Origin of the sequence: Bradyrhizobium niftali (assembly GCF_004571025.1) — a bacterium.
GTDB classification, from domain to species: Bacteria; Pseudomonadota; Alphaproteobacteria; order Rhizobiales; family Xanthobacteraceae; genus Bradyrhizobium; species Bradyrhizobium niftali.
Genome location: NZ_SPQT01000024.1, coordinates 109,221 through 152,467 on the forward strand (window position 1 = coordinate 109,221; position 43,247 = coordinate 152,467).

46 protein-coding genes and 4 pseudogenes (1 of these 50 only partly in view) are annotated in these 43,247 nt (G+C 62.6%); 24 read left to right on the top strand and 26 right to left on the bottom strand.

The annotated features are described in order from the left end of the window. Both E4K65_RS33110 and E4K65_RS33115 read left to right on the top strand, forming a co-directional pair. Window positions 1-777, top strand: the 3' portion of a protein-coding gene (locus E4K65_RS33110; protein WP_025575747.1) for an NAD(P)H-dependent flavin oxidoreductase. 192 nt of this gene lie to the left of the window's left edge; 777 of the gene's 969 nt are visible here — the last part of the coding sequence; its start codon lies beyond the left edge, outside the window; it ends in the stop codon at window positions 775-777. A 212-nt stretch (window positions 778-989) separates the two neighbouring features. Beyond that, window positions 990-1,763: a thioesterase family protein gene (locus tag E4K65_RS33115; protein ID WP_025575749.1), complete on the top strand. Its 774-nt coding sequence runs from the start codon at window positions 990-992 to the stop codon at window positions 1,761-1,763. A 421-nt stretch (window positions 1,764-2,184) separates the two neighbouring features. Here E4K65_RS33115 and E4K65_RS33120 read toward each other — a convergent pair whose 3' ends face one another. Then, window positions 2,185-3,747 carry an AMP-binding protein gene (locus E4K65_RS33120; RefSeq protein ID WP_135177695.1) on the bottom strand — a complete coding sequence of 521 codons (1,563 nt, stop codon included), beginning with the start codon at window positions 3,745-3,747 and terminating at the stop codon, window positions 2,185-2,187. Window positions 3,748-3,855: 108 nt separating this feature from the next. Here E4K65_RS33120 and E4K65_RS33125 point away from each other — a divergent pair, with 108 nt between their 5' ends. The 4 genes from E4K65_RS33125 (at window position 3,856) to E4K65_RS33140 (ending at window position 6,978) form a co-directional block, all read left to right on the top strand. Next, window positions 3,856-4,821 carry an NAD(P)H-dependent flavin oxidoreductase gene (locus tag E4K65_RS33125; protein WP_167771345.1) on the top strand — a complete coding sequence of 322 codons (966 nt, stop codon included), beginning with the start codon at window positions 3,856-3,858 and terminating at the stop codon, window positions 4,819-4,821. 222 nt (window positions 4,822-5,043) lie between these two features. Continuing rightward, window positions 5,044-5,292 carry a hypothetical protein gene (locus E4K65_RS33130; RefSeq protein ID WP_092186600.1) on the top strand — a complete coding sequence of 83 codons (249 nt, stop codon included), beginning with the start codon at window positions 5,044-5,046 and terminating at the stop codon, window positions 5,290-5,292. 137 nt (window positions 5,293-5,429) lie between these two features. Next, entirely contained in the window at window positions 5,430-6,149 is a 720-nt protein-coding gene (locus E4K65_RS33135; RefSeq protein ID WP_167771346.1) for a hypothetical protein, read from the top strand. A 139-nt stretch (window positions 6,150-6,288) separates the two neighbouring features. Continuing rightward, entirely contained in the window at window positions 6,289-6,978 is a 690-nt protein-coding gene (locus tag E4K65_RS33140; protein ID WP_135177697.1) for a hypothetical protein, read from the top strand. Window positions 6,979-6,981: 3 nt separating this feature from the next. Here E4K65_RS33140 and E4K65_RS33145 read toward each other — a convergent pair whose 3' ends face one another. Then, complete coding sequence (locus tag E4K65_RS33145) at window positions 6,982-8,562, bottom strand: GMC family oxidoreductase (RefSeq protein WP_135177698.1); 1,581 nt, start codon at window positions 8,560-8,562, stop codon at window positions 6,982-6,984. A 186-nt stretch (window positions 8,563-8,748) separates the two neighbouring features. Then, entirely contained in the window at window positions 8,749-8,973 is a 225-nt protein-coding gene (locus E4K65_RS33150; RefSeq protein ID WP_025575760.1) for a cysteine rich repeat-containing protein, read from the bottom strand. Window positions 8,974-9,207: 234 nt separating this feature from the next. Between E4K65_RS33150 and E4K65_RS33155 the strand changes: the two genes are divergently transcribed. Continuing rightward, window positions 9,208-9,498, top strand: coding sequence for a hypothetical protein (locus E4K65_RS33155; protein ID WP_025575761.1), 291 nt, complete (start codon window positions 9,208-9,210; stop codon window positions 9,496-9,498). A 140-nt stretch (window positions 9,499-9,638) separates the two neighbouring features. Here the strand turns inward: E4K65_RS33155 and E4K65_RS33160 are convergent, their stop codons facing one another. From E4K65_RS33160 to E4K65_RS33180, 5 genes are all read right to left on the bottom strand, one after another. Beyond that, window positions 9,639-11,564 (bottom strand): sensor histidine kinase, encoded by a 1,926-nt coding sequence (locus E4K65_RS33160; protein ID WP_135177699.1) that lies wholly within the window; start codon window positions 11,562-11,564, stop codon window positions 9,639-9,641. After that, window positions 11,561-12,232, bottom strand: a complete 672-nt coding sequence (locus tag E4K65_RS33165) for a response regulator (protein ID WP_167771347.1) — start codon at window positions 12,230-12,232, stop codon at window positions 11,561-11,563. Before E4K65_RS33165 ends, E4K65_RS33160 begins: the two co-directional genes overlap by 4 nt. A gap of 118 nt (window positions 12,233-12,350) precedes the next feature. After that, complete coding sequence (locus E4K65_RS33170; RefSeq protein WP_135177701.1) at window positions 12,351-15,077, bottom strand: T6SS phospholipase effector Tle1-like catalytic domain-containing protein; 2,727 nt, start codon at window positions 15,075-15,077, stop codon at window positions 12,351-12,353. Window positions 15,078-15,353: 276 nt separating this feature from the next. Continuing rightward, a complete protein-coding gene (locus tag E4K65_RS33175) occupies window positions 15,354-15,605 on the bottom strand; it encodes a GCG_CRPN prefix-to-repeats domain-containing protein (protein WP_135177702.1) in 252 nt (83 codons plus the stop codon). Between the two features lie 25 nt (window positions 15,606-15,630). After that, the gene (locus E4K65_RS33180) at window positions 15,631-15,873 is read right to left on the bottom strand and encodes a hypothetical protein (RefSeq protein WP_049823732.1); all 243 of its coding nucleotides are present in this window, start codon (window positions 15,871-15,873) and stop codon (window positions 15,631-15,633) included. A gap of 295 nt (window positions 15,874-16,168) precedes the next feature. On the opposite strand from E4K65_RS33180, the gene E4K65_RS33185 reads away from it, so the two are divergent. Further along, window positions 16,169-17,128 carry an AraC family transcriptional regulator gene (locus E4K65_RS33185; RefSeq protein ID WP_135177703.1) on the top strand — a complete coding sequence of 320 codons (960 nt, stop codon included), beginning with the start codon at window positions 16,169-16,171 and terminating at the stop codon, window positions 17,126-17,128. A gap of 133 nt (window positions 17,129-17,261) precedes the next feature. Here E4K65_RS33185 and E4K65_RS33190 read toward each other — a convergent pair whose 3' ends face one another. Continuing rightward, the gene (locus E4K65_RS33190; RefSeq protein WP_025575772.1) at window positions 17,262-17,495 is read right to left on the bottom strand and encodes a hypothetical protein; all 234 of its coding nucleotides are present in this window, start codon (window positions 17,493-17,495) and stop codon (window positions 17,262-17,264) included. 159 nt (window positions 17,496-17,654) lie between these two features. Beyond that, on the bottom strand, window positions 17,655-17,957 hold the full coding sequence (locus E4K65_RS33195) for a hypothetical protein (RefSeq protein ID WP_135177704.1): 303 nt from the start codon (window positions 17,955-17,957) through the stop codon (window positions 17,655-17,657). Window positions 17,958-18,566: 609 nt separating this feature from the next. On the opposite strand from E4K65_RS33195, the gene E4K65_RS47735 reads away from it, so the two are divergent. After that, the gene (locus E4K65_RS47735; RefSeq protein WP_167771348.1) at window positions 18,567-18,743 is read left to right on the top strand and encodes a hypothetical protein; all 177 of its coding nucleotides are present in this window, start codon (window positions 18,567-18,569) and stop codon (window positions 18,741-18,743) included. A 34-nt stretch (window positions 18,744-18,777) separates the two neighbouring features. After that, window positions 18,778-19,434, top strand: a complete 657-nt coding sequence (locus E4K65_RS33200; protein WP_135177705.1) for a hypothetical protein — start codon at window positions 18,778-18,780, stop codon at window positions 19,432-19,434. Here E4K65_RS33200 and E4K65_RS48245 read toward each other — a convergent pair. The 4 genes from E4K65_RS48245 to E4K65_RS33220 all read right to left on the bottom strand — a co-directional run bounded on the left by E4K65_RS48245 (window position 19,431) and on the right by E4K65_RS33220 (window position 22,216). Next, the gene (locus tag E4K65_RS48245; RefSeq protein ID WP_209312109.1) at window positions 19,431-20,264 is read right to left on the bottom strand and encodes a DUF2971 domain-containing protein; all 834 of its coding nucleotides are present in this window, start codon (window positions 20,262-20,264) and stop codon (window positions 19,431-19,433) included. The genes E4K65_RS33200 and E4K65_RS48245 overlap by 4 nt on opposite strands. Then, entirely contained in the window at window positions 20,245-20,550 is a 306-nt protein-coding gene (locus tag E4K65_RS33210) for a hypothetical protein (RefSeq protein WP_235885813.1), read from the bottom strand. The genes E4K65_RS48245 and E4K65_RS33210 overlap by 20 nt, the downstream gene beginning before the upstream one ends. Before the next feature lie 377 nt (window positions 20,551-20,927). Beyond that, window positions 20,928-21,893 (bottom strand): ImmA/IrrE family metallo-endopeptidase, encoded by a 966-nt coding sequence (locus E4K65_RS33215; RefSeq protein ID WP_135177706.1) that lies wholly within the window; start codon window positions 21,891-21,893, stop codon window positions 20,928-20,930. Further along, on the bottom strand, window positions 21,890-22,216 hold the full coding sequence (locus tag E4K65_RS33220; RefSeq protein WP_135177707.1) for a helix-turn-helix domain-containing protein: 327 nt from the start codon (window positions 22,214-22,216) through the stop codon (window positions 21,890-21,892). The genes E4K65_RS33215 and E4K65_RS33220 overlap by 4 nt, the downstream gene beginning before the upstream one ends. Window positions 22,217-22,344: 128 nt before the next feature. Here E4K65_RS33220 and E4K65_RS33225 point away from each other — a divergent pair, with 128 nt between their 5' ends. The 8 genes from E4K65_RS33225 (at window position 22,345) to E4K65_RS33260 (ending at window position 31,868) form a co-directional block, all read left to right on the top strand. Beyond that, entirely contained in the window at window positions 22,345-23,640 is a 1,296-nt protein-coding gene (locus E4K65_RS33225; protein WP_235885814.1) for a nucleotidyltransferase domain-containing protein, read from the top strand. Window positions 23,641-23,657: 17 nt separating this feature from the next. Next, window positions 23,658-24,092, top strand: coding sequence for a type II CBASS E2 protein (locus E4K65_RS33230; RefSeq protein ID WP_235885815.1), 435 nt, complete (start codon window positions 23,658-23,660; stop codon window positions 24,090-24,092). Further along, on the top strand, window positions 24,089-25,123 hold the full coding sequence (locus E4K65_RS33235; protein ID WP_135177708.1) for a CBASS cGAMP-activated phospholipase: 1,035 nt from the start codon (window positions 24,089-24,091) through the stop codon (window positions 25,121-25,123). Before E4K65_RS33230 ends, E4K65_RS33235 begins: the two co-directional genes overlap by 4 nt. A gap of 412 nt (window positions 25,124-25,535) precedes the next feature. Beyond that, on the top strand, window positions 25,536-28,607 hold the full coding sequence (locus tag E4K65_RS33240) for a DEAD/DEAH box helicase (protein WP_135177709.1): 3,072 nt from the start codon (window positions 25,536-25,538) through the stop codon (window positions 28,605-28,607). Window positions 28,608-28,697: 90 nt separating this feature from the next. After that, a complete protein-coding gene (locus E4K65_RS33245) occupies window positions 28,698-29,729 on the top strand; it encodes a DUF4365 domain-containing protein (protein WP_135177710.1) in 1,032 nt (343 codons plus the stop codon). Window positions 29,730-29,943: 214 nt separating this feature from the next. After that, a complete protein-coding gene (locus E4K65_RS33250; RefSeq protein ID WP_135177711.1) occupies window positions 29,944-30,135 on the top strand; it encodes a hypothetical protein in 192 nt (63 codons plus the stop codon). A gap of 318 nt (window positions 30,136-30,453) precedes the next feature. Continuing rightward, window positions 30,454-31,290 carry a bis-aminopropyl spermidine synthase family protein gene (locus E4K65_RS33255; RefSeq protein ID WP_135177712.1) on the top strand — a complete coding sequence of 279 codons (837 nt, stop codon included), beginning with the start codon at window positions 30,454-30,456 and terminating at the stop codon, window positions 31,288-31,290. Further along, window positions 31,287-31,868 (top strand): hypothetical protein, encoded by a 582-nt coding sequence (locus tag E4K65_RS33260; RefSeq protein WP_135177713.1) that lies wholly within the window; start codon window positions 31,287-31,289, stop codon window positions 31,866-31,868. The genes E4K65_RS33255 and E4K65_RS33260 overlap by 4 nt, the downstream gene beginning before the upstream one ends. Here the strand turns inward: E4K65_RS33260 and E4K65_RS33265 are convergent. The 3 genes from E4K65_RS33265 to E4K65_RS33275 all read right to left on the bottom strand — a co-directional run bounded on the left by E4K65_RS33265 (window position 31,865) and on the right by E4K65_RS33275 (window position 34,336). After that, a complete protein-coding gene (locus E4K65_RS33265; protein WP_135177714.1) occupies window positions 31,865-32,512 on the bottom strand; it encodes a hypothetical protein in 648 nt (215 codons plus the stop codon). The two genes, E4K65_RS33260 and E4K65_RS33265, sit on opposite strands and share 4 nt — an antisense overlap. A gap of 4 nt (window positions 32,513-32,516) precedes the next feature. Beyond that, complete coding sequence (locus E4K65_RS33270) at window positions 32,517-33,464, bottom strand: ImmA/IrrE family metallo-endopeptidase (protein ID WP_235885816.1); 948 nt, start codon at window positions 33,462-33,464, stop codon at window positions 32,517-32,519. Between the two features lie 104 nt (window positions 33,465-33,568). Further along, entirely contained in the window at window positions 33,569-34,336 is a 768-nt protein-coding gene (locus E4K65_RS33275; protein ID WP_135177715.1) for a hypothetical protein, read from the bottom strand. 241 nt (window positions 34,337-34,577) lie between these two features. Between E4K65_RS33275 and E4K65_RS33280 the strand changes: the two genes are divergently transcribed. Then, a complete protein-coding gene (locus E4K65_RS33280; RefSeq protein WP_135177716.1) occupies window positions 34,578-35,003 on the top strand; it encodes a hypothetical protein in 426 nt (141 codons plus the stop codon). On the opposite strand, the gene E4K65_RS33285 is transcribed toward E4K65_RS33280, so the two are convergent. Further along, a complete protein-coding gene (locus tag E4K65_RS33285) occupies window positions 34,989-35,570 on the bottom strand; it encodes an ATP-binding protein (protein ID WP_135177717.1) in 582 nt (193 codons plus the stop codon). The genes E4K65_RS33280 and E4K65_RS33285 overlap by 15 nt on opposite strands. A gap of 258 nt (window positions 35,571-35,828) precedes the next feature. Between E4K65_RS33285 and E4K65_RS33290 the strand changes: the two genes are divergently transcribed. Then, complete coding sequence (locus E4K65_RS33290) at window positions 35,829-36,794, top strand: hypothetical protein (RefSeq protein ID WP_135177718.1); 966 nt, start codon at window positions 35,829-35,831, stop codon at window positions 36,792-36,794. An 84-nt stretch (window positions 36,795-36,878) separates the two neighbouring features. Here the strand turns inward: E4K65_RS33290 and E4K65_RS48915 are convergent. The 4 genes and pseudogenes from E4K65_RS48915 to E4K65_RS48925 all read right to left on the bottom strand — a co-directional run. Beyond that, window positions 36,879-37,010 (bottom strand): annotated as a pseudogene (locus tag E4K65_RS48915) (Y-family DNA polymerase); the annotation flags it as partial. Next, window positions 37,007-37,732, bottom strand: coding sequence for an SOS response-associated peptidase (locus E4K65_RS33300; protein WP_135177719.1), 726 nt, complete (start codon window positions 37,730-37,732; stop codon window positions 37,007-37,009). The pseudogene E4K65_RS48915 and the gene E4K65_RS33300, both read right to left, overlap by 4 nt. 3 nt (window positions 37,733-37,735) lie before the next feature. Beyond that, window positions 37,736-38,186: pseudogene (locus tag E4K65_RS48920) on the bottom strand (hypothetical protein). Window positions 38,187-38,231: 45 nt separating this feature from the next. Beyond that, window positions 38,232-38,626 (bottom strand): annotated as a pseudogene (locus E4K65_RS48925) (hypothetical protein). A gap of 142 nt (window positions 38,627-38,768) precedes the next feature. Between E4K65_RS48925 and ku the strand changes: the two are divergent. The 3 genes from ku to E4K65_RS33325 all read left to right on the top strand — a co-directional run bounded on the left by ku (window position 38,769) and on the right by E4K65_RS33325 (window position 40,942). Further along, complete coding sequence (gene ku, locus E4K65_RS33315; protein ID WP_135177735.1) at window positions 38,769-39,701, top strand: non-homologous end joining protein Ku; 933 nt, start codon at window positions 38,769-38,771, stop codon at window positions 39,699-39,701. Window positions 39,702-39,977: 276 nt separating this feature from the next. Next, on the top strand, window positions 39,978-40,481 hold the full coding sequence (locus E4K65_RS33320) for an NUDIX hydrolase (RefSeq protein WP_135177720.1): 504 nt from the start codon (window positions 39,978-39,980) through the stop codon (window positions 40,479-40,481). Beyond that, on the top strand, window positions 40,478-40,942 hold the full coding sequence (locus tag E4K65_RS33325; protein ID WP_135177721.1) for a metallophosphoesterase family protein: 465 nt from the start codon (window positions 40,478-40,480) through the stop codon (window positions 40,940-40,942). The genes E4K65_RS33320 and E4K65_RS33325 overlap by 4 nt, the downstream gene beginning before the upstream one ends. Window positions 40,943-40,996: 54 nt before the next feature. Here E4K65_RS33325 and ligD read toward each other — a convergent pair whose 3' ends face one another. Then, on the bottom strand, window positions 40,997-41,944 hold the full coding sequence (ligD, locus tag E4K65_RS33330; protein ID WP_135177722.1) for a non-homologous end-joining DNA ligase: 948 nt from the start codon (window positions 41,942-41,944) through the stop codon (window positions 40,997-40,999). Between the two features lie 38 nt (window positions 41,945-41,982). Beyond that, a pseudogene (locus E4K65_RS33335) lies at window positions 41,983-42,084 on the bottom strand (non-homologous end-joining DNA ligase); the annotation flags it as partial. Between the two features lie 104 nt (window positions 42,085-42,188). Between E4K65_RS33335 and E4K65_RS33340 the strand changes: the two are divergent. Beyond that, a complete protein-coding gene (locus E4K65_RS33340; protein WP_135177723.1) occupies window positions 42,189-42,377 on the top strand; it encodes a DUF3606 domain-containing protein in 189 nt (62 codons plus the stop codon). Window positions 42,378-42,402: 25 nt separating this feature from the next. Here the strand turns inward: E4K65_RS33340 and E4K65_RS33345 are convergent, their stop codons facing one another. Both E4K65_RS33345 and E4K65_RS50065 read right to left on the bottom strand, forming a co-directional pair. Continuing rightward, window positions 42,403-42,681 carry a hypothetical protein gene (locus E4K65_RS33345; RefSeq protein WP_135177724.1) on the bottom strand — a complete coding sequence of 93 codons (279 nt, stop codon included), beginning with the start codon at window positions 42,679-42,681 and terminating at the stop codon, window positions 42,403-42,405. Between the two features lie 338 nt (window positions 42,682-43,019). Continuing rightward, entirely contained in the window at window positions 43,020-43,238 is a 219-nt protein-coding gene (locus E4K65_RS50065; RefSeq protein WP_430649046.1) for an HNH endonuclease, read from the bottom strand. Between the last annotated feature and the right edge of the window lie 9 nt (window positions 43,239-43,247).

A 43,247-nucleotide genomic window follows, 5' to 3' on the forward strand; every position in this document is an offset into this window, starting at 1 on the left:
GCCTATGACCGCGCGCATCCCGACAAGCCGTCGGCGCCGTTCGCGGTCAACCAGATCGTGCACAAGTCGAACAACCGGCTCGATCACGACATGCAGCTCTGCGCCAAGTACAAGGTGCCGATGATCATCTCCTCGCTCGGTGCGCGCGAGGAGCTGAACCAGGCCGTGCACGGCTGGGGCGGCATCATCTTCCACGACGTGATCAACCAGAAATTCGCGCACAAGGCGATCGAGAAGGGCGCCGACGGCCTGATCCTGGTCGCGGCCGGTGCCGGCGGCCACGCCGGCACCATCTCGCCGCTCGCTTTCGTCGCCGAGACGCGCAAGTGGTTCGACGGCCCGATCGCGCTGTCGGGTGCGATCGGCAACGGCAAGGCGATCCGCGCCGCGCGCATCCTCGGCGCCGATTTCGCCTATATCGGTTCGGCCTTCATCGCGACCAAGGAAGCCAATGCGGTCGAGCGGTACAAGGAGATGATCGCGGGCTCGACGGCCGACGACATCGTCTATTCCAACCTCTTCACCGGCGTGCACGGCAATTACCTGAAGCCCTCGATCCTCGCCGCCGGCATGGATCCGGAGAACCTGCCGACGTCCGATCCGTCCAAGATGAATTTCGGCACCGACGCCTCCGGCGAGCGCGCCAAGCCGAAGGCCTGGAAGGAGATCTGGGGCTCGGGCCAGGGCATCGGCAGCGTCGAAGGCATCGTCCCCGCCGCCGACCTAATCGCGCGCTTCAAGAAGGAATACGACGAGGCGATCGATCCGCCGTTGTGATGTGCGGCTGTGGGTCGGACCGGCCCACGTCTCCTCCGTCGTCCCGGCGAAGGCCGGGACCCATACCGCGTGATGTCTCGGGTTGCGGAAGGTAGGCGTACCGAACGATGAGTCTGCGCCAAACCACTCCCTGTGGTTATGGGTCCCGGCCTTCGCCGGGACGACGGCGCAATTTTGGACTCCTGGCGTTCCAGCCAAACGAGATTTAACCGATGACCGCCATCTACCGCGTCGACGGCAACAGCGTCGTCACCAGCCCTGATGCCGCAGGTCCCTGGGACCGGCGCATGCAGCACGGCTCGGCGCCGGCGTCGCTGGTGACATGGGCGGCCGAACGCATCCCGACGCCGGTGCCGATGGCGATTGCGCGCGTCACCATCGACCTGATGCGCCCGGTGCCGGTGGCGCCGCTCACGATCGCGACCGAGATTTTGCGCGAGGGCCGCAAGATCCAGCTCTGCGAAATCAAGCTGCTCGCCGACGGCGTGCAGGTCGTGGGCGCCACCGTGCTCAAGATCAAGACGCAGGCGCAGGCGCTGCCGGACGAGGTCAAGGAGCTGCCGGTGACCTTGCCGTCGCCGGAGGATTCACTGGTCGAGGACGGTCATGCCGCCACCAGTCCGTTCGTGCGCTCGGTCTCGATGCGCGCCGCGCGCGGCCGCTTCGGCCAGGCCGGTGCCGGGGCGGTCTGGTTTCGCGTCGACCATCCCTTGATCGAGGGCGAAGCGATCTCGCAGGCGATGCGCGCAATGGTCGCCGCCGATTTTTCCAACGGCACGGCTTCGACGCTCGACTTCCGCGCCTGGACCTACATCAACGCCGATCTCACCGTGAGCTTTGCGCGCCAGCCGGTCGGCGAGTGGATCTTGCTGGACGGCGACTCCTGGATCGGCCCCGACGGCGCAGGGCTCGCCATGTCGCGGCTGGCGGACCGGCAAGGCTATTTCGGTCGCGCGGTGCAGAGCCTGGTGATCGAGAAGCGGTGAGCGTGACGGCAAGCGCCGTGATCGCTGCTTGAGCCGATTGAACGGCAGACTTCCGCCGCCGCGGAAGGGATGCCCTGGTCGCGAGCCTCTTCTTGTCCGGAGGTCTCTGTTCGACGCCAGCGTCCTGCCAGTTCAACTGCCGTAGACGATCTTGATCTCCCACAGCAGGACAACAATGGCCGTGATCAACGTGATGGCGGCCAACGCACTTTCCAAGGAAGCGACTCTCATCTGATACTCCGCTTCCCAGCCCCGTCAGCGGTCTATTTGATTCGTTGATTCGCCTGCAATCGTGCGGACGGCGTGGCTGCAAAGTCCCTTCCGCGCTGTTGTTCGCCGGTCACAGCGACACCGTAGAATCCCGGGGGCGGGCGCGGGAGGCTGTACGGTGCTGCCTGCCACAAGTTGCAGATCGAGATGACTACCCCACCATCCGGTCCCGCCCGCTCCAAAATCCCGCGCGCAGCACCTTCTTGTCGACCTTGCCGACGCCGGTCATCGGCAATTGCTTGACGAACTGGATCTGCTTTGGCGCATGCGCCGAACCCTTTCGCGTCTTCACGAAATTGATCAGCTCGCCTGGATCGGGCCTTGCGCCTTCGCGCGGCACGACGATGGCGATGACGGCTTCGCCCCATTTCTCGTCGGGGATGCCGACGACCGCGACCATCGCGACATCCGCATGCTGAGACAGCACGTCCTCGACCTCGCGCGGAAAGATGTTGAAGCCGCCGGAGACGATCATGTCCTTCTTGCGGTCGAGGATGAACATGTAGCCGCGCTCGTCCTTGCGCGCGATGTCGCCGGTGTGGACCCAGCCGTTCTTCAGCGTCTCGGCCGTGACGTCAGGCCGCTTCCAGTATCCCGCCATGACATGCGGGGCGCGCACGCAGATCTCGCCGGCCTCGCCCGTCTTCACCTCCTGGTCGTTGTCGTCGAGGATCCTGACCTCGCAGGCCGCGATCGGGAAGCCGCAGGACAGGAACAGCTCCGGCGTCCTGGGATCATGGTCCTTCTTGCGCAGCACCGAGATCGGATAGCATTCGGTCTGGCCGTAGAGCTGCGAGAACACCGGCCCGATCCGTTCGATGCCCTCGATCAGCCGGCTCGGAGACATCGCGGATGCGCCGTAGAGCACGAGCTCGAGCGAGGAGAGGTCGGTCCTGCCCAGCGCGGGATGGTCGAGCAGCACGTAGATCATGGTCGGAACGAACAGCGTGAAGTTGATGCGCTCGCGCGCGATCGTCGCCAGCACGGCCTCGGGATCGAAACCCTTCAGCATGTGCACGGTGCCGCCGCGCATCAGGGTCGGCAGCACCTTGGTGCCGGCGACATGGCTGATCGGGGCGACCGCGAGATAGCGCGCACCTTCCGGGATTTCGAAGTCGGCGAGAATCGCGGCGGCGGCCCCGGCATTTTCGCGATGGTAGCGCAGCGCGCCCTTGGATTTGCCGGTCGTGCCGCCGGTGTAATTCAGCGTGGAGAGATCGTCAGGGCCGGCGAAGCAATGCGCGCCGGCATGGCCTTCGATCTCGATCGCCTGCAACAGATCGACGCCATAGTCGGCCGGTCCCATGGTGAAGACCGCCTTGAGGCGACCCGCCTGCGCGGCAAGCTCGCCGCCGCGATCGCGGAATGCGGCCGCATCGACCACCAGCACCTCGGCCTCGGAATCCTCGAGCTGGAACAGCTGGTCTCCGCGTGATCCCAGTGGATGCAGCCAGGTGATGCAAAGCCTCGATAATTGCGCCGCGACACCCGCGCACCAGGTGTCGGCACGGTTCGCGGTGAGGAAGGCGACGCGTGCACCGGGCTGCAATCCAAGCCGCATGAACACGCCCTGGATGCGCCCGATCAGGTCGATGGTGCCCTGATAGCTCAGCGATCCGCCGGGCCAGACGAAAGCGGTGTGGCCCGGATAGCGCGCCAGCGCCTGCAGCGTCTGCGCACAAGTCGGTGGCGATGCGTGGAGCGGATCGGACATATGTTTCCTCGTTGCTTTGTCATCGGCTTCTGGCGTGCCAATGTTTGCCGTAACGCTAGCACAGGGAATGCGGGATGGAACGGCAAAGCCCGCGCGAGGGAGGCATGCGTGACGTCAGATCGACTGCAACGTTTCCGCGATCGCCTCGCTCTGCCGCTGATCGCCGCGCCGATGTTTCTGGTGTCGGGCGTCGAGCTCATGGTCGCGGCCTGCGGCAACGGCGTGATCGGCAGCTTTCCGAGCGCGAATTGCCGTAGCACGGAACAATTCGACGAATGGCTCACCGCCATCGACGCGCGGCTGCGGCAGCATGAAGATCAAGCCGGCCGCAAGGCTGCGCCGCTCTGTCCAAACCTGATCGTGCACCGCTCCAATGCGCGGCTGGAGCAGGATCTCGCCGCGCTGCTGCGGCACAGGCCGGAGATCGTCATCACCTCGGTCGGCTCGCCCGCGCCGGTGTTGCAGCCGCTGCATGACGCCGGTGCGCTGGTGCTGGCGGATGTCGCCTCGATCCGCCACGCCGAACGTGCGGCGGAAGCAGGTGCTGATGGGCTCGTGCTGCTCACCGCCGGCGCGGGCGGGCAGACCGGCTGGCTCAATCCGTTCGCCTTCGTCCGCGCGGTGCGCGCATTCTACGACGGCATCATCGTGCTCGCGGGTGGCATCAGCGATGGCCGCGCGCTGCATGCCGCGGAAGTGCTCGGCTGCGATCTCGGCTACATGGGCACGAAATTCATCGCGACGCGCGAGAGCATGGCGGACGATCGATACAAACGGATGCTGGTCGAGAGCAGCGCCGACGACATCCTGCTGACCACCGCGTTCACGGGACTTCAGACCAGCATGCTGAAGCCGTCGATCGTCGCTGCGGGGCTTGATCCCGACGACCTGCCGGCGCGCGGGGCAATCGACATCGCCAAGGACATCGACGTTACCGCGCGGGACAACCGGCCCAAACGCTGGCGCGATATCTGGAGCGGCGGGCACTCGACGTCCGGAGTGACCGATGTGCTCGCCGTCGGCGATCTCGTTGCGCGGACTCTTGCCGAATACCGCGAGGCGGGTGGGCGGTAGCTGGGCTCCGTCATGCCCGGGCTTATCCCGGGCGCATCCACGTTCCTTGCCGCAGGTGAGACGTGGATGGCTGGGGCAAGCCCGGTCATGACGATGCGGAGACTTCCGGCCCCGTCACAGTGAATCCCGCATAGCTCCATTCCCCCCACTTAACGGCGGATTAACCATCGCCCGCCCAGAATCCCCCTCAAGGCCGCCAATCAGGACCGAGAGGGACAGGCGATGGACTTCGATTTTCTCAACTCCAAGACGGCGGCTTCGCTGGACGAAATCCGCGTCCGCGTGGCCCATGCGCTGGCCCGCCACCCGCTGTGCCGCAATGTGCGCTTCGACATCGTCAGCGTCCCCCGCACCCGTCGGGGCGGCAACTGGACGGTGACGCTGCAATCGGTCGAGCCGCGCGCGGTCTGGGAAGCCTCCGAGATCGTCGCGGACATCCAGGATGCCTACGATCTGGCGCTAGCGGCCTGATTTTGCTCGGCTTTTTAGCCATGTCGCCATAGGCATGGTGATTGTCGCCGCAAAGGCACACTCAAGCCTTAATTCGTTCCTTTTTCCCGGGCACCGTTGACAACATCGTGAACCGCCCCTCCCCGTCGGAGAGACGTTTGTCCAAAGCCATCACCATCGTCGTTCTGACCTGTTTCCTCGTCCTCGGTGCCGCCACCACCGCTATTCTCGGACGCGATAGCGTGCCCAGCGTTAGTGCCGAGATGATCACCCAGGCCCCGCCGAAACCGCTCGCGACCAATCGCGCCGCCAAGGCCGACCGTCTGGTTCCGACCCTGGCGCTGGCCTCGGCCGCGATCGAGCCGGTCCTGGTGCCCGCCGACAGGCTTGCGCAGGCGCCCGTGTTGACCGAGCCGCTGCGCCAGGCCTTTGCCGCCGCCACTCCGTCCGATATTCCGATGCCCAGGACGGGTTCATCGGCGAACGTGAACGAGGCGCCCACGGCGGAAGTTCCCGCTGTCGAAGTCCCGGCCAAACCGAAGGTCGTCGCCAAGCCGCAGCCGCAGAAATCCTATTCGCTGCTCTCCGACGTCCAGATTTCGGGCATCAAGGATCGTCTGAAGCTGTCCTCGTCGCAGGAATATTACTGGCCTTCGGTCGAGACTGCACTGCGCAACGTCGTCCGCAGGATCCAGGCGAACAAGCTGTCGAATCCGAACGCGCCGCCCGGCGCGCAGATCGATCCGAACTGCGACGAGGTTCAGCAGTTGAAGTCGGCCGCGATGCCGCTCCTGTTCCAGCTGCGTGACGACCAGAAAGAGGAAGTGCGCAAGCTCGCCCGCATCATTGGGCTGGAGAAGGTCGCGCAGCAGATCTGACGCGCGGTTTCCCGAAGAGATCATGCTCAAACAATGAGCCAAGGCGCGATGGCGAGCCATCGCGCCTCGGGGAACCGCCGATATCAGGAACATCCGGCAATCTCCAGGCGTTGCCCGCTCCAAAAGAGGGAGTGGACCAGTGCGCGCCTCGACAGCCTATTTCGTCGGTGCAGGAACCATCGTCGCGGCCATCGCCATTGGTCTCGGGGGCGGCATCGTCGCCGGCAACATCATGAATCCGGTCGCGCCCAAGCAGGGGCCGGATACAGGCAAGATGGCGCAGCGCGCCGAAGCCGCTACCGCGCCGGCCCAGAGCAATGCGCCGTCGGAGCGCGTGCAATATCTCACCGGCTCGCAAGCCTTCGGCACCATGACCACTGCGCCCGCGCAGGCGCGGGGCGATGCAAAGCCAGAGACAAAGCCCGACGACACGCAGGCCACTCAGGCGAACGCCGCACCGCCTGCGCCGCAGCCATCGCAAGCGGCCGCAGTCGAGCCGGCGAAGCCGGCACCGCCATCGCAAGCCGCAAAGCCCGTCGAGCAGCAGGCTTCGACAGAGCCGCCCCCGTCACCTGACAACGCTTATGCCAAGGCGAGGGATTCTGACGTGAAGCGCGCCGCGTCCGAACGGCGCCGGATGGATCGCCGCGAGCGTTGGTCCGAGCGACACCGCTATGACTCCCGCGATCCACGCGACATGCGCGACCGGACCGATTGGGACGACGTGGCCCGCAACATTCGCGAAGACTCACACGCGCGCGATTACGCGGGCCGGCCGCGTGGCGGCTTCCCGCAGATCAGGCTGTTCGGCCCCGACGACGACGACTAGCGCCTAACCCAGGATCGCGGCCGCTGCGCTCTCGGCAATCAGGATCGTCGGCGTCTGGATGTTGCCGGAGACCATGATCGGGATCACCGAGGCGTCGGCGATATGCAAGCCGTCAATGCCGCGCACCTGCAACCGCTGCGGATCGACGACGGCGAGATCGTCCGTGCCCATCCGGCAGGTCGAGGCGGCGTGATAGAGCGTGGTGCAATGGCCGCGGATATAGTCGGCGATCTCCGCATCGCTCGCGGCTTCCGCGCTCGGCGTGACCTCGCCCTCGATCATCTCCTTCAGCGGCGATTGCGCGGCGATGCGGCGGTTGATGCGCACGCCTTCGATCATGGTCGCGATGTCGCTGCCGCTCGCATCCGACGCGAAATAGCAGGGGTCGATCGCGGGATGCTCGATCGGATCGGCCGAACGCAGCGTGATCCGGCCGCGGCTGTTCGGCCGCTGCAACGTCGCATGCAGCGTGATGCCCGGCCTGGACGACAGGAAGCGGACATAGTCGCGGTGCGGGCTGATCGCGCCGTAGAGCTGGAGGTCGGGCTCGACATCGGGGCGGCTACGCACATGCGCGCCGGCGGCGACCCAGGGCGAGCTGCGCGGACCGCTGCGGCTGGTTTCCCACTCGGCAAGGCTCGCGGCCAGGCTTTCTTCCGTCCAGGCGCCGACGCCGATCTTCTCCTTCGTGTAGAAGGTGATGGGAATGTTGATGTGGTCCTGGAGATCCCTGCCGACGCCTGCCAGCTCGTGCACGACCTCCACGCCGGCCGCCTTCAATTCGTCGGCAGGACCTACGCCCGACAGCAGGAGTTGTTGCGCCGAGCCGATGGCGCCGGAGGCGAGCACCACCTCGCCGGTCGCGAAGGCGCTCTTCGGCTGCCCGTTCTCGAGATATTCGACGCCGATCGCGCGGGAGCGCTCGATGATGATGCGGGTTACGCGCACGCTTGTCTTCAGCGTGAGATTGGCGCGCGTCAGCGCCGGGCGCAGATAGGCCTTGCCGGTGCCGAAACGTTCACCGTCCCTGATGACGAACTGGAAAAAGCCCGCACCTTCCTGGCTGGCGCCGTTGAAATCGGGATTGTGCGGAAGCCCTGCGGCCTGCGCCGCCTCCAGCCATTTCAATTCGTTCGGGTCGACATGGGGAACGTCGGCGACGTACAACGGCCCGCTCGTGCCGTGCAAGGGATCGTCGATGAAGCGCGCATTGTTCTCGAAGGCGATGAATTTCGGCAGCACGTCGCGCCACGCCCAGCCGGCGCATCCCGCCTTCTCCCAGCCGTCGTAATCGGAAGGCAGGCCGCGGATATAGATCATCGCATTGATTGCGCCGGAGCCGCCGACCATCTTGCCGCGCGGCCAGAAAATGCGCCGGCCGCGGCAGCCCGCCTGCGGTTCGGTATAGTAGCTCCAGTCGACCGCCGTGTTGAACATTGTCGGCCAGTCCGACGGAATGTCGGAAGCGCGCGGCGCCGCCCGGCCTGCCTCCAGCACCAATACCTTGCGATGTGGATCGGCCGACAGCCGGTTGGCCAGCACGCAGCCGGCCGAGCCGGCGCCTACGATGATCGTGTCGTACATTGAATGGCACTCCGAGGATCACAGCGTCGTGACGCGGAGTGCTTGCAAGAATTGTGCTTTGCGTGCGACCTCGTCATTCCGGGAGGCGTGCACAGCACGCAGGCCCGGAATCCATCTATCCGCAGAGAACGTGGCGAGATGGATTCCGGGTTCGCTCCGTTGGAGCGCCCCGGAATGACGACTGGTTCAGCCCCCGTGCGACTCCACGACCTTGCGGCAGCCGTCCGAAAGCTTCGACTTGTTCTCGCGCAGGCAGGCGTTCATCTGCGGCGGCTTGCCGACATGTTCGGCGCAGAATTTGCTGGCGTCGCCGCGGCAGGCCATCTGCTCCTGCAGCGTCGGACCGGATTGTGCTGCGGCGGGCAGGGCGGTGGCGGCGAGCAGCAGCGCGGCAAGAACCGAAATCTTCATAAAGCACCTCTTTGGGATTGTCGGTGGTCCCGTTTGGGATCGAGCGGGCGGACCATCTCGCGAAGGCCTGGTGCCGGTCCATGCCATGTTCATGGCATCGGCTCGCGCTCCTGGCCTCCGTACCCCCATCTTCATGGCATGTATCCGTGCGCCGTCTTTTGCCATTCAGACTGCACGTCGGCTGCGAAACCCGGTGATTGCACCGGGACGCCGAACGGGAAGCAGGAGAGCAAGATGTCGAAAAGAGCGGGAGCGCTGAGTGCCGGGCTGACGATCATGGCGCTGGCGGGTGCTGCGATGGTGTCGCTGGGCACGAGCCCGGCGCAGGCGGTGGTCTATTGCAAGACGGTCGGCGTGCCCAAGGGCTGCGTGGTGCGGCCGACGGCGGCGGTGGTGGTCGCGCCGGGAGCCCCGGTCGCGGCAGTTGCGGTCGCGACGCCCGGCGTCGGTGCGCCCGGTGTCGGCGTACGTGCCGGCACGCCGATGAATCGCGGCGGTCCGGTCAATCGCGTCGGCATCCGCTGACGATCTCGTTCGATTGAGTTGATTGCATCGCTTCGGGCGAAGGGATGACTTGCGGACGACCACCCCCCGTCCTCCGCATGAGAACCATCCGGCCCGTTCCCTCTCTCCGTGCGTCCCACACGTTCGGGGAGGGGGGCTTTTCAGCTGGCAGCGGCGTCGCTGTCGGGAAAGATCTGCGGCAATTGCAGCCGTACCCGCGTGCCCGAGGCATCCGAGCCCAGATCGAGCACCGCGCCGCAGCGCGCAGCGCGGCTTCTCATGTTGCGCAGGCCCCGTGCGGTCTGGCTCGTGCCCGCGGCCGCGCAATCGCCCGCCAGCGCAAAACCACGGCCGTCGTCGGTCACGCTGATCACGCCGTACGGCCCCTGGTCCGCGTCAAGCGTCTCGATCGTGACCGCGATATTGCCGGCGTGCGCGTGCTTGACCGCATTGGTCACGGCCTCGTCGAGGATGCGCACGATCTGGATGACGTGCCATGGTCTCAGCTCGGGATGCAGCGGCAGGCCCTGCGGCGTCGCCACGCGCCAGTCGAGTGCGATGTCGTGCGGCCGCAATTGCATCGCCGCGCGCTCGCGCCAGGAGCCGAGCGCGAGCATGAGGTCGCCGCCGATGTCGTCCATGGAGTCGATGACGAGACGGAGATCCTTCAGCGCCGCGCGGGCGGCGTCCGTGATGGTCGCGCCCTCATGGCCGCGCTCGGACAGCGCGACGATGCTGACGAGCTGGCCGCCGAGGCCGTCATGCAGGTCGCGCATCAGCCGCGTGCGCTCGTTGGCGAGCGCGGCGGCACGGGCGCGCGCTTCCTCGCGGGCAAAGCTTGCCTTCAGCCGCTCCTCGGCCTCGCGCACGCGCGTCACGAGCTGGCCGGCGAAGCTGTCGACCTGGTTCAGCGCGCGGGCGAAGCGCCAGGTCAGCCCGGCGCCGATCGCGACCAGCATCGCCGAATAGGACAGGCGCGAGACGAAGATGCGTTCGTTGGTGACGATCTCGGACACCGACAGCATGTCGTGGACCCAGCAGGTCAGCACGATGCTCACCGCGCAGCCGAGCGTGAAGCTCGCGGCATCCTGCCGCCGCACCACCGCGGCCGCGGTGACGCAGGCCATCAGGACCAGGCAGACCCCGACCGTGGGGATGCCAAGCAGGAGAAACAGAATGCGCGGCAGCGGCGGCCCGGCGATCAGCCCGACCACGAACACGGCGATGCCCGGCGCGAACAGCAGCGTGCCGTAGCGCGGCCAGCGCCAGCCGAAGAACAGCACGCCGAACACGACGATCAGCGCGCTCTCGGTCGGCGCCGATGCCAGCAGCACCGAGGCAAGCCGCGACGTGGTGGCCGGGGGCACCGGCGGCGGTACGAACGCCTGCACCACGCCGAGCACCATCGCCGCCGCCAGCACGCCGTAGACCGGCTCGCGGCGCCGCATCAGCCACATGATCGCGAGGATGACGGCGAGGATGGACTGCCACGCCGAGAACACCACCGGCAGCGTGACGAACAGCAGCGTGCGCGTCTCATAGGCGGGACGCAAGGCTGCATCGGGGCCGACATAGACGGTGTCGAGAAAACCCTTCAGTGGCCCCCATACGAACAGCCGCACCGTGAGCTCGTTGCTGCCGTCGCGCAGCAGCGAAGCGGGGATGAGCGCAATCTGCGGCGTGTTGCGGTCCGGCCGGTTGGCGTTGGCATCACGCCGCGAATCGAGCACCACGACGCCGTTGACGGCGACTTCCACCGCATTGCTGAAGCGCGGCAGGAACACCGACCATCCCGACGCCGCATCGCCGCGGCGGAAGGTGAAGGCGCCGGTGTAGAGCGGGGGATCGGCCAGCGAGTAACGCGACGAGGTGAAATGCGGCAGCGTCACGGGATGCGTCGCGCCGTCCTCCCGCAGCGAAAATCCGCTCAAGGCAAAATCGTCGGGGTCGCTCGGCTGGAGCAGCCGCAGCCCGAGGATGGTGGCGATCACGATCAACGCCTGCAGCAGCAGGTAGGGCACGAGGCGCGCGGCCAGCAGCCGGCGCCGCGCGGGTTTGATCGTTGCCTTCGCCGCGATCTCGCTCACAGCTTGATCAGGCCCTGCTGCACCGCCTCGAACACCGCTTCGCTGCGCGTGTGGACCTCGAGCTTGCGATAGATGTTCTTGATGTGCCCGGGCACGGTCTGCCTGGACAGGCCGAGATGGCTCGCGATCTCGGCATAGCTGAAACCCTTGGCGATGCCCCAGAGGATGTCGATCTCGCGCGGGGTCAGCCTTGCGGTGTTGAGTGCGGGGCCCGGCGGCGGCTCCGCCGAATTTTGCGTTCGCCGCACGATGAAGCGGGCGATCGAGGCCGAGATCGGCGAATGGCCGGCGACCAGATCGCGCACGGTGGTGGCGATATCGGTGGGGAAGGCGTCCTTGAGCAGGTAGCCGGTGGCGCCGACCGTCATCGCGGAGATCACGCTCTCCTCGTCGCCGAGCGCCGAGATCACCATGATCTCGGTATCGGGAAAGCGCTGCCGGACCTCGCGGATCAGCTCGACGCCGTGGCCGTCGGGAAGCCTGAGATCGGTGAGCAGCACGCGCGGTGTCGCCTCGCCCAGCGCCGATCGGGCCTCTCCCAGTGTGCCGGCGCTGCGCACCTCGTAGCCGGCCTTGACCAGTGCATCCTGGAGCCGCCAGCAGGTCGGCGCGTCATCCTCGACGAGGAGGATGGTGATGGCTTCACCCGTCTCGCCCTGTTCGCTCATGTCCATCGTCCCGCACCGCGTGTCCCCCGTGGCGCGAGGTCAGCTTAACCGCGGCGCGGACGCCGCGACACCCATAATCATGGGGGCGGCGATGAGGCGGCATCCGGGACGCGGGTGCCTACTGCTTCGTCGCGGCCGGTTTATCCGTCGGCATGGGCGGGCTCGGCAGTCGCTGCACGATGATACGCGCCGTGCCGGCATTGTTCTTGTAGAACTGCTCATAGGGCCCCTGGACCGCGTCGAGCTTCGCCGGCCGCAACGGTGCCGGCAGCAGTGTTGGGTAAATCTGCACGGCGTCGTTGACGTAGAAGAACAGATCGCCGGCGTCGGGCGCGACGAATTCCGCCACCAGCCGTCCCGACAGTTTCTGGTTCTCCCAGATCGTGCGCGCCGTAGCATCCTTCGGCACCGGCTCGAAAGGTCCGAGCTTGCCGACAGCGAGTTTGAGCGGATTGTTGTCGGGAAGTGCCTCGAACTCCTTCGTCTTGTCGAGCTGGGTCGGATACCTGCCCTTGCGCTTGTCCGCATCGTCCTCGAACGGAATGGTCGGATTCATCCGGCGCGGCAATTCGTCGGCCGGCATGACGTTGACGGCCTGCAGCGGAATGTCGCTCATTCCCTTCGTGCCGACGCGTACCACGGGCTGGAACCAGGCGGCGCCGAACTGACGGAGCGTCGGCAGGGCGAGGTAGTGAGGCGTGAAATAGGTCGTGAAGCCGTTTGTGCCGCTCATGATGGTGCGGTCGAACCAGGGATCCTCGATCTCGACCCAGACGCGGTATTTGCGGCCCTTCTCGACCGCGAGGCCGCTCCACCAGCAAAATTCCTCCGTCGCGAAACGGCCGCGCGCATCGACCGGCTCGTCGGGCACGGGCGTCCCTGCCTCCGGCCCGGGCGTCGTGCAGATATTGCCGGTCGCAACGCGCGCCGTGAAGACGCTGGTCGCTCCAATCAGCAGTGCGGAATAGAAGATGATGAACAGGAAGGCGCCGGGCAGCACGAACCTGGCGAAAATCCAGCGGGCCGGCCCCGCATTCAGCCGCATCCACCGGGCGAAGCGGAGCAGCCTGCCGGGCTCATCGACATTCTGCCGGCTTGCCATGCGACGTGGCCTGCTCCAGGCCAGCCGCGCGCGTTCCTGGATGGTGTCGCGCAGCACCGAGTTCCTGCGCCAGATAAGGTACGTGATGGCCAGGACGATCGAGGTGACGAACGGGTAATACAGCGTGATGTCGAGCCACGGCGCCGCATAGGATGGCAGGACGTTCCTGACCAGATTGGCGAGCGGACCCAGCACGCCGCCAACGAGCCAGTCGATGGTGGCGATGACGTGCAGCACCACCGTGCCTTGCAGGCCGTGGTCCTTCGACACCCCGATCAGGCTGCGGGCGATCCACGGCCAGATCGCGATCACGCCGACCATGACCAGCAGCGAGAAATAGGCGACGCGCCGCCACCACACGGTGTCGCGCGTGAGCCTGGCCATTTCGGCGCTGGGCGTGTTCATGCGCGTGAAGTCCTCGGCCTCCTTCTCGCGCCGCGGGCCCTTGGCTTTCGCGACATAGGCCTGCTTCATCGCCTCGCGGGTACCGTCCTCGATGAGGTTCAGCTTGCTGCCGTCCGGCATCAGCACCAGCGCGTCCGCCGGCAGCATGATCGGCGCGTAGTCGTCGCAGCCGAACAGCATGCGTTCGATGACGGCGAAGTGCACCACCGGCAGCCCGCCATTGACTTCACCGGCGAGGACCGGGCGTGGTCCGTAACGGTAGAGCACGGCGGCGCCGCTGCGCGAATCGTGCTTCGGTCCGATCGCCGATTGGTATTCCCTGAAGTGCTCGATCTCGCCGTCCTGGAAACGGAGCCTGCCGTCGAGCTGATCGGTCATCCAGACCAGCGGCACGAAGGACAGCGTGGAATCCGGATAGCCGCCGCCGATGTCGGAATGCACGCCCGCGAACCACACCTCCTTGACCGTCTGGTCGGCCGCCAGATGGCTCTGGTCGATCCGTAGCGGATGGAAGGTGGTGCGCTCGTCGTCCAGCGCCAGCGCATGACAGATGTGCTTCACCTTGCGCGAGGGCCGGTGATTGCGAAACGAGATCGGCCAGATCGCCCAGTCGATCGCGACGCGCAGCTCCTCGATCGGGACGCCGAAGGCCTCGACCGTGTCGAACAGTCCCATGAATTCGATGTCGACGTTCTCGCGACCGTTCATCGCCGCCCGGACATCGGCGTAGGAACGGTGCCCGCAGATCGAATGATAGAGATAGAGCAGGAGATCGCGGATGAAGCGCGCGATCCAGATCGTCGGCAGGCTCTTCTTCAATGGCACGGTGTCGCGGCGGTATTCCCGCCACGCGGCCATGGCGTTGCGCTCCATCTCCTCGTGCGACACCGGGGTGCCTTCGATCTCCGCCGGCACGAGACCCTGGCTCGCGACCATGGACGCCAGCGTACGCGCGGTGAACGCGCCGCGGCTGAAGCCGAAGATGTAGATCTCGTCGCCCTCGCGCCAGTTCCAGCACAGGAAGCGATAGAGCTTGCGGACGTTGCTGGGCACGCCGATGCCGGTGGCGCCGTCGAGCGCGGCGAGCGGCGCCCAGCCGGCGGTGCCGACACCCTTGATGTAGTGCGAGATCTGATCCGGCTGGGTGTGATCGAGCGCCTCGTAGAGACGCCAGACGCTCGATTCCTGGGTGGTGAACGCGTTGCCCGTGCCATCGGCGAACAGCACCAGCTTGCGTTTGGAGGAGGCGGAGCCGGCCGTCCTGCCGGCCTTCATGTCGCTATGTGGGTGTTCCGATCCGGCAATATCGGCGTTCCGCTCGCCATCATGATGTGGCATGGGCTTCTCCGGCAATTTCGCGAGGAGCGCTTCAGGCCCGGGCCGCGCAGCGCTCCCCGGATTCAATCAATGATTGCGTCAGAAAATAAGGTGTATTCTGCACACAATCCCGCTGAGGTAGCAAGCGGGAACCTGCACTCTCGCTGCGGTCGGACGCCGCGGAATGACGGTCGCGAAAAGCATTTGGTTGTGCTGGTCGGCGTGCCGGACGGCGAAGGCAAGCGATGTCCGCGGACGCCTCTCCCGACGAACGGGGAGAGGCGGAGCGATCAGCCTCTACCTGCCATTGCCGCGGCAGCGGCCACCGGGCCCGATATGGAAGCCGCGCGGGCAGGCATGCGCGGCGGGGTTGGCGTAGTTTCGCAGGCAGCCGCCGTAGGGGCCGCGATGCCAGCCGGGGCCGCAGCCGCCGGCGACGGCGATGACGTCGCCATTCGCGCTCGCGCCGAGCGGCGCGAGCGGCATGGCCTGGGCAACGCCCGTGATCGCGCCGAGCGCGACGGCTGCGGCAAACAGGGTGCGCATCATGTCTTGTCTCCCGAGTGCGGTTGCTTCAATGGCCGGCGGCGAATGCGATGCCGGCGCGCACTTCGGCTATCGCCTGGTCGATCAGCCCGATGGCCTTCTCGCGATGGCCGCCCTTGTTCGGCTCGGCCTTGCCGAGCTCGGCGCGGGCCGATTGCAGGATCGCGATGGCTTCGTCCATGTGCGGCTGCGCGCCCAGCGCGTAACCGATGCAGAGGCTGGTCGCGATGACGCCGCCGAGCACGAAGCTGCGGGGTAGAGAGGTTCGCATGTCGTTGTCTCCCCCAGCGGGCGTCAGGCTGGGCCCGCCCGGTTGCCCGGATGCAGCCCCCTGTGTGGCGGATGCCGCAACCGCCGCCTGAATAGGGCCCGCCGATGCGGACCGTCTTGGACTGTCCGGCGCCGGCGACGTCACGGCTTGGACTGACCGGCGCAGCTTGATTCACGTTGGCGTGCTGATAGCCTGCGGGCTGCGGCCTTCAGCACGGGGTCATTTCCTGCCTGCGAGGTTCGGCCGGTTTCACGCACGACGTTTTTCGAAAAAGTCTTTGTTGGAAGTCCTTTCGATGTCCGTCATCAGGAAAGCGCTCTCCACCGACATGCTCCCGCAGGGCCTGTCCGACCGGCAGCGCTTCATTCGCTTCGCCGAATTGTTCGAGCATTTCTCCAACACGGGCGAGCTGGATCCGGCATCCGACGTGCCGTTTCGCGCCACGATGAACTCGATCCACATCGGCACCACCATGCTTGGGCGTTGCGACGGCAGCTTCGTCACGGTGCGGCGGGAGAAGCGCCAGGTGATCGAGACCGGCGACGACCGTTTTTGCCTCGCGCGCAATACCGGAGATCTTTCTTCGCAGGTGGTCCATCGCGGCCGCGAGTTCACCATGCGGCCGGGATCGATGGTGCTGCTCAAGCTGGACGAGCCGTTCTTCGCCGCTGACGGCGCGAGCCACAAGCGCTTCACCAATGTGCATCTGCCGGTCGATACGCTGCGGGCGATGGTGCCCGATGCCGACGATCTCGTCGGCTGCGAGCTCGAGCCCGGCGGCGCGCTGTCGCTGGCGATGGACTACAGCGATCTCCTGCTGCGCCATTCCGCCGCCGCCGACGAGGCCGGCATGGCGATCGCCGCCCATTTGCTCGATCTCGCCGCGATCGGTCTCGGCGCCCGCAGCGATATTGCAGCCGCGGCCCGCCGCCGGGGCCTGCGCGCCGTGCGGCTCAAGGCCGTGCTGCCGATTCTGGAAACGCGCTTCCACGAACCGGATTTTTCCGCACAAAAGCTTGCCGCCGCCGCCGGTCTCTCCGAACGCTACGTCAACGAGCTGCTGTTCGAAGCCGGCGCGAGCTTTACCACGCGCCTCAACGAACTGCGCCTGCGCAAGGCCGCCGACCTCCTCGCCCACCGCGAGGGCCGCATCAGCGACATCGCGTTTGCCTGCGGCTTCAACGACCTCTCTTATTTCAACCGCTGCTTCCGCAGGCGGTTCGGGCTGACGCCGACGGCGGCGAGGGGGAAGTGAGGATCGCTCTTCGTAGAGTGGGTTAGCAACCTGCCGAAGCTCGAAGAGCGGAGGCTGGGAGCGTAACCCACCTCTTTTGCTTTCGCGGAGACAGACAGTGGTGGGTTACGCTGACGCTAACCCACTCCACAGCCTACAATGTCTCCACCCGCGGCGGCGGATAGCGCCGCGCCAGCGCCGACAACGGCAGGTGCCGTTCGCCTTCCGGCAGTTCCAGATAGGCCAGCACGAGCGGCCGCTTCCAGTCACCGATGCCGAAATCCATCGCCGTCCATTTCTGCGGCTCGGGGCCTTCGAGGCCCCGGACCCAGACGAAATAGCGGGGGAGGTCGTCGGCATCGGCTTCCGTCGTGCGTCTCCTGGCCATCAAAGCTGCTCGCTGCAACACCATGTACTGCTGCAGGATATAGGCATCGACTTGGCGAAGTCGAACGCCTCGATGGTCGTTCGTACCGGCACGCACGCGGCCTGCTGCCGGCACAGAGCGTCGGGGAGGCCGACGCCGGTTGCACGCGGCACTTTCTCGTCACTGCCAGAGCCGACTCTCCGCAACCCGGTTGATGTCGGCGATCCGCCGGTCGGCGTCGGCGTTCAGGTCGATGCTTGCAACCAGCGTCAGCAGGCGGTGATAGGCGCCGTCGGCGACCTCGACCGGCAGCGGGGCTTCGTCAAAGGCCTCGACATAGCTGCCGACGAGACCGCTCAACAGGCGGCACAGGCCGCGCTGGGCGGGATCGTCCCGGCCGAGCGTCTCGAGCTTCTGTTGAAATGTACGGAAGGTGCGCAAACCGTGGTGCTGCTGCGAAAGCCACGTGTGCAGGTCGTTCATGTGAGCCTCTTCGAGTTACAGAAGAAGCTACCGGTTTATACAGTGCGGATGGGAGGATGGCTAGGGAGGGCGATGCTGAGGTTCGTTGAACCAGTCCGCCTTCGCCAAGGCTTCGGCGGGACAGCCTTCGCAGCTTCGCCTCGACGGTGCGGAGTTTGGCTCGCCCAGCCGTAGCTGCGAAGCAGCGAAGGCTGGTGCCCCTGGCCGGCAGTCGCCTAATCAAGTAACGATTGGAAATAAAAGAACTTTTCACCGCTTGTGGCTGCCGATACCGACAGAAATACCGACAGGTGGACTGCGCTATTAGCTGGCAAAAAATAATCCGGCAGGCTCCCCGCAGCACGCACGCCCGATGCCTTTCCGGCCTCTGCAATTGTCCCGACCGGAATCGAACCCGGCTCTGACTCGAATCGCGGCGGGATCGCCCTAACTTGATAGCGCGAGGTCAGGGGAGCGTCTTGTCATGCGTACTCTCTACACTGTGCCCCACAATGCCGAGCTAGACACGTACCTCGTGGCGAACGACTTCGGGGGCGGCGCCAGACCGACGCTGAAAACGCCGATCGCGATCAGCCATCTGCTGGGCGGGCCAATAACGATGGCGTGCCAATGTCCGACAACACACTGAACAAGGCGCTGCAGATTATGAGCTACGATACTGGCCCCGGCAGCGACCACTACGCCCACGACTTCCGCTCAATCGCGTCGACCCTGCTCAACGAAGAGGGCAGTTTTGCAGCCGAAAAGCAGATAGCCGCCGTCCGCCTCTGTTTGGCGTTTCTGTGATAGTGGTAATAAAAGCAGGCCGCAGGATCACGCCATGGCTGATGTGCCGAAGCTCCTCGAGGAATTGTCGAGCTTAACGCTGCTCGAAGCTACAGAACTCGCCGAGATTCTGAAGAAGAAGTGGCGACCGCCGGAGGTATCTCTGGCCGACATAAAGCGCGATCTTCCGCATTGGCCCGATGCAGTCATTGAACTGTGGCTGTTCTACCTCGCAAACCGCAGCGCTGGTGATACGGGTTGGCCTCCGCCGGAGCCGCTCGGCAATCACGCGTGGGCAGCTATCCTTGGATACAGGCCCCTTTCATGGTGGCGAGAGGTTAGCTGGAAGCGCGAAACGACTGATTGTGGCTTTGCAAATCTCTGCCCGGGTACGAAGGTCATTGTGGCACAAGTGTTGATGGAGAAAGCAAGCGGCACGATTGATGAGGAGACCGGGAGGCGATTCAAGAAGGGGGCAGATTACCTGATGAAGAATGGCGTGTTCGAAAAGCCGCTTGTTGCGATAAGGCTTCCCGATGGTTTGAGTATCCTCGACGGTAATCACCGGATAAGCGCGTTCTGTGGCCTGCAAGAAACGCCCGCCGAATTACTGGAGCCGCGCGGTTTAAAGAAGCCGGCGCTCGAACAAGACCTATGGATCGGGACGCACAACGGCGGCGAAGTGCCGCTCGATTATCCACCTGGCCTTTAGCCCGCCCCGTCTACCGCTTTGATGCCGAGCTTGCCGAGTTCATCGCGGAGGAATTCGAGGTCGCAGCCCGGGCCGGGAAAAACCTCCGTGATCGTGCCATCTGTCATAGCTTTTCGGTAATCAAAGCCGAGTTCGAGCCCAAGGGGAAATTCCATCTTCGTGCCGTCGGCCAAGACGAAATGTCCCATGCCAATCGCCGAAAGCGAAATACGCAACTCGCGCTCATCAGCATAGCTCTTGTCCTTGACGTAGGTGTAGCGGATCGGATTGGGCATCCGGTCGATGTTTTCCCGCGCTTCTTCCCACGACAAATAATCGACGATTCCGTAGTTTACGGAGAATATCTGCTTGCAGACGTTTCCTCGGTACAGCAGTCCATTCCTGACCCTCATGGTCTCATTGATGACGGCACGCAGCTTCGCGAAGTCGAAAGCAATGCCAACTTTACCATGTGCGCTGCCATTCCCGTACTCGCGCCAGATGTGGTCGGAGTTCTCCAGTGAGAAGCAGCTCGCATAGGTCCGGTTTCGGCAGCGGTCATAATAGTCCGCCCCAGAGAAATCGGATGCCCGTTCGAACCGGGCGGCCTCATTGGCGGCGCGATCTTGTTGCAACTGCTCACCGTCATGCCCGTCGGCATTCCGGAAGTCCTTGTAGCTATCGACCCGGTTGAAATAGAGGTATCCGCCGCTCACCGACCGGAGCAGGTTCTCAACCGTCATGATTTTGTAAAGCTGTTGCCCGGCCGGCGGTGCGGTGAGCATTCCGGCGTGCGGTTCAATGGCCCCTAGCGCGGAGTCGAACGGAGCACTATCGGTGTTTTCGGTCATGGCAGCAGTGTGAGGACGTAGCGCGCTGTGCGGATCGGCAGCCTAGCTTGCCCTCGCTTTCGACCCTCGGCAGCGAAGCATGATATTCATCTACGCTGTTGAGATCAATCATGGTCTTGCCCCCCATCTTGTAGGCCCTGATTCTCTCGTGGGCGATCAGCTCATAAGCTTTAGTTCTTCCAAATTTGCCATAGCGGCAACCGTCCTTGAACTCGACGAGCCGGCGCTGCTTGACATTTTCATTGTCAACCATGGTTCCTGCATATGCTTCGATGATCTCCGCCACGACCGGATCAAGCCCCTCTGAGCGAGACGGCTACTTCCATGGTGCGACCTTGGAGTCGACGCGGGCTTATCAGGAAGGCGCTGCTTTTGTGGTAGCTGACGAAGTTCCTGCTGACTCGTTTCGATGCCATCTGCGCGTAGCCCAATTGTTCGGATGGGTTGATCTAAACCGCCTGCGTGGCCAAAAAAACGGATCTGATGCCGCGGCTAACTCCTGCGCGCTGTAGAGTGCAAATCGGACAGACCAGAAGCCGAAGACGGTGCAGACCTTCGACGGCCATAGCAGCTTGTAGGTGACGATGGACCCCCACGTACATTTCTTCAAATCGGACGACCCCTAGGAGGCGATGAACATGATCGCCGCTGCGTTTTTTCTGGCTAGCGGCGTGACCCAAAGCCGCGATCTTGTCTCAAGGGCATAGCAGGCGTTTGTCCGTTCTTCACGAACCGATCGTAAGTATCTTCCAAATCCGCTTCATCCCGAAAAAAGATTGGTGCACTCCCTTCGAAATGGAGGAGGGTGATTTCCTGGTCGTACCGTTCGGACCGAATGCACATCTCAAGGAGCCCTTCAGGAAATCCCCAAGCCTCGGCCGGCTGCACAAGCCCGGCCTTTGTTTCTTCGGTGAAGAGTCGCCTCTTCGCAGAAGCTGCAGCAGGAAGCTCGAACACCGTGTCTTTCGTGCGAATAAACCGTCCGGATTTCAAGGCGGGATCGCTTGATCGCGCCCATAGCGCGAAACCTTCATTTGATACGACCATCATGGCGCGCGTCTCGGTATATTCCAGCCATCGCAAGATCGCAGCGGTCAGGGAGACGCCGTATCGTTTTGCAAGAGCGCTGAGGCGCTTGAAATCGGGTCGTTCGTTTGCCGGAAGCTGACGCCGGAAATCATGAAAGGGCATCAGAAGAGTTGCCGCAAACTCGTCGGCCTCCTTTTCAATGCCTTTGCCGTTGCGTTGCAGGATGCTTTCTTCGTCGCAATAGACTCCACCATCATACTGCTCATCGCTTTCGATTAGATCGCGATGCAAAATGTAGTGCCCGAATTCATGCCCCAGGGTGAAGGCCTTTCGCCCCGGCGACTGGTTCTTGTGATAGGCGATACCCCATTGCCGCGGCTTGGTCTCACTGTAGACGAGGGCGCCCATGCAGCCTTTCAGATTGCGCTCTTCGACGGTGACGATCGGGCTTTGTGGTGCGATCTGCTTCGAATATTCGAGTGCCAGAAACTGCATATCAACAGGATGGCGATCGAAGCGATCCGCTCCGTGATAGGCGTCCAGCAATTGCGTGATGCGATTGGCTTCCTTCAGCGGGCGCGGTCGATCTGCAACGGTCATTTATCTTTTTTTGCTCCAAGGATTTTGGCCATTTGCCGCAGCTGTTCCTTCGTCTCAGACGGCAGGCCGGTATACTCCCGAAAGAATGCAAGATCGGTGGCGTCACCGACGCTCTGTTCATCGCGGCCGAAAAGATAATCCACAGTCACATCGAGCGCCTTCGCGATCGCCGACAGCTTCTCCGCCGAAGGCCGCGGCGGATTCTTGTTTTCCAATTCCCAGACATAGCTTTTTGCCGAACTGGTCGCCTTGGCCAGGTCGTCCAAGGTCATGTTCTTTGCGGTACGTAGTTCTTTGATTCTTTTGCCGAACTTGTCAGGCATTGTCTCCCCGAGGCGATGTAACTCAGAAAATTCGGTGTAGCGGTACTCTATGACCCTTGACAGCGGGAGGCAACCCTCTTTACTTTGTTCGGAGTAGCGATACTAACGTTACCGCTTGGGAGGCTAGGTTGGCCGGGACCAAGCCTTGGACCCGGAAAGGAACCTTCATGCTGACTCTGCCGGCCTATGACGGCCTTGACCCCTTCGAAGATCCCCTCGACCGGCTGTTGGCGCAGATTGCTATCGAATTGCAGCTTCCGCCGTCCCTCTTCGACCAGGCCGGAGACCGATATGCGGGCGTGCGCAAGCGGCTCGAGGGCACTTCGGCGTTCGCCGGATTGATCGAACATTTCTACCCCCAGGGGTCGATGGCCATCGACGCGACGATCTCGACCCGCGGCACCGACGATGAATATGACCTCGATATCGTGGCGCAGCTCGGCGGCTATTTCCGCGAGATGGCTCCACTGGCGGTCTTGATCGAGCTGGAAAAAGCGCTGGTCAACTATCCCGTGCAGCGCATCACGCGACAGACCCGATGCGTGACTCTGCATTACGCAGACAAGATGCATCTTGATATCACGCCGGGCATTCGCGTTGCGGATACAACCGAGCGCGAAAGCTATATCATGCACGCCAAGGGGCCGAAGCCCAGCCATGACGATCGCCTGGTCGACATGAATGCCTATGCCTTTGCTTGCTGGTATCAGGAGCGCACGCCGCTCGAGCGGCGGCTCGCAAAATCCTTCGACCGGCATTGGCGGGGAATCGACGAGCTCATGGCCAAAGACGAGGCCGAAGTCGACGACGTTCCGGATCAAACGCATTTTTCTGTCAAGAACACCGCCACCTTGGCGCTGCAATTGATCAAGCGCTTCCGCAACATCCGGTATGCCGACTACAGTGGCCGCATTCCCCCGTCGGTCGTGCTTTCCTATTACGCGGCGCTCGCGGCGCGTCCGAACATGCGCTTGTCCGAGATGGTGATCCGCATCGCGAAATGGATCCTGCGTGATATTGAGGCGGCATCGATCAGCGGCAAGCGGCTGCATGTCGCCAATCCGATGTGTCCGAGTGACGTCTTTACCGACCGGTGGCCTGAATCCGTCGCTCAGCAGAACAGGTTTGCCAACCATCTCAAGGACCTCGTCAACGGGCTGGAGGCGATGGCCAAGATGACGATGGCGGCGGACGCCATCGGCGAGTGGTTGCGCAAAATGTTCGGCGACCGCGTCGTCACCAAGGCGGCGGACAGCACCGCCATCCGGCTCGGCGCCGCCATTCAGAACTCGCGGCAGAGCTACTCCCGCAAGGGACGCTTACTCGTGCCCGGTACGGGGCGCTCACTCAGCGCCGCGGTCGCTCCGCTGGTCGGCCCGGCGACCTCAGCCAAAGCCCACACCTTCTTCGGGGTGAGGTTCTGACGGTGATACGGCGGCCCATGTCAATCGACGCGCAGGTCGCCCGAATGAAGTCGACGTGGCCCCTGTTCACCACGCACAACATCGATCGCGCGCAGCAGGCGGCCCGGTGGACAGGCCATGTCGAACCGCATCTCACCCGCTACAAGCTGGAAATTCGATATGCGGTCGGCAATTTCCCTGAGGTCCGTATCCTCACGCCTCCGCTGACCCGGCTCCCGGGCAATGCCGAGGGCGCGCTGCCTCATGTTTATCCACCAGCCGACGATCCGACCCTTTGCCTGTTCGATCCCGAGGCCGGTCAGTGGGACTTTTCCATGGCCATCGCCGAGACCACGTTGCCGTGGGCGTGCGATTGGATCGTCTGCTACGAGCTTTGGCTCATCACAGGCGTCTGGCGCGGCGGCGGCCGACATGCAGGAGATCCACCCCCACATCGAAAGGAAACACCTTGAACTACATCCCGCCCCGTCGATCCGATGGCACGCTGCAAACGGCGAGGCTCAAGCAGCCCTGGCCGCAGGACCGGCCGTTCCGCATTTTGAGCATTGATGGCGGCGGCATCCGCGGCGTCTTTCCCGCCGCCTATCTCGCCGAACTCGAAAGGCGCTTTTTGGCAGGGCGCCCAATCTCCGATTATTTCGACATGGTCGCCGGCACCTCGACCGGCGGCATCATCGCCCTAGCCCTCGCGCACGGAATGACCGCAAGTGAGGCGCTGAAGATTTACAGCGAGCGCGGAGCGCGCATCTTTCCACCGATGCGCGGCATCAGCGGCCTGCGCCGGGCGCTGCGCTGGATCTCAAAGCCCAAGCATAACCAGAACGTACTCAAGGACGAATTACTGCAGGTCTTCGGCGACGCCTTCCTCGACGATGCCAAGGCTCGTCTTGTCGTTCCGAGCTTTGAGGGGTTGCATGGCGAGCCCTTCATCTACAAAACGCCTCACCATCCAGACTATCAGAACGACCGCCATAAGAAATTCGCCCATGTCGCCCTGCACACGACGGCGGCGCCGTCCTACTTCCCGGCCGTTGATGACGACGGCTATGTGATGATCGACGGCGGGATTTGGGCCAACAATCCAATTATGAACGCCGTCGTTGACGTCTTGGCGTGTTTTGATGTTCCGCGGGAGAACATGCGAGTCTTGTCAATCGGGACCGGCACGTCGACGTTTACGGTCGACGCCGACGCTCAGAAGGGCGGCGTTGCCCAATGGGCCTTTATGCGCTCATTCAACGCCGCGGCGCGGGCGCAATCCAAGAATGCCCTTGGGCAAGCCTTCTTGCTGCTGGGCAAGCCGAACGTGGTGCGCATCGATCCGCCGGAGACCGATCGCCCGATCGCCATGGACGATGTTGACCGGTCGCTTCGCGAACTTCCCGAGATGGCCAGGAGCTTGGCGGAGGGATCAGGCCATCACGTCAATGGCAAGTTCTTCCAGGAGCCAGTCCAAGCCTTCATCCGTTGCCCGAAGCGGTAACGCATTTTCAGGCTCACCAGGCCCGGCATAAGAGCTAACACCACACCGATTGCGGCTCTTAAATCAAACTTCAAACTCTCAGAGCTACATATTCAAGTGCTTCGGAAACGACATTCCAACGGTTAGAGCGTTGGCTACCATCGTCCTCTCAATGCTGAAATAGGGTCCGATTCCCCCAAGGAGCGCCAGCAAACTCAGGCACTTAGTTTAGCCAACCAACCGCGTTCGTTGAAAATGGTTGAATAAGACGTGTCGAGCTAATGGACCTGCGACTTCGGGGCGCAACTCCAGCCAGGCTCTTACCTAACCCAAGGTTGCATAGATGCCGCACTAATGCGCTGCTAGGTGGGTGTGCTTGACCCGCTCGTGTCGAACTGGTCACCGGCGAGTGAGTGAATTGACGGTATCGAGAATGACTGACCGAGAGTTGAAGAAATTGGGACTTTGGAAGCATCAGAGCGACGCAGTCCGGATAGGAGAGGCTTACTTCGCATCCGGAAGCAAACGGGGCTGCTTGATCCACATGCCGACCGGCACCGGGAAGACCGGCGTCATGGCTGTGCTTGCTATAATGCGGGCAACGTCCGCTCCCGTCCTCGTTGTCTGTCCGTCCGCTGCGCTAGTAGAACAGTTGATGTCCGAATTCCGATCGCGGTTTTGGGACACAATCGGTGCCGGACCGGAGTGGCGCCCCGACCAAATCTTTCAGGCACTGCCAGGTTCGGTTCGGCAAATGGGCGACAAATTGCGTGGATCTGCCGGTCTACGGACGATCGTGGTCGCGACCATCCAAGCCGTGCAACAGATCCACGCTACGGGCGACATTGGCCTGTTGCGGGGTACTATCGGAACGATTGTCTTCGACGAGGGACATCGAGAGCCGGCCCCGCTTTGGGCCGCCGTCGTCCGCGATTTCAACGTGCCGACCGTGCTCTTCAGCGCCACGCCCTTCCGGGGCGACTTGAAGGTGTTCAATGTCGATGACGGCTACATTTATTTTCTCTCCTTCGAGAAGGCCGTCGCAAGCGCGCTAATCCGCGGCGTCGAACTGCGGAAGATAGATCTAGCGGACGACGCAGCAACGTTCGCGAGACAGGTAGTGGCGGAAACGGACCGGCTCGTCACGACCGGTCGCTTGGATCGCGGCCACAAGGTGATCGTACGGGCAGGAAGCGAGGATACTGTCGTCGATCTGTACCAAGCGTTCTTGTCCGCCCTCGCCGGGCGCACGGACGGAGTTATGGCGTTGCACAACAACTTCACGCCGGCCGGGCCACCGGGGGCGCAACTTCGGCCCGACGTACCGGCGGATCTGCGTCAAAGATCCGAGCGCTTCCTAATCCATCAATTCATGTTGGTGGAGGGCATCGACGATCCAAGATGCTCGGTGCTCGCGCTGTACGAGCCCTTCGGCAATACAAGGATGCTGGTGCAGCAAGTCGGCCGGCTCACGCGCCAGTCGGCCCCCCTCGGCACGAAGATGCCCGAAGCATGCGTTTTGACCCGGCCGTCCGACGACGTGGATCGTGATTGGGGAAGCTTCCTTGCCTACGACAAGGCTTGCGTCGCGAACGGAGGCAAACCGCCGCTCCGCAACGGCGACGATGTGCTCCGAGGCCTGGTGGCTGCTCTCCCGCAGATGGACTACGTCAGCGGAAAGTTCCGTACCCGAATTGACCTCGATGATGCAGATCTCTCGGACGATCTGAGGTTTCCTCAGGCCGCGCTCGTCTATGACGTTTCTGACCAGTTTGACCTGGACAAATTTCAGACTGCGGTTTCCGAGGCACTCGATGCGGAAGACCGATTTCAACACCAGACTCGCGGCATCCCGGGAGGAACCTGCCGCTATCACGTCACATTGCGGATGAACCAGTCTCCCTTTCTTGCGGAATATCTCTTTCAGGCGGCCTCGCTCGAGGTGACGATCTACACCCTGATCGGCAGACGCTTGTATTTCTACGACAGTGCCGGGTTGTGGATCGACGAACTCGATGAGCTGACTGGTCGTCTTCGGCCCATGCAATTGCGCTCGCTGTTACCCGAAGACGTCGACAACACGGTTTCGTTTCTCGCGGTCAAGAATACCGATCTCGGACCGTCCGCTCTTCGGTCGCGCTCGCTGTCCGCGCGCTCCTTGGAACGGGCAGGCGTCTTCATGGGCGAACACATGAACGTCGTCACGCGGGCAGGCGGGTGGGCAGATGGTACGCGGCGAGCGGTGGGATTCTCCCGCAGCCGTGTCAGAGACGGTGCGGGCACCAATCTCACCGCCACCAAGTTTCGCGACTGGTGCGCGGAAATCGACGGCCTTCTGAAAGCGAAGCGGCCCGGGTCCCAGATATTGTCGCGATTTGCTGCGCCGACCGACACGCCTGCCGATACCACGCCGATTAATATCCTCGTCGATATGCTCGAGTTGACCGGGCAATTCAACAGCCCGACGACGCAGGTCGACGCAAAGTTCGATCCGGACGGACTATGCGTGGATATTGAAGTGGACGCTGGTCCGACTGCGCCGGCACCTTTCCGTTTCGCGCTGAAGGTCGATGGCGCGGACGTGAAGGTTTGGATCAAGTGGGACGCCAAGAAGCGCAAATACTGGCTGACGTCGCCCGCTCTTAGTCACGTCAAATCGAAATCGGAAGCGAAGGTCTCGCTCGCGAAGCGTCTGAATCAACTTCAACCATTCCGAATAATAACCGCGGATCTTGAGCATGCGTACGTTAACGGCGCATTCTATGCTCTCGATCTCGATCTCGCGAAGCCCGACGGTCCCGGGAGACTCGTCCTGGATCTTGTTATCCCGGTCAAACAACTTGGCGCGGTCACGTCGGAAAAGGGCGTTCCGATCGGAGCCGACCTTCCAACCTGGCAGAATGGTTCGCTATTCCGTGTGATCGATGACGCCCTTACGCACAGGCGCGGTACCCCTGAATTCGGGGCTCCTTTCCCGGCTTTGGTCTGCGACGACTTCGGCACAGAGGCCGGCGATTTCATCGGCGTCGACGACAATCCGCTAAGCGCGCGGGCGGTCTTCGTCGTAGCGAAGCATAAGCCCGGTGCCCCCGGCGTTTCCGCCTCAGATTTCTACGACGTCTGTGGACAAGGAGTGAAGAACCTCGCCTTTCTGAAAAGCGATGGCGACGATTTGCCGGGAGCGCTCAAAAAGTTCGATCAGGATTGGACGCTCAGCAAAGGAAAGGGCAAGGCAAAGAAGACCGATCGAATTCCGAGGAGGCGAGTCGGGCCTGGGTCTGCGGCGTTCCGCAAGATGCTCGCGCGAGTAAAGCAATCGCCCGGTGCAGAACGAGAGATCTGGCTCGTTTGCGCGGGTGGCATGCTTTCCAAGTCTGCTCTTGAGCGCGAATTCCAATCGTCGCCCCCAAAGGCGCACGTCTTGCAGTTCTATCACTTGGTGATCTCAACGTATTCCGCTTGCCAGTCGGTGGGCGTGAACCTTAAGATTTTCTCTGCGCCGTGAGGCTTGCGTCGAAGGCTTCGTTGCTTGCGCTCAAAGCGCTCGCCACTGACACAACGCGCCACATCTTAAAAATCCAGCAAAGTTTTGGACATGCCACGGCGAACGCCCTCACAACGCATCGGGTCCTTGGGACACCGAGTCGCAGCTGCGCAGTTCGAGCGGCTCGGCAGTTGGATCGTTAGAAATCAGGAGGAGGATGTCGGCATCGACATGGAGGTCGAGCTGTGCGATCCCGATCCGACCGCCGACTTTCTGAAGTGCCAGATCAAGAGCTTCGAAGGTGCCGCGGCCAAAAGACCGGTTCGGTTGAAGAATGAATTCCTGAAATACGCGTGTGAATGCAGGATTCCCGTCATTCTTGTGCTGGTCGAGTCAATTACGGGCCAGAGTTGGTTCTGCTGGCTTCAGGGATGCATCGAGGCCAATCGTCTTCGGCCTTCAATTTACGGTGCGCGTGGCTCAACGACGATTGCGGCCGAGTGGCTTGCCCCGCTCGACGGGCCGGGGAATGTAGAACTGAAGTCGATCGCCCGTGGTGTTCATCCGATAGCCAGGGCGACGCACGTTCGGGATCTGGTCCGGTTCGCGTTGGAGACGCACGACCACGAACTAGTCGGAGCCGCCAACCGACTCCTGGCCCGCTATCAAAAGGAGATCTCATATTTTCCCATCGACCTCGTCTTGGACGAAGTTCTGTCCTTGGGAAATCGAATATGGGCGACCCTCGAAGGAAACGCGCTCGCGGAGCTCCTCTACATGTTGGCGCGGTCTTACGGCGGACAGTTCAAACTCGAACAGATTCGGAAGCTCGTCCTACGCGGGGAAGGCTATTCGAGAACTGGAATAAATGCCTTAGGCATCATGTACGACGAGTTTCCCGAGCGCATGAAAGCCCTCAAGCTAGGTGAAGAATTTGAGCGGCACGATGATTGGAGAGTTTCTTATTTCTGCAAGCTGCGCGAGAAGCATTCGGGAGTTCCTGTCATGGCGCTGATTACGGGGGCATACGATTGCGCGGTCGACGGACGCGACCTGCACCCCAGCGCGAGGGAACGGGGTCTCAGCAAATGGGCAAATAGGGGCGACTGCGCCATCCTGGATTTCGCATACGAGGTCGATTGAAAGCGCGGCAATTCTCTGGATCGCCTTGGCGACCAGCTCGAAAAATTCCGGATCGCTGCGGCCATTCCGGAGGCGCGCCGAGGAGAGGCGACGCGGACCGACGTGCTCGTCTTGTCGGGAGCCGGTCGAGATCAAACGTCATTTTCACCCGGACCTATGGACAGCCGCCGCGACGCAGGTGCAAGGCTACGCTTCCGATCCGGGTGCTGCAGGGATGGGGATTTACCTCGTGTTCTGGTTCGGGGACGTCGTCCAAGCGACCCCGGCCCATCCGAACGGACCAAATAAGCCGACCTCGGCCGAAGAATTGGAGGGGATGTTGGTCGAAGGTCTGGATGCCGATTTGGTCGACCGCACGGATATCATCGCGTTCGACGTGTCGAATCCGACAGCGAAGAGGCCGTGAAGCTCGCCTCAGCTCGGCGGCGCAAGCCGAACGAACCCCAGTGATTCGGTAGCTACGGGGGCAGGCTGGACCCGTCGACGAACGCTGGCGCTGCGAGCATCGCGGAAGGCCGAGGGAGCCGCGACTTGCTCGCGTCGCTCAGGCCACGGACGGCTTGGTGGAAATGCAGTTGCATCAACCTATAGATAGGTCAGACTAGGTCTAATTTGCTGTGAAATAGGGCTGGTCCGGCCAGGTAGCACGGTTGCCCTGTGTGCGCGGGAAGCGTAAGCCGGATACTCGTTTTGATTGATTTGCCGCGCTTTCTGAGGGGGGAAGATGGCGAAAAAGCAGATCGACCTGCGCATGGCGATGAACGCGATTTCGGACGTGGTTCAAAACCGGCCGCGGCCGCTCCGGGAGTTCGATCAGATCTACATGAAGAGCGGCGACATGGTCATGCAGACGGAGTTCGTCGCGAACTGGGTCGAGGACAAGAACGTCGCATTCATCGGCGATGGCGACGCGATCAGCATTTCGATCGCCTATTTTAAACACTGCGGAATCACCGAGTACGGGCCGAAGTCGGTCACCGTCTTCGATTTCGACGAACGCATCGTCGAGGCCATCAGGCGCTTCGCCCAGAAGGAGGACATTCCGAACTTGACCGCCGAGCTCTATAACGTGCTGGACGCCTTTCCGAAACCAGGCGCGTTCGACCTATTCTATACCAATCCACCGTGGGGCCAGCACAACGACGGCGAGAGCGTCAACGTGTTCGCGCAGCGAGGTATGGAAGCGGTCGGCTACCGCGGCGACGGGATGATCGTGATCGCCGACGACAAGGAGCTGGAGTGGCCGAAGCAGGTCCTGGGCAAGGTACAGCGCTTCGGAGCGGAGAGCGGCTACTTCGTGTCGAGGATGATGCCGCGTCTGCATCTGTACCACCTGGACGATGCGCCCGATCTGCAGTCCTGCAATCTGGTGCTGTCGGCGTTGCCGGGCGCGGCCAGAGCCGTCGAGAGCACGCCTGTCGTGGAGCCGGAGCGGCTCAACAATTTCTACGGGCGATCGAAAGCTCCGCGGGTCCGCTATGTCCGCGAGAAAAAGCGGTTGAATTACGGTATGGCGAACGAAGACGAATACGAGCTGATTCTGCTGGAGGGACAGTCATGACGACCATCATCCGTCCGGGTGCGGGCATCCTCTACATGAAGGTGGGAAAGCACGCCCAGGAGTCCCTCGCGGACATCATCAAGCGGAAGTCGGAAGAGATCAAAAAGGCCGGCTTCAGCATGTGGGGCTACGGCGGCAACACCTGTCATCCGACGACGATGGTGCAGCCGTTCGCGGAGGACGTCCAGAAAAGCGGAGCGCCGATCTTCCTCTGCATGCAGGCTATGGATTCGAAACACGAAGCTGAGCCGCTGAGGGCCCACGAATACTCGGTGGACGGATTGAATTGGCAGGAGATTCCGAAGGACATCAACGTGCTGGGATCGCGCTACGCCTTGATGATCAAGAGCCTCAGGGAGGAGGATCACGTCCTGAAATTGCACGAGACGCGCGTTGCCGTAGGACCCAATGCCGGCCGTGTCGGCAGCCGCTACATCAAGGGGCGGGTCGACAAGGCGTGCCTGCTCGTGGATGAGAAGCCCGAGCTGGCCAACCAAGCGGAGACCTCGGACATCAATATAAATCTGGTCGCCGAATTGGTCGATCCCTATTCGGTCTTTCTGAGGGATCCCCGCTAGGCCGGAAGCTTGTCGCAGAGCAACTCGCCACTGTTGCCGCGCAGGTGTCCGACGTAGCTGTCCAGCCCCTCTCGCATGTTCTGCTCGTCGAACGTCGACGAGCATCCGAAGCAGATGGACATCACCTTGTCTACGGCAGGTTCGGCGCAGACCGAAGCCGCGAGCGCCGGACCGCCCTTCTTGGCGCAGATCCCGATCATGATCTGTTCGAAGCACCCGAAGCGCCCAGCGAGCGCGGGAACGATTTCGAGATCGGTGGCCAACTGCCAGGCGGCGGTCACGGCCCGCTTGTCGCCCGTCACCATGTTTTTCGCCGCACGATTGACCAGCACGGCAAGCAATTGGCTCTCGCCCGAGTCGAACGCGTAACCGGCCGACAGCGCGTGCTCTTCGTACTGCGCGGCCAGACCGAGTTCGGCATCGTCGGGTTCGAGGGCAGAGATCGAGGCGAGCACGGCGTCCAGCGCCTTCGCGGCCCTTTGCCGGTCGACGATCTTGCCCGACTTCTCGATCTTCCGCTTTAGGACGAATTTCGCCAGCGCAAGGCCGGCCACGGCGCGGCTTCCGCCAGCCAAAATGTCGATAAGATCGGGCGCCAAACCGTAGCACGACGCCTTGAACAGGACGTCGTTGTCGACGAGCACGAGTTCAGCCATTCGGCATTCCCATGATCGTTCTTAGAAACTCTGCGGAATCATCGCTCAGTGCGGACCAGTCGATCTGATCTTCCGCAAAGCCGTTCACCTCGCGCCAGACTGGCTTCTTCTCGGAGTAGATGTGGCGCAAGGCCGCCATGGCGCGAGCCCAGTTCTCGGTGCGGTAGGCGTAACAGAGAGCCAGCGTTCCGGGTTCGATGCCCCGCTTTGGACCTTCTTCCTGGACGGCTGCCGCAAGCTGCCGTGCGCCGAACTTGCCGATGTTGGTCCGGATGTCGGGTTCGGGGGAGCCGGTCAGCAGAGCGAGCGCGTACCTGTCGGCGGCCTTCTCGTCGTCGTCTTCCTGTTCGCTTTCGATTGGATCGTCGAGGTCCACGATGGCCGAAGCGCCATTGAGATGGCCGAGCGAGGCGTGCCCCAGTTCGTGCGCCAGCGTGAATGCCACCGGCGCCGGGTACTGCGCATCCTTTCCCAAGAGAACTGCGAAGCGTCCGTTGGCCTCGACGACCATCGCATGCATCGCCTTCGTCGCGAGGGGAAACACCCGAAGGTGGATGACCGGGATGCCGAGTGCCCAGCAGGTCGCCAGAAGAGACGTGAGATCGACGAATGGCGCGCCGCCGTCTCGTATCGCGTCACGAAGTTCTTCCGCCGAAGGCGGGCGGATGGCCGCCTCGCCGACACCCTGAAGAAGGAGGTGTGCGACCGCCACCCCGAAGGAGGCGAGCGCGGCTTTCTGCACGGCTCCTTCGCCAGACAGGTGCTTGAACCGTGCCGTATCGTGCCAGACGAACTCCACGCGATCGTTCGACAGGGCCTTCGGCGACACCCCGAGCTTGCGGGCAAGGGCGAACCGCAATTCGGCGCGGGCCGAAGCCGATCCGTCCGCCTCTTCGCTCCACCAAGTCGGCCACGCGGCGTCGATCGCCTGATCGCTCAAGCCGGCGTCTTTCAGATCCTTCCTGAGTTTGCCCGACTCAGCCGCCACCTTGTCACCGCCCGTCCGCCGCTGATTCCCGTTTCGTTCTACACGCTTCTAGGAGACTAGAACAGCCTGCGCTGAAGTTCGGTCGCGCTCGAAGGTCCCGATCGCAGACCGGAGACTATCCGCAGCCACTCGCTTGGGGTTACGGACAACAGGTTCGCTAAGACCCGTTCGAGCATCGATCGTCGATCCGCGGTGAGATCGATCGGGTCGCCCAGCCGGACCCAATATCCCTGCCCGAGCTTGGCCCTGAGATTTACCTTGTATGCGGGAGCAGGCGCTTCGCTGGTGACGCGCCGCAATAGGGCGGTCACTTGCGACGCGCCCACGGCTCCCCCCGTGTCGGAGACGTTGCGGTAGGCGCTCGGATCGAACGGTCCGAAATCGCCCAGCCTCAGCTCCCGGTCGGATCGGCACATCAACGCATAGTGGACGTTTCTAGCCCGTATGCCGGCATCGGCTCTACTCGTGATCAGGGTGGCCGGCGGCAGGGGCTGCTCCCGGCCGGAATGATCGAAGAAAGACCGCCAGATGCGAAGGCGGCTGGGGGCGACATCGACCGCTTTCGGGCGGGACTTCATGATCGAGAAGACGACGTCGACATCCGCGCCGGCGCGGGCGAGTTGGGGGATGGACCGGGAGGGCGCATTGCCCACGCCCCAGCAAAACACGCCGTTCCCGGCCGAGCGTTCGAGCTCCTTCCTTCCGACGATCGCTTGAAGCTCCTGTCCGGCCTCGGTCTGCATGCGCGACCAGCAAATGGTCTCGGTCAACGACGCGCGCGGCGGAGAACTTTCAAGCGGCAGCGATCGGGTACGGGCAAGCATCGGCATGATCCTGAATTCTTCCCAAAGACCGTAAACTCTGGTCAAGCGAGACGCAAACGATATACGGTGACAGCCCCAGTAATTGCTGTGTATAGATGTGTTGAAAGCCGGTGGAAATCCTGTTGTTTAATTTTTCCCATACCGTCCCATGAGCGCTGGTCGCGAGCCAAACTGGAACCCGGTATCACGGGTGCATCCCTCGGTCTGGACGGAGGTCGTGGGGTTGTCTTCGAAGGATCGGATGTCCATTCCGCTGATGGCCCGGCGGCGTCTGGAATGGCTGTCGGCCGGGACGACCGAGCTCCTGGCGATCCTCGAAGCGGACGGATCGGCCGAGGTCGTGTCGTGGAGGGGGGAGGGAGCGGACCGGATCGCCCAGATCGAAGCGGTCCTGCAAGGTCTCACTGAGCCCGATCGAAGCGAAGTCGCGCTTGCGGCGATGGACCGGTACATTCGGCTCCGCCTCGACGGCACAGGACGCATGGTCCTACCGACGACGCTGCTCTCTCACCTCGAAGCGGTCGATCCGCCGGCTCTCCGGCTGGTGGTGCGCGATAGCAGATTGTGGTTCTGGTCGGAACGACAGTGGCGCGCAGGCCAGCTTGGGCGATACCTGCAGATAGCGAAAGCCATCGAAGATCGCAGCCGCAATTCAGGAGCGCGATAGTCTCGCGACGAGTTGAGCTGCCAGTTGTTCGCCCGGCACCGCGGAGTCGAAGAAGTGTATCGCCGTCCCGAGGTGCATCCCGTAGGTTATGGCGACGCTGGCCTGAAGTTGCGCGTGGAAGCGCGCTTCCTCTTCTGTGATCCGCGGTCGCCCCTGCGCGTTGGCGGCGATGCGTCGGAGCGCCACCTGCGGTTCGGTGTAGAGCACCCAGATCTGGGTAGGTCCGAGCTTTTCAAACTCCTTAAGGCTGTAGGGCGTCACCCGGTAGCCGTAGCTTTCCTTGGTGACGGCGTGGCTGTCGATGATGACGGGGCGGGTCGCCCTGTGCGTCGCGACGAAATCGAGCAGCTCTCGATCCACCGCGCGGACGTCGTCGAGGGTTATCGCTCGCGCAGACTGAGACCGAAGGTCGGCCTGATCGGTCACCTGGCCGGAGCCCGCAAGCCTTGCCGTCAGTCGCTCGCCGAATTCGAAGATCTGGAGATCCGCGATCTGCGATTTCAAAGCTCTGGTAAGCGTACTCTTGCCGGTGGCCGGCGCTCCGGTGAGATAAACCACTTCAGCCATACGAACTCCTCGTCGCCACTTTGCCGCCCTCGCTTGCCGCAATGACCAACTTAGTTTAATCCCAACTGGCCGCAAGCCGCGCCGATATCCTCAAGCAGAAGTGGCGGCGTCGTGGTCGGCTCAGTTGCAGACTTCGGTGCGGACGGACGATCCTCCACGTAATGGTGCCCGACCAGTAGGCGCAGGCGGAGCGAGGTGGCATGGACCCTGTTGCATCGCGGCGATAGTGTACACGCCATCGTCCAACGGATAGCCCGCATGATCGTGAATGTCCCGACGCCGCAGGCCTTGAACGATGTCGCGCTGCGGCTGTACTTCTCGGCCTGGTCGTCCCTGATCTACATCCGAGCCCACTTCGACGAGACGTTCCCGCCGGGCGAAGATCCTCGACCGGAGAAAGGCGATTGGGCCGAGGAGTGGTCGGAATACATTCAGGGCTATCAGCCTGAATTTCAGGCCGTGTGTTCGGTCATTCAGCAATCGAACGAACTGGCTTTGAAGGCGAGGATCTGTGGGGTGAGCCCATACCTCCTGCTGCTCAACAGCAATCCCAAGTTCAGCGCTATACCTGGCGACATCGACTTCTCCGAGTTGCGGACCATCGACGCCTCCGATCTTCCAGCATCGGTGAATTCCCTCTGCAACAAAGCGCTGAGCGACGACTACGTCCGGACATACAACGAGATCCGATCGCTCAGAAACAAAATCGCGCATTTGGGTCACGCGGGCTCCAACTTCGAACCGGACAAGCTTCTGGAAATCCTCGTCGACCAGTACATCGAGCTCTGGAGCGACAGAGCGTGGCTCACGGACCGCGTCAACTTCGCCTCGCGCACCGGCCTGGCCTTCTTCCAGGACGGTAAGTACACGTCCGCGGCCGCCGAGGTCATGTACGAGCTGCCGCTGATCTTGTCCGCGGTCAAGAAAAGCGCGTTCAAGAAGCTCTTCGGCATTGAGAAGACCACGCGCAGATATCTCTGCCATGCCTGCGTTGCGGACGCTTCCGTGCGGTATCACGAGGTCGACCCTGTCCGATGCAGGACAGCCTATCTGAAGGACAAATCCACCCTCCATTGTTTGATGTGCAGCGCCGACTATCCGGTCGTGCGGGAAGCCTGCGGCACGGACAAATGCAAGGGAAACGTGATCAGTCGGAGCGAGCATGCCGAGTGCGACGTCTGCCATTCGCGCGGATCGGAGCAATCCGGGCGTGGTGGGTCATAGTCGGACGTCAGCGACTCTCCGCATAACAAACCTGCCGATACAGTTCGCGCTCTAATATCGTTAAGTCAGGCTGGACATACTCGCAAGCGCCACCGGCTTGCTACGGAGGTCCGGATTATCCCGCCGCTCGACCGATGCGTAGAACGCATCCATGTCGACGCGGATGATCTTGCGCTGACGGGACGGGCCCGATCCCTTATCGTCGTCGTCCGTCACGCCGGCAGCCCGGCCGGGTCTTCCTTGGCGCCGCGGGCAACGATCCGGAGCGTTTCGTCCGGAAGCGGCCGCTGCAGGTTCAGGGCTTGGTCCGGAGGTGCCGTCATCCAGACCTCGACTTCCTCCGGCGTCGTCAGAATCACCGGCATCGCCTTGGGATGGATGGCGCCGACCTCAGCGTTCGGCTCCGTCGTGAGGAACGCGTAGAGGTCGTTGGTCGTCTCGCCTTCCTTGATCTTTCGAACGGATGTCCAGTTGGTCCAGATGCCGGCGAAGCAGGCGAGGGGACGGGTTTCATGGAGCGCGAACCAGATATCGCCGCCCTCGGCCTTGTTGAACTCGCTGAAGGAATTAAACGGCACCACACAGCGGTTTTCGGCGCCCAGCCATCTCGTCCAGTGTTTGCTTTTGACATTCCGGATATTGGTCGTCCCGCCATCCGGCTCCATTCTGAGCAATTCCTTGAAATCCACTGCCTTGCCCTTGGCCTGCAGTTTCTCGGCTCGTTTCTTGGTTGCGTCCATCAATGCCTTTGACGACGATGGCATTCCCCACCGCGCCGTGGCGAGCTCGCGGCCTTCGGCTCCATTGCGCACGATCGGTGCCTTGTAGTCCGGGAACACGCCGGGCATCGGCGCCAGATTGCCGACGTATCGGTTCACGACGCGGAACAGCGCGCTGATCGCGGCCTGGTTTGTCGTGATCGAATAGAGATTGCACATCAATCAGGTTTCGGTTCGAGGGTGGCGAGGCTGCCAAGCCAACTGTAGCAGAGTCGCGGATGGACGCCGGCTCGCCTTGGCGCATTTGCGGCAGCGCAGCCGGCTGGCGAGATCGTGCACGAAGGTGGTTGGCGGATGCTTCATCGCCGCGAGGTCGACGTCGCTCGGCGTCTTGCAGCGCGTGCACCTGATCTCGAGCCAAGGGAAGCCTCCATTCACAGCCTGGTCGATGGTGGGCGATGGATCGATCGGTTCGCCGTCGCTCCACATCCGCTCGTTCCAGCTTTCGCAAAGCAGCTTGTCAGCTTGCTGGACCAGGGCTTTGCCCTTGGCTCGGATTCTCCGCCGATTGGGCAGCAAGCATGTTGGCCATCGCACGCGCCTTGCCGAGCTCTTTGGCCAGAGCCTTGCGATCGCCGCCCGACAGGGGCGTGGGGTGATACTTTGGGGCCATCCGGACATTCAGGCGCTAAGAGATCGGAACGGCAATCGGGAAAAATTACGGCGTCTCGAACGCCGGCCAGCACCCGTCTTCTTCATGCCTGCCGGTTGCGCTGCTGGCAGGTGTTGTCGAGCAACCGCTGCGCCACGTCCTTCCAAAGCGCGTTGTCGCCATACAATCGGACTGCATCGGCCTTCTGGATTTCCACGGTCCGCTCGCAGCGGCGGCAGGAGACGCGCAGCACGTGGCGTTGAATCTCAGAAAGACGTCGCTGCCGCTTCTGGGCGCCGCTCTCGTCGGCGCGAGGAGCTTTCAGGACCGATTCCCAATATTCCGCCGGAAGTGGCACATCTAGATCCGCCGCAGAGGGGGCCGGTCTACGGGCAGCTTCCGCGGCCAGTTTCCATCTGCTTCGGGGTCGGCATGCGCCAGCTCGCGGGTCGATCGGTCATTCCGAATTAGAACATAAAAAGAACAAAAGTCGAGTCCTCCAGACGCTCATCGAGAAAAAATCATCCTGTTGGACGGGGCGCGGTGTCGGAACCAAGCCCGGCCGTTCGTCTTGAATCCGGCACCAGTATGGAGTTCCCCGCAATGGCCCCCCGCGCTAACTGGAAAGGCTTCCTGCGTCTTTCCCTCGTCACCTGTCCGGTAGCGCTCTATCCGGCCACCTCGGAATCCGAAAAAGTCTCGTTCAACCAGCTCAACCGAAAGACCGGCCACCGCATCAAGTACGCCAAGGTGGACGCTGATACCGGTGAGGAGGTCGACAACGAAGACATCGTCAAGGGCTACAAGGTCGACACCGACACATTCATTGAGGTGACGAAGGAGGAGCTCGAGAACGTCGCGCTGGAATCGACGCGAACGATCGAGATCGACGAGTTCGTCGACCGCAGCGAGATCGACCCACGCTACCTGATCCGCCCTTACTACTTGACCCCAGATGGCAAAGTCGGGCACGACGCCTTCGCCGTTATCCGTGAAACCATCCGCGAAATGAACAAGGTCGCGATCGGTCGCGTGGTGCTGACCAATCGCGAGCACATCATCGCGCTGGAGCCGCTGGACAAGGGGCTGATGGGGACCTTGCTGCGCTATCCCTACGAAGTCCGTTCTGCGGATGAGTATTTCGACGATATCCAGGATGTAAAAGTCACCAAGGACATGCTTGATCTTGCCAAGCACATCGTCAATCAGAAGGCGGGTCATTTCGAGCCGGACAAGTTCGAAGACCAGTACGAAACCGCCCTTATCGATCTCATCAATCAGAAGCGCGCGGGCAAGCCCATCGCCGCGAAAGCGCGTCCTCGAGGTGAGAACGTCGTGGACCTGATGGACGCGCTGCGCAAGAGCATCGGAAGAGAGGGCGCGGCAGCTCCAGCGGCACCCAAGAAATCAGGAAAAAAGCCGCGCAAGGCGGCGGCCGGGCAGAAGGAAATGCTGATGCCGATCACCGGCAAGAAGCCGGCAAAGGAGACCGCGGCGAAGAAGCCGGCGGCCAAGCCGCAGCGGAAGTCGGCTTAGGCGTCGTGAAGTATCCGGTGACGACGGACGGCCACTACTTCGTTGTCCGCCGCAGGCTTTGGCGAATGGCTAATCCCATCTCAACGAGGTCACCCGAGATCATATTGTCGGCCGTCTAGTGGCGGCCCGGCGGGTCGGTGCGCGCGCCAGCAAGGCGGCCGACCGCGAGGCCGAAGCCGCGCTGCACAGGCTCGTGGACGAGGCTAAGCAGCGAGCGCGGTCCAGTATGGCAGGACGGCTCGCCGGCGCTCGACTGCTCTGCAAAGTAGGAGCGATATGGCTGCGGTGAACAAGACTTCCAGGAGATCGACCGTGAGCGCGGGCATTCTCGCATACCGCAAGGGAGCGCGGGGCCTCGAGGTACTGCTCGTTCATCCCGGCGGTCCGTTCTGGCGCAACAAGGATGATGGCGCCTGGTCCATTCCTAAGGGCGAAATCGATCCCGATGATGCTCCGGAAAACGTCGCTCGACGCGAATTTGCCGAAGAACTCGGCCCGAGCGCTTCGATTGGTCCGCTCCAGGCGCTGGGGGAAGTCCGATCGCGAGGAGGCAAGCGCGTCATTGCATTCGCCGGCGAGGGACACTTTGATCCGGCAGCGCTGACCAGCAATACCTTCGACGTCGAATGGCCGCCTCGAACCGGTCGACGGCAGAGCTTTCCCGAAGTCGACCGCGCGGAATGGTTTGATATCCAGTTAGCGCGGACCAAGATGCTGTCCGCTCAGGTAGAGTTTCTCGATCGTCTTTTGGCAATCGCGGTTGAGAGCGCCGGGAAATGATCTTCAGGATTGGAATCATTTCGGACACGCACGGCCTGTTGAGGCCCGAGGCGGAACGAGGCCTGGCGGGCGTCGATCATATCATCCATGCCGGCGACATCGGGCGGCCCGAGCTCGTCGACGCGCTTCGCGGGATCGCACCCGTCACGGCCATTCGTGGAAACGTAGACAATGGCGAGTGGGCTCGCGACTACCCCGACACGAAACTCGTACGTCTGGCGGGCAAGTCGATCTACGTTCTGCACGACCTGAAGACGCTGAAGGTCGATCCCGGCGCCGGCATCGACGTCATCATCTCCGGGCATTCCCACGTGCCGAAGATCGACACGGTCGGTGGCATTCTCTACCTGAATCCCGGCAGCGCGGGACCTCGCCGTTTCAAGCTGCCGATCACGTTTGCGACGCTCGAACTCACGCCTGACGGCATGCGACCGGAAATCCACGACCTTGGAGGCGAATGAGTGTCGGCGGAGGGTGCGTCAATCCTTTTTGCCGGCTTTCGCCGAAGGGAAGCACTACTTGCGCGGACGTTCTCGCTCACGCACGACGTCCTTCGCCCGCTTGTCAGACCTGAGCCCGAGGTAGACGGGCTGGCGCAGTTCGCCCTTACTCGTCCACTCCGCAAATTTGACCTCGGCAACCAACGAGGGCTTGACCCAGGTCGTGGCAGCCTCGTCCTTCACTTTGGCAGGGAAGGGTGATTTCGAGGTCGTCAGCTTCATGAGCTTGGTATGGAGGTCTTCCAGGACCTTGTGGCTGAAGCCAGTACCAACATGTCCGATGTAGCGCCATGTGTCGTCTTCCCGCACGGCGAGGACCAGGGCGCCGAAGTATGGTCTTGTACGCCTCGGCGCCGTGAAGCCCGCGATCACCACTTCCTGCCGCTTTGCTGTCTTGATCTTCAGCCAATCCGCCGTCCGGCTTTCGGACGCATACGCGCTGTCGGCGCGCTTCGCCATGACGCCTTCCAAGCCCTTCCGCTCGGCCTCGGCGAAGAATTTCGTGCCGCTCGCTTTGCGGTGTCGGCTGAAGGTGATCAGCCGGTGACGCGGCAAGATCGCTTTCAGCCGTTCCTTGCGCTCGAGAAGAGGCTGTTTGCGCAAGTCAACTGTGTTCTGAAACATGAGATCGAACGCGCAATACAGGAGCTTCGCTTCATGCCGCAGTGCGTTCTGAAGTAGCTGGAAATGTGAGACGCCGTCCTTTCCGATCGCAACGAGTTCGCCATCGATCACGGCGTCGCCCTTCACGCCTTCCAGCGCTTTGGCGACCTCAATATAGCTGCGGCTGATGATCTTGCCGTTGCGGCTGTAGAGCGAGACCTTGCCCCGCCGGATTTCCGCGATCATCCGGAAGCCATCGTACTTATCCTCGAAAACCCAGTCGGGGTCGTCGAACGGCGCGTCGGTGAGCGTAGCGAGCATTGGCTGTAAGCGCTTGGGCAGGGTCGACGTCCGGCTCATTCAAGGGCCAATCCTTCAGTGCGTGTTGCGTAATGCAGGGACGGCACCTTATCGCTCGAGGTGGCCAGGGCCGGTTCGATGAAGCCGGGGAAAGGCGCCTTGACGCCGATAACCGCCTGCTTTTTACGCTGAAACGCCACCGAAGAACTCCACGCTACAGCCGATTCAAATTGGCACAGTTCGAATCGTTCCGGAACCTGCGAATCCCTGTCGCGTTGCTTCGATGTCACAACAGGAGGCACCCATGGCGGGAGCGAAAAAGAGCAAAACGGCGCGCGGACGAAGGCAGGACCGGGCGCGGGTGGCAGGCGGGCAGGACTACGAAGTGCAGTACGAGGCAAAGAAGACGGGAAGGTCGGCGCGAGCGGTGAAGAAGGCCGTCAAAAAGGTCGGCAACGCGCGCAAGCGCGTGGAGAAACGGCTGGGCCGCTGAGGCGGAGAAGGGTCGGGGTCGGGGCCTAGAGCCGGTCCTCCTCGTCAGGAGGGCATTCTGGGCAGGTATCACCAATCGAGTCCAGCGCGTCGCGAACCGCGGCCTCCGCTGCTTGACGGGATACGTCTGCTGGCGGATCTCGACGGGCGATGTCGAAGGCCCGCTCTCGTGCATACGGATCGGCACGGTCTTGCATCCAACCGTGCTCCTCGCACTCGCGGATGGCGCCGGCTTCGTTCAGCACGTTGATCGCCCAACCGCGCAGGGTGCGGAACGCTGGCCGTCTTTGCTCGGTCATCAGCATTGAAGGTTCTCCCACGCTGAGACGAATCGTTTAGTCCCGCAGGCGTTCCCCATCGCTAACACACGACTGGGATTCCGGATCGTGGGATCTCGTGGTCCTTCAAAGGCCGAATTTTCATCCCAGCCAGATGCTAGGGTGGGCAAGAACGAACAGAAGAACCGTTTTCCGATGCTTCAGACGTCCGAGCTCAGGTGGTTGCTTCTTGCTCCGTTTTGCGCGTGCGGCTGTCGCCGCACCGCACTCTGGTGAACCGAGCCGCGCAGCGTCTCGGTAGGGTAGGCGCGGGACACCTCGAAGAGGATATCCCTACGCCTCCCCCCAAACCGTGCGGGCACCTTTCAGTGCACACGGCTTTCCGTACGCGCATGCTCTCGACCGGAGACGGCTGTACGGCATGACGGGCACAGGACAATGGTCTTGCGCCGCCAACCGGACCGTTTCCAGACCGTCAGCGATCCGCTTCGCAAGTCTCCTAGCCGGCGGAGATGATGCATCTCGAATGGTCCCGTCGTATCGCTGCACGCTTCGCACTTGCGAGCGTTAAGTCGATCGATCAGATCATTTGG

Bases quoted from the DNA above. Each gene is read 5' to 3' on its own strand.
- E4K65_RS33115 (WP_025575749.1), top strand. From the start codon at position 990: ATGACCGCCATCTACCGCGTCGACGGCAACAGCGTCGTCACCAGCCCT.
- E4K65_RS33120 (WP_135177695.1), bottom strand. From the start codon at position 3,747: ATGTCCGATCCGCTCCACGCATCGCCACCGACTTGTGCGCAGACGCTG.
- E4K65_RS33130 (WP_092186600.1), top strand. From the start codon at position 5,044: ATGGACTTCGATTTTCTCAACTCCAAGACGGCGGCTTCGCTGGACGAA.
- E4K65_RS33145 (WP_135177698.1), bottom strand. From the start codon at position 8,562: ATGTACGACACGATCATCGTAGGCGCCGGCTCGGCCGGCTGCGTGCTG.
- E4K65_RS33150 (WP_025575760.1), bottom strand. From the start codon at position 8,973: ATGAAGATTTCGGTTCTTGCCGCGCTGCTGCTCGCCGCCACCGCCCTG.
- E4K65_RS33155 (WP_025575761.1), top strand. From the start codon at position 9,208: ATGTCGAAAAGAGCGGGAGCGCTGAGTGCCGGGCTGACGATCATGGCG.
- E4K65_RS33165 (WP_167771347.1), bottom strand. From the start codon at position 12,232: ATGAGCGAACAGGGCGAGACGGGTGAAGCCATCACCATCCTCCTCGTC.
- E4K65_RS33170 (WP_135177701.1), bottom strand. From the start codon at position 15,077: ATGCCACATCATGATGGCGAGCGGAACGCCGATATTGCCGGATCGGAA.
- E4K65_RS33175 (WP_135177702.1), bottom strand. From the start codon at position 15,605: ATGATGCGCACCCTGTTTGCCGCAGCCGTCGCGCTCGGCGCGATCACG.
- E4K65_RS33180 (WP_049823732.1), bottom strand. From the start codon at position 15,873: ATGCGAACCTCTCTACCCCGCAGCTTCGTGCTCGGCGGCGTCATCGCG.
- E4K65_RS33185 (WP_135177703.1), top strand. From the start codon at position 16,169: ATGTCCGTCATCAGGAAAGCGCTCTCCACCGACATGCTCCCGCAGGGC.
- E4K65_RS33190 (WP_025575772.1), bottom strand. From the start codon at position 17,495: ATGGCCAGGAGACGCACGACGGAAGCCGATGCCGACGACCTCCCCCGC.
- E4K65_RS33195 (WP_135177704.1), bottom strand. From the start codon at position 17,957: ATGAACGACCTGCACACGTGGCTTTCGCAGCAGCACCACGGTTTGCGC.
- E4K65_RS47735 (WP_167771348.1), top strand. From the start codon at position 18,567: ATGTCCGACAACACACTGAACAAGGCGCTGCAGATTATGAGCTACGAT.
- E4K65_RS33200 (WP_135177705.1), top strand. From the start codon at position 18,778: ATGGCTGATGTGCCGAAGCTCCTCGAGGAATTGTCGAGCTTAACGCTG.
- E4K65_RS48245 (WP_209312109.1), bottom strand. From the start codon at position 20,264: ATGACCGAAAACACCGATAGTGCTCCGTTCGACTCCGCGCTAGGGGCC.
- E4K65_RS33215 (WP_135177706.1), bottom strand. From the start codon at position 21,893: ATGACCGTTGCAGATCGACCGCGCCCGCTGAAGGAAGCCAATCGCATC.
- E4K65_RS33220 (WP_135177707.1), bottom strand. From the start codon at position 22,216: ATGCCTGACAAGTTCGGCAAAAGAATCAAAGAACTACGTACCGCAAAG.
- E4K65_RS33230 (WP_235885815.1), top strand. From the start codon at position 23,658: ATGTCAATCGACGCGCAGGTCGCCCGAATGAAGTCGACGTGGCCCCTG.
- E4K65_RS33240 (WP_135177709.1), top strand. From the start codon at position 25,536: ATGACTGACCGAGAGTTGAAGAAATTGGGACTTTGGAAGCATCAGAGC.
- E4K65_RS33245 (WP_135177710.1), top strand. From the start codon at position 28,698: ATGCCACGGCGAACGCCCTCACAACGCATCGGGTCCTTGGGACACCGA.
- E4K65_RS33250 (WP_135177711.1), top strand. From the start codon at position 29,944: ATGGGGATTTACCTCGTGTTCTGGTTCGGGGACGTCGTCCAAGCGACC.
- E4K65_RS33255 (WP_135177712.1), top strand. From the start codon at position 30,454: ATGGCGAAAAAGCAGATCGACCTGCGCATGGCGATGAACGCGATTTCG.
- E4K65_RS33260 (WP_135177713.1), top strand. From the start codon at position 31,287: ATGACGACCATCATCCGTCCGGGTGCGGGCATCCTCTACATGAAGGTG.
- E4K65_RS33275 (WP_135177715.1), bottom strand. From the start codon at position 34,336: ATGCTTGCCCGTACCCGATCGCTGCCGCTTGAAAGTTCTCCGCCGCGC.
- E4K65_RS33280 (WP_135177716.1), top strand. From the start codon at position 34,578: ATGTCCATTCCGCTGATGGCCCGGCGGCGTCTGGAATGGCTGTCGGCC.
- E4K65_RS33285 (WP_135177717.1), bottom strand. From the start codon at position 35,570: ATGGCTGAAGTGGTTTATCTCACCGGAGCGCCGGCCACCGGCAAGAGT.
- E4K65_RS33290 (WP_135177718.1), top strand. From the start codon at position 35,829: ATGATCGTGAATGTCCCGACGCCGCAGGCCTTGAACGATGTCGCGCTG.
- E4K65_RS33300 (WP_135177719.1), bottom strand. From the start codon at position 37,732: ATGTGCAATCTCTATTCGATCACGACAAACCAGGCCGCGATCAGCGCG.
- ku (WP_135177735.1), top strand. From the start codon at position 38,769: ATGGCCCCCCGCGCTAACTGGAAAGGCTTCCTGCGTCTTTCCCTCGTC.
- E4K65_RS33320 (WP_135177720.1), top strand. From the start codon at position 39,978: ATGGCTGCGGTGAACAAGACTTCCAGGAGATCGACCGTGAGCGCGGGC.
- E4K65_RS33325 (WP_135177721.1), top strand. From the start codon at position 40,478: ATGATCTTCAGGATTGGAATCATTTCGGACACGCACGGCCTGTTGAGG.
- ligD (WP_135177722.1), bottom strand. From the start codon at position 41,944: ATGAGCCGGACGTCGACCCTGCCCAAGCGCTTACAGCCAATGCTCGCT.
- E4K65_RS33340 (WP_135177723.1), top strand. From the start codon at position 42,189: ATGGCGGGAGCGAAAAAGAGCAAAACGGCGCGCGGACGAAGGCAGGAC.
- E4K65_RS33345 (WP_135177724.1), bottom strand. From the start codon at position 42,681: ATGCTGATGACCGAGCAAAGACGGCCAGCGTTCCGCACCCTGCGCGGT.